We start from the raw sequence: 56,758 nt of genomic DNA on the forward strand, positions 1-56,758 counted from the left end.
GGGATGCCTGGCTGGCCGCCGGTGGTGACGGCGGCGACCTGGGCATGCCCACCGCAGATGCCGCGAGCACCCCGGACGGGCTGGCCCAGTTCGCGCACTTCCAGGGCGGCTCTCTGTACCTGCACCGTGACCTCGGCACGCGACTCGTCCCGCGCGACGTCCTCCTCGGATGGCAGGAGGCCGGCGGGCCGGCGGGCCCGCTGCGGTATCCGGTGGCGGATGCGGTGGCGACGGCGGACGGGGTGGGTGTGGTGATGGCCTTCCAGGGTGGGGAGGTGTACGCGGTCTCGGGTGCGGCGCACGCCCTGCACGGGGCGGTGCGCGACCGGTACACCGCCGTCGGTGGGCACGAGGGTGAGCTGGGCTATCCGACGACCGGGGTGCGGGCGCTGCCCGACGGTGGCGCGTTCGCCCACTTCGAGAACGGCTCGATCTACTGGTCGGAGGCCACCGGGGCGCGGATCGTGTCCGGGCCGGTGCGTGACCGGTGGGCGGGGGCGGGCTGGGAGACCGGTGCGCTGGGCTTCCCGACCACCGACGTGCTCCCGCTGTCCGGTGGTGGGCGGTTCGCGCACTTCCAGGGCGGCTCGGTGTACTGGACGCAGGCCACCGGGGCGCGGATCGTCTCCGGGCCGGTGCGTGACCGGTGGGCGGCGGCGGGCTGGGAGACCGGTGCGCTGGGCTTCCCGACCACCGACGTGCTCCCGCTGTCCGGTGGTGGGCGGTTCGCGCACTTCGAGGGCGGCTCGGTGTACTGGACGCAGGCCACCGGGGCGCGGATCGTGTCGGGTCCGGTGCGGGACCGGTGGGCGGGGGCGGGCTGGGAGACCGGTGCGCTGGGTTATCCGACCACCGATGTGCGGACGCTGCCTGGCGGGGGAGCGTTCGCGCACTTCGAGGGCGGGTCGGTCTACTGGACCCAGGCCACCGGTGCGCGGATCGTCTCCGGTGCGGTGCGGGACCGGTGGGCGGCCAGCGGCTGGGAGACCGGCGTGCTGGGTTATCCGACCACCGACGTGCTCCCGCTGTCCGGTGGTGGGCGGTTCGCGCACTTCGAGGGCGGGTCGGTCTACTGGACCCAGGCCACCGGTGCGCGGATCGTCTCCGGGCCGGTGCGGGACCGGTGGGCGGCCAGCGGCTGGGAGACCGGCGTGCTGGGTTTCCCGACCACCGATGTGCTTTCGCTGGCCGGGGGTGGGCGGTTCGCCCACTTCCAGCACGGCTCGGTCTACTGGACACAGGCCACCGGCGCACGCCTGGTGCGCGGCCCGATCCGCGACGCCTGGGCGGCCGCGGGCTGGGAGACCGGCCGGCTCGGCTACCCCACGGCCGACCCGGAGACCGTCCCCGGCGGCACCCGCCAGACCTTCCAAGGTGGCTACGTCCAGGTGTCGAACGCGACTGGTGTGGCGGTAGTGCACTACAAGTGAGATCTCCGTCCGCCTGGAGCCCCGTGTCCCGTTTCCGGGTGCGGGGCTCCATGCGCGCGCAGGTAGCGTGGACGGCATGACCGCGACCGCCGCCCCGCAGGGGAGGAGCTGGCGTCGAGCGGCCGAGGATCTCCGCGTCGGATGGCAGCAGCGCCAGCTGTGGGGCCACCTCGCCTGGCAGGACATCCGCCAGCGCTACCGGCGATCGGTGCTCGGGCCGATCTGGATCAGCATCAGCATGGCGGTCACCGCGGTGGCCCTGGGGGTCCTCTACGCAGGGCTGTTCGGCAACGAGCTGTCGGTGCAGCTGCCCTACATCCTGGTGGGCTTCATCGTCTGGGCCTTCATCAGCGGCTGCATCACCGAGGGTGCCGACGTCTTCATCTCGAACGAAGGCCTCATCAAGCAGTTGCCGGCCCCGCTGTCGGTGCACGTGTACCGGCTGGTCTGGCGGCAGATGCTGTTCTTCGCCCACAACCTGATCGTCTACGCGGTCATGCTCGTCGTCTTCCCGCAGCCGCTGACCTGGCGCAGCCTCACGGCCGTCCTGGCCTTCGTCCTGCTCGCCGCGAACGGGGCGTGGGTCGCGCTGCTCTTCGGCATCGTCACCACCCGGTTCCGCGACCTGACGCCGATCACCCAGAGCATCGTCCAGCTGATGTTCTTCCTGACGCCGATCGTCTGGATCTACGAGGACCTGGTCAACAGCCCCAATCCCGCCATCGCCGAGCGCGCGCGACTGGTGGAGTTCAACCCCTTCCTCCACTTCATCGAGATCATCCGGCAGCCGATGCTGGGGCAGGACCAGGTGCTGCGGCACTGGATCGTGGTCCTGGTCATCACCGTGATCGGCTGGGCGCTCACGCTCGTGGCGCTGCGCCGCTACCGGTCGCGGATCTCGTACTGGGTGTGAGCGTGTCGGAGGACAGACCCCTGGTCAGCATCACCACGAAGGACGCCTGCGTCGACTTCCCCATCTTCGACGCGAAGAGCCGGTCGCTGAAGAAGACCGTGATCGGTCTGGTCGGCGGCAACATCACCACCGAGACCAAGGTGCCGATCATCGAGGCGCTGCGGGACATCACGCTGAACCTCGAGCACGGCGCGCGGGTCGGGCTGGTCGGCCACAACGGTGCGGGCAAGTCCACCCTGCTGCGGCTGCTGGCCGGCATCTACGAGCCGACCCGCGGGTTCGCCGAGGTCCGCGGGCGGGTCGCTCCCGTCTTCGACCTGGGCGTCGGGATGGACCCGGAGATCTCGGGCCTGGAGAACATCATCGTCCGCGGCCTGTTCCTGGGCGCCACCCGGAAGCAGATGGAGGCGCGGATCGACGACATCGCCGACTTCACCGAGCTCGGCGACTTCCTCCGCATGCCGCTGCGCACCTACTCCACCGGCATGCGCATCCGGCTCGCCCTCGGCGTGGTCACCAGCATCGACCCCGAGATCCTCATCCTCGACGAGGGGATCGGGGCGGTGGACGCAGCCTTCCTCGAGAAGTCCAAGAAGCGGCTGTCCGAGCTCGTCGACCGAGCCGGCCTGCTGGTCTTCGCCTCGCACTCCGACGAATTCCTCCGCGAGCTGTGCGACACCGCCATCTGGATGGAGCACGGGCGGATCCGCCGGCACGGCGACCTGGAGGACGTGCTACGCGCCTACAAGGGCGACCGCTCGTGACCCCGGCGCCTCCGACGGCGGCACCGGTGGTGGTCGCGGTGATCGTGACCCGCGACCGGGTGGAGCAGCTCGGCGAGAGCCTCTCCGCCGTCGCCGCGCAGAGCCGGCGCCCCGATCACGTGGTCGTCGTCGACAACGGCCCGGACGACGGCGTCCGGGACGCGGTCGAGGCCAGCGGCCTGCCGGCCACCTACCTCCCCAGCCGCCGCAACCTCGGCGGCGCGGGCGGGTTCGCCCTCGGCATGCTGCACGCGCTCGCGCTGGGAGCCGACTGGGTCTGGTGCGCCGACGACGACGGCCGCCCGGCCGATGAGACCGTGCTGGCCACGCTCCTGGACACCGCCCGCAGGCACGGGCTCGCGCAGGTGTCCCCGATGGTCGCCGATCTCGCCGATCCCGACCGGCTGGCCTTCCCCCTGCGACGGGGGCTGCGGTGGCGACGCCGGCGCAGCGACTTCGCCGGTCTCGAGGTCCTCCCGCGGTACGCCTCGCTGTTCAACGGCGCGCTCTTCCGGGCCGACGCCCTCGACGTGGTGGGGGTGCCCGACTACCGGCTTTTCTTCCGCGGCGACGAGACCGAGATCCACCGCCGGCTGCTGCGCGCCGGACTGCCGTTCGGCACCGCCGTGGGTGCGGCGTACCTGCACCCCGAGGGGACCTCGGAGTTCGAACCGATCCTTGGCGGACGGCTGTCGGCCCAGTACCCGGGCAACGAGGTCAAGCGGTTCTTCACCTACCGCAACCGCGGCTACCTGATGTCGCAGCCCGGGATGCGCTGGCTGTGGCCGCTGGAACTGGTCCGGTTCAGCTGGTTCTTCCTGGTCTCGCGCCGGGACCCCGCTGGGTGGCGGGAGTGGCTGCGGCTGGTGCGTGCCGGCCGCGGGGAACGCTTCACGCGTCCCTGAGCACGGAGCACGCGTCCCTGAGCACGGAGCACGAGCGGGCCCGGACGGTGATCACCGCCCGGGCCCGCTCGCCGAACCAGCGCACTCAGACCCGCTCGTAACCCCAGGACTCGAACGCCTCGGTCCAGCGCTCCACCGAGGTCAGCTCACCGGCCGCCTCACGGTAGCGCCGCTGCAGCTCGGGGAACTCCCGCGACATCTGCCGCAGCAGACGCGCGGACCCGGTGAACAGGCGGCGGAAGGTCTTCGGGTCCCGTTGGCGGAAGGTGACCCCCCGGCCGTCGGCAGTGCCCACGGTCGCGCTGTCGAGGCGGGAGAGCAGGAACCACCGCGCGTCCTGGAAGGACAGGTTCAGCTGCGGCACCTCGCGGTGGCCCGGGTCGACCGGCGTCGCGTTGTGGGCGATCGCCTTGAGCAGCGTGGACGCGATCGACACCGGGTTCACCGGGATCCTGCGGAACCGGATGGCCTCGGCGGCGCTCATCGAGGGCAGCGGGAGGTCGCCGGAGGACTTGAGCACCTGCCCGTCGGGGTGCGTGGCCCGCTTCTCCCGTGCCCGCACCACCGACTGCGGCATGCCCTCGAACAGGTGTCCCGGACCGGCCAGGAAGTCGCGGTAGGCCATCTGGTGCAGCTCGACGGTGGAGTACTGCAGCGTCATGAGGAACCGCAGGTCGGCCTTGAGCATCTCGCGGAACATCGTCCCGCCGTGCTTGTGCGGCGAGTGCAGCGCCGCGGCGACCAGGCGGTTGCGGATGTGGAAGTACGCCTGCCAGTCGCTGGCGTCGTCCTTGTCCCCCCAGGACAGGTGCCAGATGGCCGCACCAGGCAGCGACACCGTGGGGAAGCCCGCTGCGAAGGCCCGCAGGCCGTACTCCGCGTCGTCCCACTTGATGAAGAGCGGGAGGGGCATCCCCACGGCCTCGAACACCTGGCGGGGGATCAGGCACATCCACCAGCCGTTGTAGTCACCGTCGATGCGCCGGTGGAGGTCGGGCGACTCGCGCAGGGACCGCTCGCCGAAGTCGTGGAAGTACTCGGTGTTGGGCGCGTTGCGCCAGAAGAACGGCGACCGATCGACGATCTCGCCCATCGCGTGCAGGACGGAGCGGTCCTGCAGGGCCAGCATCTGGCCGCCGACCAACACCGGGTTCTTGGCGTACGCGGCGAAGGCCCGGGCGCGCAGCAGGCTGTCGGGCTCGAGCTGGATGTCGTCGTCCAGCAGCACGAGGTGCGTGGCGTCGCTGTTGGTGAACGACTCGTGCATGGTGCGCGCGAAGCCGCCGCTGCCGCCCAGGTTGGGCTGCTCGACGATCCGCAGGCGGTCGCCCAGCGCCTCGGCGACGACCGGATAGCGGGCGGCGTCCCGCACGTGCTGGTTGCCCTGGTCGGCGACGACGGCCAGGTGCACCTGCTCCCGGACGACCTCGTCCTCGACCAGCGCCTCGAGCGCGGCGACGGCGTCGACCGGCCGGTTGTAGGTGCAGATGCCGACGGCCAGCCGCGGCTGCTCGACGGCTGCCTGGGGGGCGTACCAGCCCGCGTCCCGGACGGTCACGTGCTCGTCGGTGGTGACGTCGAACCAGTACCACCCGCCGTCGATGAAGGGGCCGAGGTCCAGCTCGAACTCGAGGGTCCGCTCCTCGCCCTCGTGGACGGCGCCGGTCACGTGCATCGATTCGCCGTCGGCCTTGGATCGGTAGACGTCGATGCGGCACCGGCCGGACACGGTCACCCGGAGGACGATCGACTCCAGGACGCTCCACCGGCGCCAGTAGCTGGCCGGGAAGGCATTGAAGTAGGTGGCGAAGGAGACCTCCCACCCCGGGTCGAGCTCCGCGGTGAAGCGGTCGCGGGCGCGCGCCCGGCCGGAGTTCACCTCGTCGAGGTAGAGGCTGCGCACCTTGAGCTGGTCGGCCGGGCGAGGCATCAGCACCCGCTGGAGCAGCTGGACCGCCTTGCCCGGCGCCAGCTCCTCCTCCCTCGGCTGGGTCACGACCTCCGGGGAGACCGGCGCATCGGCGTCGAGCGTGCTGTCCGTCGTCATGAGGTGGTTCAGTCCTCCAGGCGGCCGTCGATCGGGCCACCCTCGTCGAAGAAGGGGCGGATGCGGTTGTCGAACATGGTCAGCGCCGATCCGATGGCCATGTGCATGTCCAGGTACTTGTAGGTGCCCAGTCGTCCGCCGAAGAGAACGCGCTTCTCCGCGGCCTCCTTGGCCGCCAGCTCGCGGTAGCGTTCGAGCTTCGCCCGGTCCTCGGGGGTGTTGATCGGGTAGTACGGCTCGTCGCCGGTCTGCGCGGACCGGGAGAACTCCCGCACGACCACGGTCTTGTCGGTGGGGTAGTCCCGCTCGGGGTGGAAGTGGCGGAACTCGTGGACGCGGGTGAAGGGCACGTCCTCGTCGGCGTAGTTCATGACGGAGGTGCCCTGGAAGTCGCCGATCGGCAGGACCTCGGTCTCGAAGTCCAGGGTGCGCCAGCCGAGCTCGCCGGCCTCGTAGTCGAAGTACTTGTCGATCGGGCCGGTGAACACCGTGGGTACGTCGGCCGGCAGTTCGTCGCGGACGTCGAAGTAGTCGGTGTCCAGCCGCACCTCGATGTTCGGGTGGTCGGCCATCCGCTGGAGCCAGGCGGTGTAGCCGTCCTTCGGCAGACCCTCGTACGTGTCGTTGAAGTACCGGTTGTCGAAGGTGTAGCGCACCGGGAGCCGGGCGATCACGGCGGCGGGGAGCTCGGTCGGGTCGGTCTGCCACTGCTTCTTGGTGTAGCCGCGGATGAACGCCTCGTAGAGCGGTCGGCCGATCAGCGAGATCGCCTTCTCCTCGAGGTTCGCGGCCTCCGCGGTGTCGATCTCGCCGGCCTGCTCGGCCACCAGCGCCCGCGCCTCGTCGGGGGAGAAGCTCTTGCCGAAGTACTGGCAGATGGTGGCCAGGTTGATCGGCAGCGAGTAGGTCTGCCCCTGGTAGATGCTGAACACCCGGTGCTGGTACTTCGTGAACTCGGTGAACTGGTTGACGTACTGCCAGACCCGCTCGTTCGACGTGTGGAACAGGTGCGCGCCGTAGACGTGCACCTCGATCCCGGTCTCCGGCTCGGGCGCGGAGTACGCGTTGCCGCCGATGTGGTTCCGGCGGTCGATGACCAGCACGCGCTTGTCGAGCTGTGTGGCGACGCGCTCGGCCACCGTGAGTCCGAAGAATCCGGAGCCGACGACCACGAGATCGGGTGCTGTTCGAGTCACGGGCATCGACGGTACCTGCCACCGGCGGGCCGCACGACCACGCCGCAGGGCCCGCGCGGGGAAGGGGACCCGTTCCGTCACACCGGCCTCACCGGCCACCGGCCACCGGGCGCGACGATGCGCGGGGTTCGGCCGCCTAGGGTTCAGACGTGGCCACCCCGACGGACAACCGACCGCTGCGCGTCGTCGCGGTGACCTACTCGCCCGGTGCGGCCCTGGCGGGCTTCATCGACTCGCTGGCGCAGGCCACGACCAGACCGGTGGACGTGGTCCTCGCCGACAACGGCTCGACCGACGGTGCGCCGGAGCGGGCCGCGGCCCGGCATCCGCACGTCCGGGTGCTCCGGACCGGCGGCAACATCGGCTACGGCGCGGCGGCCAACGCCGGACTGGCCGACCTCCGGACCGGGCGGGCGCTGATCGCCAACCCCGACCTGCGCTTCCACGCCGGGTCGGTGGACGAGCTGCTTACCGCCGCCGACCGCTGGCCGCGGGCGGCCACGCTCGGCCCGGCGATCATGACGCCCGCCGGGGACCTGTACCCCTCGGCGCGCGACCTGCCCCGGCTGTCCACCGGCGCTGGGCACGCGCTGCTGGGCTGGGCGTGGCCGGGAAACCCGTGGACGGCGCGCTACCGGCGCGAGCGGGAGGCGCCGCGGGAGCGTCCGGCCGGCTGGCTGAGCGGCTCCTGCCTGCTGGTCGACCTGGAGGCCTACTGGTCGGTCGGGGGGTTCGACCCCGGCTACTTCATGTACTTCGAGGACGTCGACCTGGCCGAGCGGCTGACCCGCCGCGGCTTCCTGCACGTCTACGTCCCCAGCGCCGTCGTGGAGCACGAGGGCGGGCACGCCACCAAGCGGGAGCCGCACCGGATGCAGCGGGTGCACCACACCAGCGCGCTCCGCTACCTCTCCGGCCAGTACCCGGGGCGCCGGCACGCTCCGCTGCGCGCGGCGCTCCGCGCCGGCCTGGGCGGGCGGATGCTGCTCTCCTACGTCAGCGGGCGGGTGGCCGCCGGCGCCCCGTTCCAGCGGCGGGCTCGGGAGCTGGCCGCGGTGCCCGAGCCGACCGGGACCGGACGGGAGGGCTGACGTGCGCCATGCGGTGATCATGGCCGGAGGCTCCGGCACGCGGCTGTGGCCGCTCTCCCGCGCCGACCGGCCGAAGCAGCTGCTCGACGTGGTCGCCGGCGGGGACGGCGTCCCGCACAGCCTGCTCGCCGAGGCCTGGGACCGGCTGCGCGCGGTGCTGCCCGCCGAGGGCATCTGGGTCTGCACCGCGGCGCGCTACGCCGGCCAGGTCCGCGCCGCGCTGCCCGAGCTGCGTCCCGACCGGCTGGTGCTCGAGCCGGTGGCCCGGGACACCGCCAACGCCGTCGGCCTGACCGCGGCGCTGGTCGCCGACGTCGACCCCGAGGCGGACCTGGCCGTGGTCAGCGCCGACCACGTCATCCGCCCGGTCGAACGCTTCACCGAGGCGCTCCGGACCGCATTCGACGCCCTCGCCGACCGCCCCCGCTCGCTGATCACCCTGGGCATCACGCCGACCTCGCCGGCCACCGGGTTCGGCTACGTGCAGCGCGGCGGGCCGACCGGCCGGCCGGGCGTCACCGAGGTCGCCTCCTTCCGTGAGAAGCCCGACCGGGCCACCGCCGAGCGCTACCTGGCATCGGGGGAGTACCTGTGGAACTCCGGGATGTTCGTCTGGCGGGCCCGCACCGTGCTGGACGCGCTCGCCGACCACCTGCCCGCCTCGGCCGAGGGGCTGGCCCGCATCACGGCCGCCCCGGCCGGCCCGCAGCGGGACACCGTCCTGGCCGAGGTGTTCCCGTCCCTGCCGAAGATCAGCGTCGACTACGCGGTCCTCGAGCCGGCCGCCACCGAGCCCGGTCGCGTGCTCGTCGTCGACCTGGACGTCGACTGGCTCGACGTCGGCTCCTGGCCGGCGCTGGCCTCCACCCTGGGCGACGACGGCGCGGGCAACGCCGTCCACGGGCTCTCCGTCGTGCTCGACTGCGCGGGCAACATCGTGTTCAGCGACGACCCCGACCACCTCGTCGCCCTCGTCGGGGTGCGCGACAGCGTGGTGGTGCACACCGCGGACGTCACCATGGTCTGCCCGGTGGGCGACGCCGAGCGGATCAAGCAGCTGCTCGCCGCCGTGCAGGAGCGGCACGGGCCACGTTTCGGGTGAGCGGGCTGGTTAGCCTCCGGGCATGAAGAGCTTCGACGTCGCAGCCGTGGTCTCCGGAGGAGCCTCCGGGCTCGGCGAGGCCACCACCCGAGCACTGGCCGCCCGCGGGGCCGCCGTCACGATCCTGGACCTCCAGGAGGAGAAGGGCGCCGCGCTGGCCGCCGAACTGGGTGGGCACACCACCTTCCTGCGCACCGACGTCACCGACGAGGCGTCGGTGCAGGCCGGGATCGCCGAGGCGGCCGGCAAGGACCGCCCGCTGCGGGTGGCGATCAACTGCGCCGGCATCGGCTGGGCCCAGCGCACCGTCGGCCGCGACGGGCAGCCGCACGACCTGGGCGCCTTCACCCGCACGGTCATGGTCAACCTGGTCGGCACCTTCAACGTGCTGCGCCTGGCGGCCGCCGCCATGGCGACCACCGAGCCGGACCAGGACGGCGAGCGCGGCGTCGTGGTGAACACGGCCTCGATCGCCGCCTACGACGGCCAGATCGGCCAGGTCGCCTACTCCGCCTCCAAGGGCGGCATCGTGGGCATGACACTCCCCGCGGCCCGCGACCTGTCGAGCGTGGGGATCCGCGTCTGCACCATCGCTCCCGGGCTGGTGGACACGCCGCTGCTGGGCTCGCTCCCGGAGGAGGCGCGGGCCGCCCTCTCGGCGGGCATACCCTTCCCCAAGCGGCTCGGACGTCCCGACGACTTCGCCCAGCTGGCGCTCGCCGTCGTCGAGCACGGCTACCTCAACGGCGAGGTCATCCGGATGGACGGCGCGCTGCGCATGGCACCCCGCTGACCACTCCCCGGAGCACCTCCTGAGCACGAGCACCACACCGGGCACCCGGGCCGCCGCCGACTACGCGTCCGCCTGGGTGCCCGGCTGGCCCCTCGACGTGGTGCGCGCGCTGTCCCCGCACCGGCGGGGGGCGGCCGACCCGACGATGCAGGTGGCCGAGGGCGCCCTCTGGCGGACGACGAGCACCCCCGACGGGCCGGCCACCGTCCGGCTCCGTCAGGCAGCCGGGGAGCTGCGGATCGAGGCCTGGGGGCCGGGCGCCGAGCGGGCCGGCACGGCGGTGCCCGGGTGGCTGGGCGCCGACGACCGGCCGGAGGAGTTCCGCCCGGGCGACGCCCACCCGCTGGTGGCCGAGCTGCACCGGACCCATCCGCAGCTGCGGCTCGGGCGCACCGGCCGTGCGTGGGACGCGCTGCTGCCCGCCGTCCTGGAGCAGAAGGTGACGACGGCGGAGGCCTACCGGGTCTTCCGCGAGCTCTGCCGCCTCGCGGGGGAGCCGGCGCCCGGCCCCGCGCCCGCGGGCATGCGGGTCGTCCCGCCGGCAAGGCGGGTGCTGGAGGTCACCGACTGGGAGTGGCACCGGTGCGGCCTCGACGGGGCCCGCCGCCGGGCGCTGCGTGCCGTCGCCACCGTGGCCCACCGGCTCGAGCCAGGCGAGGACTGCGACTCCGCGGTGCTGCAGCGGCGGCTGTGCTCGATCCCCGGCATCGGCGTGTGGACCGCAGCCGAGGTCGTGCAGCGGGCGTGCGGCGACCCCGATGCGGTCAGCGTCGGTGATTTCCACCTGAAGAACACCGTGGGCTTCGCGCTCACCGGGCGCCGCGACACCGACGACGCCGGAATGCTCGAGTTGCTCGAGCCATGGCGCGGTCACCGGCAGCGCGTGGTGCGGCTGATCCTCGCCGGCGGTCCGCGCCGGCCCCGCCGCGGCCCCCGTTTCGCCCCGGTCGACAACCGGCGCCGCTGACCGGGGACCCGTCCCCTCAGCGGTCGGTGAGCAGGCCGAGCAGGTAGTCGCCGTAGCCGCTCTTGCCGAGCGGTCCCGCCGCCCGCACGAGTCCGTCGTCGTCCAGCCAGCCGTTGCGCCAGGCGACCTCCTCGATGCAGCCGATCTTCAACCCCTGGCGTTCCTCGACCACGGAGACGAACTCGGTGGCCTGGCGGAGCGAGGCGAACGTGCCGGTGTCGAGCCAGGCGGTGCCCCGGTCCAGGGCGGTGACCGTCAGCCGCCCCTGCCGCAGGTAGTGCTCGTTCACCGCGGTGATCTCGAGTTCGCCGCGGGCGCTGGGGGTGATCCCCCGCGCGACCTCGACGACGTCGCCGGCGTAGAAGTACAGCCCCGGGACGGCGTAGGAGCTCTTGGGGTGCGTCGGCTTCTCCTCGATGGAGATCACCGTGCCGGAGCCGTCGAACTCGACGACGCCGTAGTCCCTCGGGTTGGCCACGTGGTAGGCGAAGACGTGCCCGCCGTCGGGCTCGGGCAGCCGGCTCAGGGCCGTGCCCAGCCCCGCGCCGTAGAAGATGTTGTCGCCGAGGACGAGGGCGGTCGCCTGGCCGTCGAGGAAGTCCGCGCCGATCAGGAAGGCCTGCGCCAAGCCCTCGGGCTTCGGCTGAACGGCGTACTCGATCCGCATGCCGAGCCGACTGCCGTCGCCGAGCAGCGCGCGGAAGGCGTCGCTGTCGCCGGGCGTCGTAATGACCAGGACCTCGCGGATGCCCGCCATCATGAGCGTTGAGAGCGGGTAGTAGATCATCGGCTTGTCGTACACGGGCATCAGCTGCTTGCTGACCGCCTGGGTGATCGGGAAGAGGCGGCTGCCGGTCCCGCCGGCCAAGATGATCCCACGCATGGCCTGGACGTTACCCATCGTGACCGGACGCCCCAGGTGGCCTCCGTGCCGGGCATACCCTTTCGGGGGCCCCGGCGCGCTGCACAGGCCTCGATCAGGAGACCGCACGCCCGGATCACCCGCTGAACGCCACGATCCTCGCCGCCCCCGGCCACGAGTCGGTCTGGGTGCCGGACTGGCCACTGGACCTGGGGCGGGCCCTGGCCCCGCACCGCCGTGACGCCGAGATCCCGCGATCCAGGTCACCGGGTCGAGCGTCTGGCGGACCACCACCACACCCGGCGGTCCGGGCGGTGCCCGAGTGGCTCGGGGCAGCCGGCCGTCCCGAGGAGTTCGACCCGGGGACCGCGCGATGCTGACCGAGCTGCACCGGAGGAGCCCGTGGCTGAGGCTGGGCCGCACCACCGCACGTGGAACGCCCTGGTCCCGGCCCTGCTCGAGCAGAAGGTCGCCGTCGTCGAGGCGCGCCGGGTCTGGCACGAGCTGCTGCGGCTGGCCGGCCCCCGAGGGGATGGGGCCCCGGACGCGCGGCGGGTCCTCGAGGTGACCGACTGGGAATGGCACCGCTGCGGCCTGGACGGCGCCCGCTGGCGGGCGCTGCCCGCGGTCGCGACCATCGCGCACGCCCTGGAGCCGGGCCGCGCGCGCAGCGCCACGGCCGCGCAGCGGCGGATGTGCTCGATCCCAGGCATCGGGGTGTGGACGGGGGCGGAGGTGGTGCAGCGGGTCTACGGCGATCCGGACACGGTCAGCGTCGGCGACTACCACCTCGAGAACCAGGTCGGCTACGCGCTCACCGAGTCCCGGAACACCGATGACTGCAGCCTGCTCGCGCTGTCGGAGCCGTGGCGCGGGCACCGTCAGCGGGTGGTGCGCTCGCTGCTGGCAGACGGCCCTCGTCGGCCGCCGGCGCGGGCCACGTGCGCACCGGGCGACTGCCGGTCGCGGTGACGGCGGGCGCTCAGGCGCCGGCCCGCAGCTCGGCGTAGCGGGCGGCGCACTGCTCCATGGTGGGCAGCAGCCCTTGCTCCCCCGCCTCGGCCAACGTCGGGGCCGCCTGGTCCTTGGCGGACAGTTCGAACTCGACGTCGGTAGGCCAGGGCAGGTCGAGCTCCGGGTCGAGGGGGTGGATGCCGAACTCACGCCCGGGGGAGTAGCCGGTGGAGACGAGATACGTCACGGAGCTGACGTCGGCGAGAGAGACGAAGGCGTGCCCGAGCCCTTCGGCGAGGTAGACGGCTCGCGGCTGCACGCTGTCGAGCAGGACGGCGTCGTGGACCCCGAAGGTCGGCGACCCGATCCGGATGTCGACGATGACGTCGAGCACCCGCCCGGCGGGGCAGTACACGTACTTGGCCTGGCCGGGCGGGACCAGTGCGAAGTGGACGCCGCGCAGGACGCCGCGCGCGGACACACTGTGGTTGGCCTGCGCCAGCGTGAGGCCGAAGCCGGTCGCGCCGGCGAGCGTGTCGGCCTTGTACCACTCGGTGAACCGGCCGCGGGCGTCCCCGTGCGGGACGAGGTCCAGGACGTAGCTGTCGGGCACGGCGAGCTCGCGGATCTCCACGGCCCGACGCTAGACGATGGCTCCCGGTGGGGACGCGTCGTCCCGGGACCCCGCGGTCGATCCGATCCAGAGCCGCCCGACCAGCGAGCTGCCGCCGGGGGAGCCAACCGGTTCCCAGCGAGTCGACCACCCCATCGCGTGCAGTTGCACGAGGGTGGCGCCGACGACCGCCCCCAGGTTGAGCGCGGTCGTGAGGCCCACGGAGTCGGAGAGGTGGACGTCGACCACGCCGTCGCTCTCGCTGCCGTATCGGAGGACGACCGGGAACTCGGGCAGCGCTGCGGCGGCCACCCGGAAGGCCTCGGCGACGGCTTCGACCTCTCCGGCCCGGGGGACGAGGTCGGCCTCCGGGGCGCGGGAGGGGACGACGTCGCGGGAGCCGTAGGGGAACAGGTCGTCGGCCGGCAGCCGCACCAGCGGGCGGGTGCCCTCGTCGGCGTCCTCGGCGGGGCGCCGCAGCGGCAGGCCGCGCACGACCGCCACCGGCACGCCGGCCAGCTTGCCCTTGACCAGGTCGGCCGCCGACGCCAGCTCGTCGACCACCGCGACCCGGGTGGTCTCCAGGCGGTTGCCGTGCGCATCGACCGCCCCGCGGTGGTCGTCGAGGGCGGTGATCCCCGCCGAGCCGACCGCGACGTCGGTGAGGCCCTCCCGCCAGGTGCGCCCGAAGGTGTCGCTGACGACCACGGCGACGTCCACGGCGGCCAGCTCCCGGAGCCGGTCGCGCAGCCGGCGGGCGGAGGCGTCGCCGTCCGCGGGGAGGAGGACGAGGGTGTCGGAGGCGACGTTGGAGGCGTCGATGCCGGCGGCGGCGACCACCCAGCCCTGCGGCGTCTGGACGATCTTCAGCGGGCCCCGCCGGGCCACCGTGCGCACCGTCTCGCCGTCGATCGCCCGCTGGCGGGCGGCCTCGCGGTCGGTGCCGGGTTCGATCCGCACCAGGCGGCCCTCGACCTTGGAGACGACCTTGGAGGTGACGACGACGACGTCGCCGTCGGCCAGCCACGGCGCCGCCCCCGCCACGGCCCGGGCCAGGTCGTCGCCGGGGCCGAACTCCGGCAGCCCCTCGACGGGAAGGACCGACAGGCCCCGCGGCTCGTCCCTACGCACAGGCGTCGAGCGCGGCGCGGGCCATGGCGGTGGTGGTCTCGGGGGAGGACATCAGCAGCGGCACCCGCCGCACGTCCACGCCGGGAACGCCGGCCGGGTCGTCCTCGGCCACCAGCCAGGCGTCGAGCAGCCCGCCGTGGGCGCGGGCCCCGTAGTGCCGGCCGACGCCCTCGGCGCTGACCTCGATGCCGAGAACGGGCAGGCACCGATCGGCCATGCCGCGCACCACCGCGCCGCCGACGATCGGGGAGACGCCCACGATCCGGGCGGGGGAGGCCAGCAGCGCCTCGCGGAGGCCCGGTACGCCGAGGATCGTCCCGATGGACACGACCGGGTTCGACGGCGCCAGCAGCACGGCGTCGGCGGCGGCGAACGCCTCGGCGACCCCCGGGGCCGGGCGCGCGGCGTCCACGCCGACCTGGACGAACGCCGACACCTCGAGGGCGGCCCGGTGGCGCACCCACCACTCCTGGAAGTGGATCGCGCGGGGGCGGCCGTCGTCGGGGTCGGTCACGACGACGTGCGTCTCCACCCGATGGTCGCTCATCGGGAGCACGGTCACGCCCGGCTGCCAGCGATCGGCCAGCGCCGCGGTGACCTGGGAGAGCGGGTAGCCCGCGTCGAGCATGCGGGTGCGGATGAGGTGGGTGGCGACGTCGCGGTCGCCGAGGCCGAACCAGGCCGGGTCGGCGCCGTAGGCGGCCAGTTCCTCCTTGACCGTCCAGGACTCCCCGGCCCGCCCCCAGCCGCGCTCCTCGTCGATGCCACCGCCGAGGGTGTAGACGACCGTGTCCAGGTCCGGGCAGACGCGGAGCCCGTGCATGGTGACGTCGTCGCCGGTGTTGACCACGGCGGTGATCTCCGCCTCGGGAGCCGCGGCGCGGACACCGCGCAGGAATCGAGCCCCTCCGGTCCCACCTGCCAGCACGACGATCTGCACGAAACGCATGGTGCCCGATGAGCACTTGTCGACTGTTGGCCGGGCGTGTCGAGGGGTGCCACGAGAGCTGACGAACGCCAGGGACGGATGGGGCTGGTGGGGCGTGTCGCTTACACCGCGCGAAGTTGACGGCCGGGCAACGACACGCGTGTAATTCGCGCGGTGTCGACGAGTGCAAGACGGCGCGGGAACCTCCTGCCGGCCGCGCACCGGGACGAGAGCGAGAGGGGACGCACCGTCATGGCTGAGGTGTCGTGGTTGAGCGATTACATGAACGGGTCCGAGCGGTCGGCCGACCGTCTGGGGGCTCCCGCCGGCCACGGCGCGGGTCAGGGCACGGGGCAGCCGTTCGTCGGCTTCCTCGGGTTCGGGCTGGAGCCCGACACGCAGTCGTGGCAGGAGCGCGCGCTCTGCGCCGAGACCGACCCCGAGGCGTTCTTCCCCGAGAAGGGTGGCTCGACCCGCGAGGCGAAGAAGATCTGCACCGGCTGCGAGGTCAAGGCCGAGTGCCTCGAGTACGCGCTGGCCAACGACGAGCGCTTCGGCATCTGGGGCGGTCTGTCCGAGCGCGAGCGTCGTCGGCTGCGCCGTCGAGCCGTCTGAGGAAGGACCCCGGCCTCCTCACCCCTCGCACGCTCGGGCCAGCATCCGGACGGGGTCGCCCGGAACTGCCCGCAGCCGCTGGCCACCCCCGTCGGCAGCTGTGGTTCTGTCGTGGGCATGGTCGCCCGCGTCGCCGTCGGTCGCGCCCGCGTGGTCCCCGAGGTGCGGGCCGCCGAACCCCTGGCGGTGGCGCTCAGGGCCCCGCTGACCGCCCGCGCGCCCTGGCTGACCGCTGTGCTGAACGACGGCGCCGCGCGCCGCACCCTCGCCCGCCCCGCGGCCGTCGTGGTGGACGGTCTGCCCGGCGGTCCGCCGCGGGCCGCTGCCTTCCTCTGGCTCCGCCGCCGGGGGCCGTTCACCGTGGTCTCCCTGCTCGGGCAGGACCGCCCACCGTTGCCGCCCGGCCGCCCCGGAGCCCGGCTGCTGGCCCGGGACGAGGCGGCCGCCGGGCTGCTGGCGAGCGGTGTGCTCGAGTTCCTGGGCTCGCTGCGCGGCCCCTGGACCCTGCACCTGACCGGCCTGCCCCTCGGCGATCCCACGGCGCGTGCCCTGACCGCCGGTCTGCCGACGGCGCTGCTCGCCAATGCGCGCACCACCCTCCTGGTCGACGCGCTGGACCAACTCGGCCCCGTCGAGCGCGGCAGCGCGCCGGAGCACCTGGAGCGCGCGCTGCCCGGGGTGCTGTCCGCCGAGCCCGACCCCCGGGCGCGGGCCTTTCTGCGCGCCACGGCCCGGCTGCACGTGGCCGTCGGCCGGCTCGAGGTCGCCACCGTCACCGACGGCGGGCGACTGCGAGCCGGGCTGCTCACCCTGGTGGACGGGGCGGACCGCTGGCCGTGGTGGGGGTTCGGGGACGGCGGCCTGTCCACCGGCATGGGTGCGCCCGTGGTCACCCTGTCCGTGCCGGCGCGGCGCTGGCCACACTGACGGCAGCCCGGATACGCTCGCGGCCCCGCCGCAGCGGGCGCCGCCTATCCTTCATGTGTCCCGCCGGGTGGCGGGTGCCGGGCGAGCGTCGCTCGGGAAGGGGCGGCGGAGGTTCAGCTGGCGATGCGCATGCTCGTCACCGGGGGTGCGGGGTTTATCGGCGCCAACTTCGTGCACTACACGCTGCGCGAGCGACCCGAGCACCAGATCACGGTGCTCGACGCCCTGACGTACGCGGGGAACGAGGCGACGCTGGCCCCGGTTCGGGGCGACATCGAGTTCGTGCGCGGCTCGGTCGCCGACGCCGAACTGGTGGATCAGCTGGTGAGCCGCTCGGACGTCGTCGTCCACTTCGCGGCCGAGAGCCACAACGACAACTCGCTGCGCGACCCGTTCCCCTTCCTGGAGACCAACATCGTGGGCACGTACACGATCCTGGAAGCGGTGCGCAGGCACGGTGTCCGGCTGCACCACATCTCCACCGACGAGGTGTACGGCGACCTCGAGCTCGACGACCCGGCGAAGTTCACCCCGCAGACGCCGTACAACCCCTCGAGCCCCTACTCCTCGACCAAGGCCGGCTCGGACCTGCTGGTGCGCGCGTGGGTGCGGTCCTTCGGCATCGTGGCCACCATCTCGAACTGCTCCAACAACTACGGGCCCTACCAGCACGTGGAGAAGTTCATCCCGCGGCAGATCACCAACGTGCTCTCCGGGCTGCGGCCAAAGCTCTACGGCCAGGGTGAGAACGTGCGCGACTGGATCCACGTCGACGACCACAACTCCGCCGTGCACGCGATCATCGACCGGGGCCGCTCGGGGGAGACCTACCTCATCGGCGCCGACGGTGAGCGGAACAACCGCGAGGTGCTCGCGCTCATCCTGGAGCTGACGGGGCAGCCGGCCGACGCGTTCGACCACGTCACCGATCGCGCCGGGCACGACCTGCGCTACGCGATCGACGCCAGCAAGCTGCGTAGCGAGCTGGGCTGGACTCCGCGGTTCACCGAGTTCCGCGACGGCCTGGCGGCCACGATCGACTGGTACCGGGGGAACGAGGACTGGTGGCGGCCGCTCAAGGAGCAGGTCGAGGCGGCCTATGCCGCACGTGGGCAGTGACCGGCCGGTGAAGGCGGTCATCGTCGGCGCGGGCGGGCAGCTCGGCCGCGCGCTCCGGCGCGAGTTCCCCGACGCCCTGGCCCTGGACCGGGCCGCGCTCGACGTCACCGATGCGGCCGCCGTGCAGGCATTCGACTGGTCGGGCACGGACGTCATCCTGAACGCCGCGGCCTGGACCGCCGTGGACGCCGCCGAGGACCCGGCCAACGCCGCCGTCGTCCGAGCCGCGAACGTCGACGCCGTCGGCCACCTGGCCGACGCCGCGGACCAGCACGGCGCGGCCCTCGTGCACCTCTCCAGCGAGTACGTCTACGACGGCACCCACCCCGGCCCGATCCCCGAGGATCTCCCACCCTCGCCGCTGAGCGTGTACGGGTGGAGCAAGGCCGACGGCGACGCGCAGGCCATGGCGGTCGAGCGGCACTGGCTCGTGCGCACCACCTGGGTGGTGGGCGAGGGGAGCAACTTCGTCGCCACCATGGCCGGCCTGGCCGACCGCGGTATCTCCCCTACGGTGGTCGACGACCAGGTCGGCCGGCTGACCTCCGCGCGGGATCTGGCCGCCGGCATCCGGCACCTGGTCGAGAGCGGTGCCCCCTTCGGCACCTACAACCTCACCAATGACGGCGAGCCGGCGTCCTGGGCCGAGGTCGCCCGGCTGGTCTTCACCGTGCGTGGCCGCGCCGCCTCCGACGTGACGCCGGTGAGCACGGCGGACTACTTCGCGGGGAAGTCCGGGATCGCGCCCCGGCCGCTCAACAGCGTGCTCGACCTCGCCCGCATCCGCGGCACGGGATTCCACCCGCCCGACTGGCGGGACGCGCTGCGCACCCACCTGGGCAGCTCCGGTTGATTCCTGCGCCCCGCCGGCTGCCCTGGTCCGTTCCGGTCAGCCCGCCGGGCGCAGGACGCTGGTCGCAGGCAGCACCGGCGCCGTCCCCGAGCCCAGCCGCAGTGTCCCCACGGCCGGCCGGCTGCCGTCGGCGGCCGGTGTGCCGCTGGGTGCGAGGGAGAGTTCGAGCTGGTACACCCGCCCGGTCGGCTCCGGTGGCGAGCCGCCCGGATGGGTGGCGGTGGCCGCGTGCCCGCGGACGGTCAGCCGGTCGCCGTCGCGCTCGATGAGCAGCTGCTCCGGGCCGAGCGTGGCGTGCTCGACCGGGGTGGCGACGCAGCCGGCCGCGACCGGATCGGGCGGGGGCTCGGCGGCGAGGCAGTTGTAGGTGGGCAGCCGGAGCTCCAGCCGCGCCGTGCCGTCGTCGCTGGTGAGCTGCAGCTCCGGATAGGCCGCGGTGATGCCGACCGCGCGGGGCTCGAGCACCAGCCCGGCGACCGCCACATCCGCGACGAGGCGGTCGTCGGTCGCGCCGCCGGCCGTGGGGACCGGCTCCGGGCTCCGCGGCTGCGCCGGGGTGGGCTCGTCGCCGGACCGGCTGCCGGCAGCGATGGCGGCCGCGGTGCCCACCAGCGCCAGGGCGGCGACGCAGAGCACGGCCAGCGGGAGGTGGGCGCGGCGGCGTTCCTCGTCGCGCGGCGGGGGGCCCACCGGCGGGGTGGGGGCCAGCGTCGCCCAGCCGGTGGAGGCGGGCGCCTCCGGTCGCGTGCCCGGCGGGTGCGCGAGGAAGTCGGCCAGGTCGTCGACCCGCCCGTCGGGCGCGCCGGCCGGCCGGTCGCCGGCCGTGCCGCTCCGGCGGCGGGCGGCCGCCACACCGGCGACCACGGCGCCCACGGCCAGGACGCCGAGGACCACGCCGACGACCAGCCAGGCGGCGGAGGTGGAGGCGTCCATCCGGCCCAGCATCTCAGCCGGGTTCGCAACCCCGGCCGTGCGCGGTCAGCCGGTGGGGTCGATCTCCTCGGGGTCGCGGCCGAGGAGGGTGGCCACCTGGTCGACCACCACGTCGCGCACGAGGTCGGCGAGGTCGTCCCGGTCGTGCGCGCGCAGCTCCAGCGGTCGCCGGTAGACGACGATCCGCGGGGGGACGTCCTGCCCCTGCTCCCGGTGGGCGGGCAGCAGGCGGGCCAGCGGGACGCCGGCGTCGTCGAGCACGTCGGAGTCGAGCACCGCCTCGTCGGGATCGGTGTGCTCGACCCAGGGCACGTCCTCGACGGCGAACTCCACACCGGCCAACTCGCGCTCCCAGCGGCGTTCGAGGTCCTCGACCGCGTCGAGGACCAGGTCGTCGAACTGCTCGGCGCGGCTGCGCGCGAGGGGTACCTGCGCGGGCACCAGGCGACCCCGCAGGCCGCGGCCGTGACGGTCGCGGCGGGAACGGGCGCGGCGGCGGGGAGGGCGGCTCATGACGGGTCGAAGAGTACGGCGGCGAGCGACTCGCCGGGCGCCCGAACGGCTCGCCGGACTCTCTCCCGGGTCGCGCCGCGCCCGCCCCGAACCCGCGTCCCACCGGTGACGATGCCCACGGGGTCATCGTGCAGGATGGTGCGTCACAGGCGGGTTGCCGGTGTGCCTGCTGTCGCGCACCGCCGGGCGGGTTTACTGTGCCTTGCGTGAGGAACCGGTGGTGAGGCAGTCACGGCGCTGCTCGCGCAGCGGCTGCGCGCAACCGGCAGCGGCGACCCTGACCTACGTCTACGCGGAGTCGACCGCTGTCGTGGGCCCGTTGGCGACGTTCTCCGAGCCGCACAGCTACGACCTGTGCGAGTTCCACGCGGAACGGCTGACCGTCCCGCGCGGCTGGGAGGTCGTCCGGCACGAGATCGACATCGACGACGTCGGCCCGACCGGGGACGACCTGCTCGCGCTGGCCGACGCCGTCCGCGAGGCCGCCCGGCCGGAGTCGGTGCGCGACCCGGCCGACGACGGCAGGGGCATCCGCCGCGGGCACCTGCGCGTCCTCCCCGACCTGCCCTGAAAGGACCCCGCTGCCCCCCGCCGCTCGCACGCTCGCGGCGGGTCCCTGCAGCGGGGCCGACGGCACTCCGGCGCCCAGTAGTGTCGCCTCGTGCGTGACCTCTCCTCGCTGATCAAGGCCTACGACGTCCGCGGGGTCGTCCCCGACCAGTGGGACGAGGACGTCGCCCGGGCGATCGGCGCGGCGTTCGCCGAGTTCGTGCTCTCCGACAGCGGCGCGACCGCCGTGGTCACCGCGCACGACATGCGCGAGTCGTCCGTCCCGCTCGCCCGCGCCTTCGCCGAGGGCGCCATCGCCCGGGGCGTCGACGTCGTGGAGGCCGGCCTCGGATCGACCGACCTGCTGTACTTCGCCGCCGGTTCGCTCGGCATGCCCGGCGCGATGTTCACGGCAAGCCACAACCCCGCGCAGTACAACGGCATCAAGATGTGCCGGGCGGGGGCCGCCCCCATCGGTCAGGACTCGGGGCTGGGCACCATCCGCGAGTGGGCCGAGCGGGACGCCTACGAGCGGGTGCCCGACCGCGTCGGCACGGTGAGCGCCCGGGACGTGCTGGCCGAGTACGCCGCCCACCTGCGCTCGCTGGTCGACCTCAGCACGATCCGGTCGCTGAAGGTCGTCGTCGACGCGGGCAACGGCATGGGCGGGCACACGGTGCCCGTGGTCCTGGCCGGCCTGCCGCTGGACGTCGTGCCCATGTACTTCGAGCTCGACGGCTCGTTCCCCAACCACGAGGCCAACCCGCTGGACCCGGCCAACCTGGTCGACCTGCAGCGGGCCGTCGTCGAGCACGGCGCCGACATCGGCCTGGCGTTCGACGGGGACGCCGACCGGGTCTTCGTGGTCGACGAGCGCGGCGAGCCGGTCAGCCCCTCGGCGATCACCGCCCTGGTGGCGGTCCGCGAGCTCGCCAAGGGCCGCGGGACGACGATCATCCACAACCTGATCACCTCCCGCGCCGTTCCGGAGATCGTCCGCGAGCACGGCGGGCAGCCGGTGCGCACCCGCGTCGGGCACTCGTTCATCAAGGCCGAGATGGCGCGTACCGATGCCGTGTTCGGCGGCGAGCACTCGGCGCACTACTACTTCCGCGATTTCTGGCGGGCCGACACGGGCATGCTCGCGGCCATGCACGTCCTCGCCGCCTTGGGCGAGCAGGGGCGGTCGCTGTCGGAGCTGACCGCCGCCTACTCGCGCTACGCCGCCTCCGGCGAGATCAACTCCACCGTGGCCGACGCCGCGGAGCGGACGGCCGCGGTGCGCGGGATCTTCGAGGAGCAGGAGGGCGTCACCGTCGACGAGCTCGACGGGCTGACCGTCGAGCTGCCCGACGGCGCGTGGTTCAACCTGCGGGCCAGCAACACCGAGCCGCTGCTGCGGCTCAACGTCGAGGCGCCGGACGTGGCGCGCATGACCGAGCTGCGCGACCAGGTGCTCCGCACCGTGCGCGCCGAACAGGAGCAGAAGTGACCGCACCGCAGAGCCTTCCCGGCGGCCCGCTGGGCCTGGACCCGGATCTCCTGTCGATCCTCGCCTGCCCCGACACCCACCACACGCCGCTGACCGTCGACGAGGCGGCCGGCGAGCTGGTCTGCGGTACCTGCGACCGGGCCTTCCCCGTCCGCGACGGCATCCCCGTGCTGCTCCTGGACGAGGCACGGCGCCGCTCGTCATGACCTCGCCCGAGTTCGCCGAGGAGGTCCTCGACGACCTCGAGCTGCTGCGCGCGCGGGACCCGCGCGGGCTGCTGCCGGCGGTGGCCGGCGCGGGTGCGCAGGTGCGGGAGACCGCGCGGCTGACCGACGAGGCCGGCCTCGGCCGGGTCACCGAGGGTGGCCGGCCCCGCGGGCTGGTGATCGTGGCCCGGCGGGAGGGCGCCGTCGCCGCGTCGGTGCTGAGCGCCCTGCTGGGGCCCTCCAGCCCGGTCACCGTCGACGTCGTCCCGGGCCCCGCGCTGCCCGTCTGGACCGGCCCGAGCGACATCGCGGTCGTCGTCACGCGCACCGGTGCGGGGGCGTACGCGGTCGCCCCGGCCTACGAGGCCGCCCGCCGGGGGGTCTCCCTGGTGGGCATCGGCGCCGACGACGCACCGCTGCGCGCCGCCTGCTCCACCGCCCGGGCGCCCTACGTCGCACTGCCCCGCACCCGTGTGCGGCACACCGCGCTCTGGTCGCTGCTCACCCCGATGCTGCGGCTGGCCACCGACCTCGGGTTGGTGGCCGAGGGCGTGGCCGACACCGATGCGGTGGCGGCCGCGCTCGACGAGGTGGCCGCGGAGTGCGGGCCGGCCCGCGAGTCGTTCGTCAACCCGGCGAAGACGCTCGCGCTCGAGCTGCTCGACGCCCTGCCCGTGATCGCCGCGGAGGGTCCGCTGGCCGGTGCGGCGGCGACCCGCGTGGCCGACCAGTTGGCCACCCTGGCGGGGCTGCCGGTCACCGGCTTCCGGCTGCCCGACCAGCGGGTCGCGGCGTGCGCCGTCCTCGGCGGGCCACTGGCGCCGCAGGACGGCGCCGACGACTTCTTCCGCGACCGCGCCGACGACGCCGGGCGCCGGCTGCGGCTGCTCACCATCCGGGACAGCGACGCCGGTGCGCACGACGGCGCGGGGGAGCGGGAGCCGCGCTCGGCGGAGGAGGCGATGCAGCAGGTGCTGCGGACCGCCGCCGCCCACAACGTGCCGGTCAGCGGACTGGCCGAGCACGGCGACCCGGAGCGCTACGCGCGCCTGCCGCGGCTGGCGCGGCAGTTCGCCCTCGCCGACTTCAGCGCCGTCTACCTGGCGCTGGCGCTGGACTCCGAGCGGGCGTCCCGTCCGTGAGGGCGCGCGCCGGGCGAGGACGGTCCACCATCATTGCGACAGCACGCCGGTGCTGACCGACCGGAAGGACTTCCCTTGGCGGGTGGACTCGTAGCCCTGCTCGACGACGTGGCCGTGCTGGCGCGTGCGGCCGCCGCCTCGATCGACGACATCGGCGCCGCTGCCGGGCGGGCCAGCATCAAGGCCGCCGGCGTCGTCGTCGACGACACCGCCGTCACGCCGCAGTACGTGCACGGGCTGAACGCCGACCGCGAGCTGCCGATCATCCGGAAGATCGCCCTGGGCTCGCTCCGGAACAAGCTGCTGATCATCCTCCCGGCGATCCTGCTGCTCAGCCAGTTCCTGCCGTTCCTCCTCACCCCGATCCTGATGCTCGGTGGCGCCTACCTCTGCTATGAGGGCGCCGAGAAGATCTGGCACCGGATCAGCGGCCACGCCGAGACCCACGCATCGGTGGAGGAGGCGCTCCCGGACGAGAAGACCCTCGTCACCGGGGCGGTGCGCACCGACTTCATCCTGTCCGCCGAGATCATGGTCATCAGCCTCAACGAGGTCGCCAGTGAGAGCTTCGTGTCCCGGGCGGTCATCCTGGCGGTGGTCGCGCTCGGGATCACCGTGCTGGTGTACGGCGTCGTCGGCGTCATCGTGAAGATGGACGACGTCGGGCTGAGCCTGTCCCAGCGCGCCGGGAAGGGCGTGGCCGCGTTCGGTCGCGGCCTGGTGAAGGGCATGCCGAAGCTGCTGTCCGCCCTCACCGTCATCGGCACCGCGGCGATGCTGTGGGTCGGCGGGCACATCATCCTGGTGGGCACCGACGAGCTGGGCTGGCACGGCCTGTACGGCGTGGTGCACCACCTGGAGGAGGCCGCGCACGAGGCCTCCGGCGCCCTCGGCGGGGTCGTGGGCTGGCTGGTCAACACGCTGGCCAGCGCGCTGCTCGGCCTCCTGGTCGGGGCGCTGGTCGTGCTGGTGATGAACCTGACGGTGCACCGGAAGAAGGCGGGAGCCGCGGCGCACTGAAAGAGGACCCCGTCCTCCTCACGCCCCGCACGCTCGGCGCGAGCCTCGGGACGGGGCCGCGTCGGTGGGGGACAGTGGGGGCATGGAGCAGGGGAGGACCGATCGCACCGTGCTGTCACCGGAGCGGCGGCGGGCCGACCGCGCCCGGCTGGCCGACGGTGTCGTCGACGTGCTGGTCATCGGCGGCGGGGTGACCGGCGCCGGGGCCGCGCTGGACGCCGCCAGCCGCGGCCTGTCGGTGGGGCTGCTGGAGGCCCGGGACTGGGCGGCCGGCACCTCCAGCCGGTCGAGCAAGCTCATCCACGGCGGGCTGCGGTACCTGGAGCAGCTGGCCTTCCCGCTGGTGCGCGAGGCGCTCAAGGAGCGGGCCCGGCTGGTCTCCACGATCGCGCCGCACCTGGTGCGGCCGCTGCCCTTCCTCCTGCCGCTGACCGCGCCGGCCTGGCAGCGGGTCTACTACGGGGCGGGTGTCGCGCTCTACGACGTGCTCGGTGCCGCCTTCGCGCGCCACCGGGAGACGGGCGGGCGGGCGATGCCGCGACACCGTCACCTGTCCCGGCGGGCCACGCTGGAGGCGTTCCCGGCGCTGCGCGGCGACGTCGTCCGGGGAGCGATCCGCTACTGGGACGCCCAGGTCGACGACGCCCGGCACACCCTCGCCGTCGTCCGGACGGCGGCGGGCTACGGCGCCCACGTGCTCTCCAGCGCCCGGGTCGTCGGCCTGCTGCGCGACGGTGACGCTGCGGACGCGCCGGTCGTCGGCGTCCGGGTGGCCGACCTGACCGACGGCACCTCGTTCACCGTCCGCGCCCGCAGCGTCATCGCCGCGACCGGGGTGTGGAGCGACGACGTGGGGGAGATGCTCGGCGCATCGGCGCCGAGCCTGAAGGTGCGGGCCTCCAAGGGGGTGCACCTGGTGGTGCCCCGCGCGGCGATCGACGGCGGCGAGATCGGGCCCCACGGGCTGATCCTGCGCACGCCCACCAGCGTGCTGTTCGTGATCCCGTGGCACGACGACTGGATCGTCGGCACCACCGACACGCCTTGGCGGCTCGACCGCGACCACCCGGCCGCGAGCAGCGCCGACATCGACTACCTGCTCGACCAGGTCAACCGGGTGCTGACCCGTCCGCTCTCGGCCGACGACGTCGTCGGGGTGTACGCCGGCCTGCGGCCCCTGCTGGCGGGCGAGTCCGACGACACCAGCCGGCTCTCCCGCGAGCACGCCGTCGTCACCCCGGTACCCGGCCTGGTGCTCGTGGCCGGCGGGAAGTACACGACGTACCGGGTGATGGCCGCCGACGCCGTCGACGCCGCCGTCGAGCGGCTGCCGGGTGCGCCGCGCTCGCGCACTGCCGAGCTGCCGCTGGTCGGCGCGCGCGGCTGGGCCGGCGTGCGGGGCCGCGCGGGCGAGCTGGGCGCCGCGCACGGGGTCCCGGAGGACGCCGTCGCGCGTCTGCTGCAGCGCCACGGCGACCAGGTGACGGCGGTGCTCGACCTGGTGCGGAGCGATCCGGCGCTGGGCCGTCCGCTGGCCGGTTCCCCCGGCCACCTCGCCGCGGAGGTGGTGCACGCGGTGGCGGCCGAGGGGGCGCTGCACCTCGACGACGTGCTCACCCGGCGCACGCGGATCTCCATCGAGACGCCGCACCGCGGGGTCGAGTCGGCTCCGGAGGCGGCGGCCCTGATGGCCGGCGTCCTCGGCTGGGACGAGGAGCGCACCGCCCGGGAGGTCACCCACTACGCGGCCCGGGTCGACGCCGAGCGCGAGTCGCAGCGCATGCCCGACGACCGGACCGCGGACGCGGCCCGCGTCGGGGCGCCGGACGTGCGCGCCGCGGTCTGAGCGCGCCGGCATACGCACCCTCCCCCGCGGGGTGACGGCGCGTACCCGATCCCGGGTGGACGACGTAACCTGCCCCTACGATGTGGCAGCTCAGCAACGGCGTGCGGTACTACCCCTGGGGTAGCCGAACCGTCATCCCCGAACTCCTGGGCGAGCCCGTGCCCGCCGACCGGCCGCACGCGGAGCTGTGGGTCGGGGCGCACCCGGACGGGCCCAGCACGCTCGCCGACGGCCGTCCGCTGGACAAGGCGATCACCGAGGATCCCGAGGCGCTGCTCGGCGCTGCGGTGCTCGAGCGCTTCGGCCCCCGGCTGCCGTTCCTGATGAAGGTGCTCGCGGCGGACACCCCGCTGTCGCTGCAGGCGCACCCCACGATGGAGCAGGCCCGGGTCGGCTACGCCGCCGAGGAGGCCGCCGGCATCCCGCACGACGACCCGACGCGCACGTTCAAGGACCCCTTCCACAAGCCGGAGCTGCTGCTCGCGCTGACCACGTTCGAGGCCCTCTGCGGGTTCCGGCCGGTGGAGGAGTCGCTGCACTGCCTGGCCAAGCTGCAGGTGCCCGAGCTCAAGCCCACGATCGCCGCCCTGGCACGCGGTGGACTGCGGGCCGCGATCCCGCAGCTGCTTGCGCTGTCGGGCAAGCGGCGCACGCAGCTGGTGGAGGTGGTGGCGACCAAGGCGGCCACCTTCGTCGCCGCGCACGACCCGGAGTTCATCAACACCTACCGCTGGGCGGCCACCCTCGCCGAGTCCTACCCAGGCGACCCGGGCGTGGTCATCTCGTTGATGTGCAACCACCTGAAGCTGTCGCCGGGGGAGGCGGTGTTCCTCCCCGCGGGGAACCTGCACGCCTACCTGTCGGGCGCGGGGGTGGAGGTGATGGCCAGCTCGGACAACGTGCTCCGCGGGGGCCTGACGGCCAAGCACGTCGACCTGGCGGCGCTGATCGAGGTGTTGGACTTCAGCGACGGCCGGGTGCCGGTGCTCCACCCGGTGCTGGGCCCCGGCGGCCTGCGCTACCCCGTGCCGGTCACGGACTTCGACCTCACCCGCTGCCAGCTCGACGAGCAGGCGGGCACGCTGACCACCCGTGGCCCGCAGCTGATCTTCTGCACCGAGGGAGCGGCCGTCCTCGCCTCGGTCGACGGCGAGCTGACCCTGGAGAAGGGGCGCTCCGCGTTCGTCCCGGCCGGGGCACCGGTCACCGCCCGCGGCCCCGCCGTCCTCTACCGGGCGACGACGAACGTCGGCTGACCTCCCGCCCCCCGGCGTTGCACCGCAGGGCCGGCGACCCACCGGCCTAGCGTCGGGGCGTCCGCAGATCCGGCTGGGAGGGGAGTTCCGTGCAGGTCCGCCCCGGATCCCGGCCGCGCCGGCTCGCCGTCGTCCTGGCCGTCGGCCTCGCGGCGGCGCTGAGCGGCGGATGCGACACCGTCGACGTCCCCGGGAGCGGCGACGGGACCGCGGCCACCGGGGGGTCCGGCACCGACGGCACCGCGGCGCTGACCGGCCCGGCGCCGGCCGCGCTGGACGGGCTGGCGGTGAAGGGGCGTGCGGCCCGGACCGGCTACGACCGCGACCGCTTCGGCGCCGGCTGGGTGGACACCGACCGCAACGGATGCGACACCCGCAACGACGTCCTGGCCCGTGACCTCACCGGCGAGACGTTCGTGCCGGGCACGCAGGACTGCGTGGTTCTCAGCGGCACGCTCGCCGATCCGTACTCCGGCCGGACGATCGCCTTCCAGCGCGGCCAGGACACCAGCGACGACGTGCAGATCGACCACGTCGTCGCGCTGTCCGACGCCTGGCAGAAGGGCGCCCAGCAGTGGGACGCCGCGACGAGGACCGCCTTCGCCAACGACCCGCTGAACCTCCTGGCCGTCGACGGTCCGCTGAACATGCAGAAGGGCGCCGGCGACGCCGCCACCTGGCTGCCGCCGGCGACCTCGTACCGCTGCGCGTACGTCGCCCGGCAGGTGGCGGTGAAGGCCGGCTACGGGCTCTGGGTGACCCAGGCGGAGCGGAACGCCATGGCCACCGTGCTGGCCACCTGCCCCGACGAGCCGTTGCCCGGGGCGGTCACGACCGCCCCGGGCGCCGGGCCGGCTGCTGCGGGCGGGGTCTTCTACGCCGATTGCGCCGCCGTCCGCGCCGGGGGAGCCGCCCCGATCCGGGTCGGAGATCCGGGCTGGCGTCCGTCGTTCGACGGCGACGGCGACGGGGTGGGTTGCGAGCGCTGAGCCGACGGGTGGGATGCGTGGCAGCCTCGCCCTATCCTGGAGGGCGGCACGAGCCCCGCCGAAGCCTCGGCATGCTCGCTCTCCTCGACGACCCCGTAGCGCCCGGCTGCTCACGGCCGGGCGCGGACACTGGAGCGACATGACCGCCAGCACTGGCACCCGCACGCTGACCGACGCCGACTTCAAGGTCGCCGACCTCTCCCTGTACGGCTTCGGCCGCAAGGAGATCCAGCTCGCCGAGCACGAGATGCCCGGCCTCATGGCGCTGCGCGCCGAGTACGGCGACGAGCAGCCGCTGGCCGGCGCCCGCATCGCCGGCTCGCTGCACATGACGGTGCAGACCGCCGTCCTCATCGAGACGCTGACGGCGCTGGGCGCCGACGTCCGCTGGGTGAGCTGCAACATCTTCTCCACCCAGGACCACGCCGCCGCGGCGATCGTCGTCGGCGACGGTACCCCCGAGCAGCCCGCCGGCGTCCCCGTCTTCGCCTGGAAGGGCGAGACGCTGGAGGAGTACTGGTGGTGCACCCAGCGGCTGTTCGAGTTCCGTGACTCCTCCGGCGCGGTCGTCGGCCCGAACATGCTGCTCGACGACGGCGGTGACGCCACCCTGCTGATCCACCTGGGCACCCGGTTCGAGGCCGACGGCGTCGTCCCCGACACCACCGAGGCCGACTCCGAGGAGTACGGCGTGATCCTCGACGTGCTGCGCGGCACGCTCGCCCAGGACGGCGGGTACTGGACCCGCATCGGCGAGGGCATCGCCGGCGTCACCGAGGAGACGACCACGGGCGTCATGCGGCTGTACGAGCTCGCCCGTGAGGGCCGGCTGCTCTTCCCGGCGATCAACGTCAACGACTCGGTGACCAAGAGCAAGTTCGACAACCTCTACGGCTGCCGGCACTCGCTGATCGACGGCATCAACCGCGCCACCGACGTCATGATCGGTGGCAAGGTCGCCGTCGTCTGCGGATACGGCGACGTCGGCAAGGGCTGCGCGGAGTCCCTCCGCGGCCAGGGCGCCCGCGTGATCATCACCGAGATCGACCCGATCAACGCCCTCCAGGCGGCGATGCACGGCTACGAGGTGACCACGCTGGACGAGGTCATCGGCAAGGCCGACATCATCATCACCGCCACCGGCAACAAGGACATCATCTCGGCCGAGCAGCTCGCCTCGACCAAGCACCAGGCGATCATCGGCAACATCGGGCACTTCGACAACGAGATCGACATGGCCGGCCTGGCCCGCACCCCGGGCATCCAGCGGACGACGATCAAGCCGCAGGTCGACGAGTGGCGGTTCGCCGACGGCCACACGATCATCGTGCTCTCCGAGGGCCGGCTGCTGAACCTCGGCAACGCCACCGGGCACCCCAGCTTCGTCATGAGCGCCTCGTTCTCCAACCAGGTCCTCGCCCAGATCGAGCTGTGGAACAACCGCGCCGCCTACGAGGGGCGGACCCCCGGCGTCACGGTGCTGCCGAAGAAGCTCGACGAGCACGTGGCGCGGCTGCACCTCGGCGCGCTGGGCGTGAAGCTCACCGAGCTGACCAAGGTGCAGGCCGACTACATCGGCGTCCCGGTCGAGGGTCCCTACAAGAGCGACCACTACCGCTACTGAGGGGACCCGCCTGCCCCCCACCCTTCGCACGCTCAGGGCGGGACCCCGCAGGCGGGCCGCTCCAGCGGGGTCACCTGCGACCTGATCAGCACGGCACCTGTTCCGCCCCGCCCGGGGGTCCTCTCGGGCGGGGCGGAGCGCTGTGGGCGGTCCGTCGCGCAGAATGGTCGCCGTGTCCCCTACCGCTCCGCAGAACGGACCCAGCCGCGGCCGTGTCCTGGTCGTCGACGACGACGCCGCCCTCGCCGAGATGCTCGGCATCGTGCTGCGACGCGAGGGGTACGAGCCGGCGTTCGTCTCCGACGGCAACCGCGCCGTCGGCGTCTTCCAGCAGACCCGGCCCGACCTGGTCCTGCTGGACCTGATGCTGCCCGGCCGCAACGGTCTGCAGATCTGCCAGGACATCCGGACGCAGTCGACCGTGCCGATCGTCATGCTCACCGCCAAGGGCGACACGATCGACGTCGTCCAGGGCCTGGAGGCCGGCGCCGACGACTACGTCACCAAGCCGTTCAAGCCCGTCGAGCTGGTGGCCCGCGTTCGCGCCCAGCTGCGTCGGGGTGAGACCGGGCAGGCGGAGAACCTCAGCATCGGCGACGTGCAGATCGACGTGCCCGCGCACCAGGTCACCCGGGACGGCGTGCCCATCGCGCTCACGCCGCTGGAGTTCGACCTGCTCGTGGCGCTGGCCCGCAAGCCGCGGCAGGTCTTTACCCGCGAGCTGCTGCTCGAGCAGGTCTGGGGCTACCGGCACGCCGCCGACACCCGCCTGGTCAACGTGCACGTGCAGCGCCTCCGGGCCAAGGTCGAGCGCGACGCCGAAAAGCCCGAGGTCGTCCTGACCGTGCGCGGGGTGGGCTACAAGGCGGGTCCCCCGTGAGCGGCACCGGGCGCGGAGGAACGGGACCGGGCGCCGGCCGGGTGACACTGGGGCGGTGACCGCCACCCGGAGCCCACAGACGGACGCCGGGTCCCCGCAGCGCTCGGGGAAGACCGGTCGCGGTCCCCGCGCGGGCGACCGGTTCGTGCGGGCGCGCAGCGGCCTGCGCCGGCGCGCCGGACGGGCCCGCCGACGGGCGCGCGTCACCCTCCGGCAGCTGGCCACCCGGGGCGTGCACACCTGGCGGTCGTCGCTGCAGGTGCGCATCGGCGCGATCACCATGCTGCTGGCCGGCACGGTCGTGCTCATCGTGAGCATGGTGCTGTTCAGCCAGATCCGCGACCAGCTCCTGGACGTGAAGCGTCAGGCCGCCATCGACCAGGTGCAGGCCGGCGTCGTGTACGCCCAGAGCGAGGTGGCCGGCATCGCCACCGGCGACGCGGCCAGCGTCCGGACCACCCTGGCCCGCACCGTGAACCAGCTGCTCGACCGGGGTGGCGCGGCCGGTGACTTCGACGTCGTGATGGTCTACCGCACCGGCGACCGGGACCGGACGGCCAGCAACCGCCGCCCGCTGTACACGGCGCTGCCCCAGGACCTGCGGGCCGCCGTCGACGCCGGCAGCCAGGCCTCCAAGTACGACATGGTCCCGGGCGCCTCCGGCGAGCCCCGGCCGAGCCTGCTGGTGGGGGCGCCGGTCACCGGAGACGCCACCGGCCCCGACCGGATCGAGCTGTACTACGTCTTTCCGCTCCAGCAGGAGCAGGAGAGCCTCTCGCTCATCCGCAGCACCGTGGTGATCAGCGGCGTCGCCCTCACACTCCTCGTCGTCGGCATCGGCGTGCTGGTCACCCGGCTCGTGGTGGACCCGGTGCGGCAGGCGGCCGGCACGGCGCAGCGGCTGGCCGAGGGACAGCTCGAGGAGCGCATGGCGGTCCGGGGCGAGGACGACCTGGCGCGGCTGGCGACGAGCTTCAACGCGATGGCCGACAGCCTGCAGCGCCAGATCACCCAGCTGGAGGGGCTCTCCCAGCTGCAGCAGCGGTTCACCTCCGACGTCTCCCACGAGTTGCGCACCCCGCTGACCACCGTGCAGATGGCCGCCGAGGTGCTGCACGAGGCGCGGGGCGACTTCCCCGCCCACGTCGCCCGCTCCGCGGAGCTGCTGCGGGCCGAGCTCGACCGGTTCGAGGCCCTGCTGACCGACCTGCTGGAGATCAGCCGGTACGACGCCGGCGCGGCCGTGCTGGACTCGGCGCCGACCGACATGGGGGCGCTGGTCGGCCGCGTCGTCGACGGGATGACCTCGCTCGCCCAGCGGCACGACTGCGAGCTGCAGGTGACCCGTCCGGTCGACGCGGTGCTGGCCGAGGTCGACGCCCGCCGGGTCGAGCGGATCCTGCGCAACCTCGTCGGCAACGCGATCGAGCACGGCTCGGGGCACCCGGTGGAGATCACCCTGGCGGCCAACCGCTCCGCTGCGGCGGTCACCGTCCGCGACCACGGGGTGGGCCTCAGCTCCGGCGAGGCCCAGCACGTGTTCGACCGGTTCTGGCGGGCGGACCCCTCCCGGGTGCGCACGGTCGGCGGCAGCGGGCTGGGCCTGTCGATCAGCCTCGAGGACGCCCGCCTGCACGGCGGGTGGTTGCAGGTCTGGGGCCAGCCCGGCGCCGGCGCGCAGTTCCGGCTCACCCTGCCGCTGGTGGCGGGCGCGGACCTGACCAGCTCGCCGCTCCCGCTGCGGCCGGTCAAGCTGCGTCGGCCAGGGGTGCCGCGGTGAGCCGGGGCAGGTCGCTCGCCGTGGCGGTGCTCGCGGCCGTGCTGCCCCTGGCCTCGTGCTCCACGGTGCCGTCGAGCTCCCCGGTCGTCGAGATCACCCAGGCGCCGGCCCGGGTGGCGGAGGCGGTCGGCATCGAGCCACTGCCACCGGAGGCCGGTGCCAGTGCCGAGGAGATCGTGCGCGGCTTCATCGACGCCGCGGCCAGCGCGGTCCGCCGGCACCCGGTCGCCCGCCAGTACCTCGCGCCCGAGCCGGCCGAGAGCTGGACCGACGAGAGCGGGATCAGCGTCATCGGCACCGACTTCGCCGTGGTGACCACCGACGCCGGTGCCGTCACGGTGACCGCCAACCTGATCGGGACGGTCGATCCGCGCGGCGTGTTCACCGTGGCCGACCGGGGGCTGTTCACCCGTACGTTCAGCCTGCAGCAGGTCGACGGCGAGTGGCGGATCAGCGACCCGCCCGACGGCCTGATCATGCTGGAGCCGGACTTCCGCCGGCTCTACGACGGCGTCTCGGCGTACTTCCTCGACTGGACGGCGCAGCGCGTCGTCCCGGACCCGAGGTACTTCATCCGGGGCGGGTCCCAGCCCACGGCGCTGGTCGAGCGGCTGATCACCGGCCCGTCGGCTCCGCTGGCGGCCGGCGTCCGCAACCCGCTCAGCGGGGTGCAACTGGCCCGCGCGGTCGTCGTCGACGGCCAGACGGCGACCGTGGAGCTCACCGGCCTGCCGGCCGAGCCCTCACCGCTGCTGGCCGAGATCTGCGCGCAGCTGGTGTGGAACCTGACGCAGCTGGACCAGCCGCGGATCAGCAACGTGGTCGTGCTGCTCGACGGTGAGCCGGTGACCCCGGGTGGGGTGCCGGTGCAGCAGACCGTCGAGCACTGGGCCTCCTTCGACCCGGACGCCGTGCCGGTCGACGGGGTCGGGCACTACATCGAGGCGGGGGCCCTGCGGACGGTCGCCGCCGGCGAACCCGCCCCGGGCCCGGCGGGCACGGGGGTCTACGGGCTCAGCAGCGCGGCGATCGCCGCCGATGCGGCCAGCGGTCGGCTCTCCTTCCTGGCCGGCGTGCGCACCGACCCGGACGGCGCCACGCTGCTCGCCGGTCCCTACGGCGGGGAGCTCGCCCCGGTGCTGAGCGCCCGCACGCTGAGCGCCCCCACCGTCGCGGCCACCCGCACCGAGGCCTGGATGGTGCGCGACGGCGCCGAGATCGTCCGCGTGCCGGCCGGGGGGCCGCCGCAGCCGGTCGCCGCCCCCACCCTCGCCGGTCTGGGCCGGGCCGAGGTGCTGCAGCTCTCGCCGGACGGCGTCCGGGCCGCGGTCGTGGTCGACGGGCCGCAGGGTCGGCGGTTGCACGTGGGCACCGTGGTCCGCTCCGACGACGGCGCCGTGGTGCTGCGCGACCTGCGGAACGTGGCCCCGACGCTGGCCGGCGTCATCGACGTGGGCTGGCGGGACAGCGGCGACCTGCTGGTCCTGGCCGGGGACGAGGGGGAGGACCGCATCGTTCCGTACTCGGTCGGGGTCGACGGCTGGGGGCTGGCCCTCGTGCCGACGTCCGGCCTGCCCAGCCAGCCGACCTCGCTGGGCGTCGCGCCGCTGCGCGAGGCGCTGGTGAGCGCCGGTGACACCGTCTGGCAGCTGGCCGGAGGCACCTGGGTCACCCTGGTCCGCGGCGCCGAGCCGCTGCCGGGGACGGCGCCGTTCTACCCGCTCTGAGCAAAACGGGTCGTGGCCCACAGGCGGGGGGCCCGGGAGGACCACGTCCACAGGTCTCCGCGTGCAGTGTCGGCGCAGGCGTAGGGGCGGGAGGCTGGCGGGGTGGTCCTCCCGGTGCTGGCGGCGCTCGCCGACCTGGTGCTGCCCCGCACCTGCGCGGGCTGCGGAGTGCCCGGACCGGTGCTGTGCACCGGCTGCGCCCGGTTGCTCGCCGCACCACGGCTCGCGCAGCCCCGGCGCTTTCCGCACGGCTTTCCGCCGACCGTCGCGGCCGGCGCCTACGCCGGGCCGGTCCGTCCGGTGGTCAACGCCTTCAAGGAGCAGGGGCGGGCGGAGCTGGCCGCGCCGCTGGGGACCGCGCTCGCGCTCGCCGTCGCCGCCGTCCGCCTGGGGGTCGGCGGCGAGCCGCCGGTGCTGCTGGTGCCGGTGCCCGCCTCGCCCGCCGCCGTCCGCGCCCGTGGCCGGGACCACGTGCGGGAGCTGACCGCGCGGGCGGTGGCCGAGCTGCGCGCCGTCGGCGTGATCGCCGCCGAGCGCCGGGCGCTGCGGCGCCGGGGCCGGATCCGTGACTCGGCGGGGCTCACCGTCGCCGAGCGGCGGGCGAACCTCGCCGGCACGTTCGCGCTCGACCCCGGCCGCGAGCCGGCGGCTGCGCTGCTGGTCCTGGTCGACGACGTGGTGACCACAGGCGCCACTCTCACCGAGGCGGCGGCGGTGCTCGCCGCCGGCACCGGCCCGGCCGCGCCCCCGGTCGTCGCGGCGGTCGTGGCGGCCACTCCCCGGGAGCCGGGAGGCCCGGTCCGCGGCCCGAGCGGCCCGGGCGCGTACCGGTCCGGGGCCGTCCTCCCGCACGACCTCGATCGACTGTCGGACCCCGGGAGGAGCGACTAGCGTCGAAGCGACCCAATCCCCGCTCCAACCGGGAGGTCTCATGGAGATCGTGGTCCGTGGTCGCAACGTCGAGGTGCCTGAGCACTACCGACAGCACGTCGAGGACAAGGTCGGTCAGCTGGAACGGTTCGACGCCAAGCTCTCCCGCATCGACGTGGAGCTGTTCCACGAGAAGAACCCCAGGCAGGCGGCCAGCTGCCAGCGGGTGGAGATCACCCTCCGCGGCAAGGGGCCCGTCGTCCGCGCCGAGGCGGCCGGCCCCGACTTCTACGCCGCCCTCGACCTGGCGTCGGCGAAGCTGGACAACCGGCTGCGCCGGGCGGCCGACCGCCGCCGGGTGCACCACGGTCGCCGGACCCCCGACAGCGTCCGCCTGACCGGCGCGGCGCTGGACGCAGGGCATCCCGAGCTGAGCATCGAGCAGCAGCTCGAGCTCGACCGCGAGCTCGCCTCCGGGCCGCACGTCACCGACCTGGACGAGCACCTGCCCGGGCGGGTGGTGCGGGAGAAGCACCATCCCGCGACGCCCATGACCGTCGACCAGGCCCTCCACGAGATGGAGCTGGTCGGCCATGACTTCTTCCTGTTCCAGTGCGCCGACACCGGCGTGCCGACCGTGGTCTACCGCCGGCACGCCTACGACTACGGGCTGATCCGGCTCGCCCCCGTGTCCCCGGACGGCGCCGCACCGGCCGGGCAGCCGGCGGCCACCTCGGCCGGCGTCTGACCGCGGGGGGGGGGGCGGGCGCCCCCCCCCCCGCCCGCCCCCCCGCGGGGGTGCGGCCGCCCGCACCCCCGCCCGACCGCCGGGTCGGCCCGCGGCGACCCCGCCGAACAGGACCGCGCCGCACGAGCCGGTCGGTGTGCACGGTCTCGGCGGTCAGGTCCACGGCGGCGAGGTCGAGCGTCACCGCCCGATGCTCATGCGTTGCCGAGGATGCGGTCGACCGTGATCGCGAGGACCACCCGCGCCGGGTTCTCCCGGGGCTGGCGGTACCGGGCCGCGTAGCGCGCGACGGCGTCGGCGACCGAGGCGGCGTCCTCCCGCACCACCGCCGTTCCCTCCAGGGTGACCCAGCGCCGGCCGTCGACCTGGCAGACGGCGACGCGGCCCTGCCCGTCCCGCACGTGGCGCGCCTTCGCGGAGCCACCGGAGGTGATCACCCGCGCCGTCCTCGTCGCGGCGTCGTAGGTGACGCCCACCGGTACGACGTGCGGGGTGCCGTCGCGCCGTAGCGTGGTCAGCGTCGCCAGGTGGCGCTCGGTGAGGAAGGTGAGCAGGCCGGGGCCGAGGTCGTCCAGGTCGTGCGGCACGGGTGCAGGTTAGGCCGGACGCCGGACGGTGCACCCGGCGCGATCCCACCGGTACCCGGAGCGCGCAGCGGCCCCTCCGGGGCGTCGGGGGAGGTGCCTCCGCGTCGCGGACCACCGTGCTGGCGTCGCCGCCTACGCTGGGGGCGTGGTGTTCTCGAAGATCCTCCGTGCCGGTGAGGGCAAGCTCGTCCGACGGCTGGGCAGAATCGCTGATGCGGTCGAGTCGCTCGCCGACGACTACACGGACCTCTCCGACGCGGAGCTCCGCGCGAAGACCGATGAGTTCAAGGCACGGTACGCCGACGGGGAGTCCCTCGACGCCCTGCTCCCGGAGGCCTTCGCGGTGGTCCGCGAGGCGGCCACCCGGACCCTCGGGCAGCGCCACTTCCGCGTCCAGCTCATGGGCGGGGCCGCCCTGCACCTGGGCAACATCGCCGAGATGCGCACCGGTGAGGGCAAGACGCTGACCGGCGTCCTGCCGGCCTACCTCAACGCGCTGACCGGCGAGGGCGTGCACGTCGTCACGGTCAACGACTACCTGGCCAAGCGCGACGCCGAGTGGATGGGCCGGGTGCACCGGTTCATGGGGTTGTCGGTCGGCACGATCCTGTCCGGGCAGGCGCCCTCGGTGCGGCGCGAGCAGTACGCCGCCGACATCACCTACGGCACGAACAACGAGTTCGGCTTCGACTACCTGCGCGACAACATGGCGTGGAGCAAGGCCGACCTCGTGCAGCGCGGGCACCACTACGCGATCGTGGACGAGGTCGACTCCATCCTCATCGACGAGGCCCGCACCCCGTTGATCATCAGTGGCCCGGCCGAGACCAGCGCCAAGTGGTACGGGGAGTTCGCCCGGCTGGTGCCGATGATGAAGCGCGACGTCCACTACGAGGTGGAGGAGGACAAGCGCACCGTCGCCGTCACCGAGGAGGGCGTGGAGTTCGTCGAGGACCAGCTCGGCATCGACAACCTCTACGAGGCGGCCAACACACCGCTGATCAGCTACCTGAACAACGCCCTCAAGGCCAAGGAGCTGTTCAAGAAGGACCAGCAGTACATCGTCAGCAACGGCGAGGTGCTGATCGTCGACGAGTTCACCGGCCGCGTGCTGGCCGGCCGCCGCTACAACGAGGGCATGCACCAGGCCATCGAGGCCAAGGAGAAGGTGAAGATCAAGGACGAGAACCAGACGCTCGCCACGATCACCCTCCAGAACTACTTCCGGCTCTACGACAAGCTCTCGGGGATGACCGGGACCGCCCAGACCGAGGCGGCGGAGCTCAACCAGACCTACTCGCTGGGTGTCGTGCCGATCCCGACCAACCGGCCGATGGTCCGGCAGGACAGATCCGACGTCATCTACAAGACGGAGAAGGCGAAGTTCGACGCCGTCGTCGACGACATCGCCGAGCGGCACGAGGCCGGCCAGCCGGTGCTGGTGGGCACGGCGAGCGTCGAGAAGTCCGAGGTGCTGGCCAAGTACCTGCTCCGGCGGGGCATCCCGCACGAGGTGCTCAACGCCAAGAACCACGCCCGGGAGGCGTCGATCATCGCCCGGGCCGGCCGGCCGGGGGCGGTCACCGTCGCCACCAACATGGCCGGCCGCGGCACCGACATCCAGCTCGGCGGCAACGCCGAGTTCATCGCCGACGAGGTGCTGCGCGCCCGGGGCCTGACGCCGACGGAGACCCCGGAGGAGTACGAGGCTGCCTGGGACGAGGCGCTCGAGGCGGCCAAGGCGCAGGTCAAGGCGGAGCACGAGGAGGTCGCCGAGGCCGGCGGCCTGTACGTGCTGGGCACCGAGCGGCACGAGAGCCGCCGGATCGACAACCAGCTGCGCGGCCGCTCCGGCCGGCAGGGCGACCCGGGGGAGTCGCGGTTCTACCTCTCCCTCGGGGACGACCTGATGCGCCGGTTCAACGGGCCGATGCTCGAGTCGATGATGAACACGCTGCGAGTGCCCGACGACCAGCCGATCGAGTCGAAGATGGTCAGCCGGGCGATCCTCTCGGCGCAGACCCAGGTCGAGCAGCAGAACTTCGAGGTCCGCAAGAACGTCCTCAAGTACGACGAGGTGCTCAACCGGCAGCGCACCGTCATCTACGACGAGCGCCGCAGGGTGCTCGACGGCGCCGACCTGCACGAGCAGGTCGCCACGATGGTCGACGACGTCATCAGCGCCTACGTGGACGGTGCGACCGAGACCGGGTACGCCGAGGACTGGGACCTCGACCAGCTCTGGACCGGCCTCAAGGCCCTGTACCCGGTCGGTCTCACCATCGACGAGCTGATCGAGCAGAAGGCCGGCGGCGAGCAGTCCGACCTCTCCGCCGAGGACCTCAAGCAGACGATGCTCGACGACGTGCGCCGCGCCTACGAGGAGCGCGAGGCCGCGCTGGGCTCGGAGGTCATGCGCGAGCTCGAGCGGCGGGTGCTGCTGAGCGTGCTGGACCGCAAGTGGCGCGAGCACCTCTACGAGATGGACTACCTGCGGGCCGGCATCCACCTGCGTGCGATGGCCAACCGCGACCCGGTCGTGGAGTACCAACGCGAGGGCTACGACATGTTCGTGGCGATGCTCGACGGCATCAAGGAGGAGTCGGTCGGCTTCCTGTTCAACCTCGAGGTGAAGACCAAGGAGGAGCAGGAGGCCGAGACCAAGGCCAAGCAGGCCGAGGCCGAGGCCAAGGCGCTCGCCGCGGCCCAGGCCGGCACGGCGAAGGTGCTGGCCCGTCAGGCGACGGCGACCAAGGCGGCTGCCGGCACCGCGGCCGCCGCGACGGCCCGCCGCTCGTCGACGCCCCCGGCGGCCCCGGCTGCGTCCCCGGCTGCCCCGGCGGCTGCTCCGACAGCGACCGCCTCGGCGGCTGCTCCGGCGGCGACCACTCCGGCGGCTGCTCCGGCGGCGACCGCCCCGGCGGACGGGTCCGCGGCCGACGAGGCGTCCTCCTCGGGCACCGGTTCGACCCTCGCCGTCAAGGGCCTCGATCAGCCGCGCCCCCAGGAGAACCTGACCTACTCGGCGCCCAGCCTCGACGCCTCCCCGGCCGAGGGTGGACGGGCGAAGGCCGCCAAGACCGCGACTGTCTCCGGCACCAAGGAGACCCCGCGCAACGCACCCTGCCCGTGCGGATCGGGCCGCAAGTACAAGCAGTGCCACGGCGCGGCTGGCGGCGGCTGAGGGATCGACCGGCCGCAGCCGGGCCGGAGCGATGACGCCCCGCCGACCGACCGGTCGATGGGGCGTCGTGCTGCGTGGCCGGTGTGCCCGGGGACTCAGCCGATCTGCAGGGCCGTGCACCGCCAGTGCCCGTCGATGCCCTCCAACCGTGCCGCGACGGCGTGCGCGCGCCCGCCGCGGTGGGCGACGGCGCTGATCTCCGCGACCCCGTCCACCGGCTCGCACACCCGCACCCGGCCGATCACCAGCGGGGCGTTCCCCTCGGCGCACCACCGCGGTCGGCGGCCGGCGGACAGGGCCGCGTAGACCCCGGCCGTGGTGAGGGGGCGCACCTGGGCGAGGGGCCGCCGCCCGACCAGGGCCTCCAGCGCGGTGGTCACGAGCCGCCGGGCCGCCTCGGTTGCCAGCGGGAGCTCGGCCCGGCTCGACAGGACCGGCCCGAACTCGTCGCGGGGGGTGGCGGTCGACAGCAGCCGCGGGCGCGGGCCGGGCCGCGGGACCGCGGAGGGGATCGGCCGCCCGAGGTCCACCAGGCGCAGGGCCGGCCGCGGCCCCAGGGGCGGCTGCGGCGTAGGGACGACGGTGAGGCGGATGGCAGGGCGCCCGGCGGGCGCGACGGTGCGGGACGGTGCGGTCATCGGGGCTCCCGGTACTGGCGGTCGGTGGGGGGACAGGTGGGTCACGGCTGGAGGGGAGGGCGCAGCACCTGGCCGGGCAGCAGCCGGTCGGGATCGGGCCCGATCACGTCGGCGTTGGCCGCCCACCACGCCTGGACGGCCCTGGTCACCTCGGCGGCGGAGGGTGCGCGCCTGGAGTCCGCCGCCAGGCGGCGCTCGGCGATCTCCCAGAGGCAGTCGCCCCGGACGACGACGTGCTCGCCGGCCGCGGGTACGTCGGGCCAGTCGGGGACGACGTCCCCGTCGCGGTGGTCGTCGTCCGTCGCCGCTGTGGCCGACGGGGGAACCGGCCAGTCGGGTGCGGGGCTCCCCGTCGCCGAGGTGGTGGGCGGGACGTCGTCCGAGGCTGCGGCCGGCGTCGCGGCGAGCACGGTCACCGCCGCTCCCAGGGCGGGTGGGGCGATCCCGAGGCCGATACCCAGGGCGAGCGCGGCGGCCCGGCGGGCGCCGCGTGGGAGCAGCGCCCCGAGGGCCCCGTCGGCGACCGTGCCGGCCGCACCCGGTACCGCGGACAGCGCGGTCAGCAGCAGTCCGAGCGACCCCCAGGCCCACACCAGCCAGGCCAGCAGCCCGACGACGTGCAGGACCAGGACGTCGGCGCCGGCTGCGTCAGCCGTGCGCTGGGCCGCCCCGACGGCGGAGAAGGACTCGGGCAGGGCGGGGGTCAGCACCGCCAGCGCAGCAGCGATGCCGGCCATGCCCAACGCCGTCCCGACCAGGCGTCGTGCTGACATCCATGCCTCCTCCGCGTCTATGGAGGATCACTAAAGCAATCAAACGCGATCAAACGCAAGCTAACGTTGGCATCTACGCTGTCGGCGGAGGTGAGGGCATGCGGTGGCAGCAGCTCTTCGCGGACCTGCAGGTGCAGTTCGAGGCTGCGGCGGAGGCGGAGTCGAGGGCGGAGTGGGCCTCGCGCGCCCGCGCGGAGATGGGGGCGGTCCGGCTGGTCGACCGCCTGGGCGGATCGATCGGGGCGGAGCTCGTGCTGACCTGTCGAGGGGCGGGCCGCGTCAGCGGCGTGCTCACCGACCTCGGGGTCGACTGGCTGCTGCTCGCCGGTGAACGTGGACGTGAGGAGCTCGTGGCGATGGGCGCGGTGCGAGCGGTCGCCGGGCTGGGCCGGTGGACCGCGCCCGAGCGGGAGGACGGCGCGGTGCGGGCACGGCTGGACCTCCGTCGTGCGCTGCGCGGGCTCGCGCGCGACCGCAGCGCCGTCCAGGTCCTGCTCGACGACGGCGCAGTGCTGACCGGCACGATCGACCGGGTGGGCGCCGACCACGTCGAGCTCGCCGAGCACCACGCGGACCAGCCGCGCCGGCCGGCGGCGGTGCGGCAGGTGCAGGCGGTGGTCATCGACGCCGTGGCGGTGGTCCGGACCCTCGTGCCCGGCTGGGACTGAACGGTCAGACGCGTTGTTCGGAAGCCTCCGCCGTCGCGTCGCCGGCGGCCGGCGCGGGCTCCGGTGGGACGACGCCGGCGCGGGCCTCGGCGTACTTCTGCTGGATGAACCGCTCCAGCTCGTCCACCTCGATGCGCCACTGTCCGCGCCCACCGATCTGGATGGCGATCAGCTCCTTGCGGCGGACCAGCGCGTAGGCCTGCGACCAGGAGACGTTGAGGATCTCCGCGACGTCGTCGAGGGTCAGGAAGCGGGGTGTGGGCATCGGCGTCTCCCTCCGTTCGCGGACCAGTCTGTCAGCCGTGCCGGTGGTCCGGAGCGCTGTCCACACACGAACGTGTGGATGACCGATGCACGAGGACGTCATCGTGTCGCATCATCTGCATCCGAACGCCGGCAACGGTCCGCAACCGCGGGCCGGTGCGCCGAACCCGGCGCCCGGCGTGCTGGCAGAGATGAGGTGGCGTGACCGCCGTGCGCAACCCGGGCACCGTCCCGGAGACCACCGAGCTGCCGGCCGGCCCCACCCCGCGGCGGGTCGGGGCCCCGGGCTGGCTGGACCTGCGGCTGGTGCTGGGCATCCTGCTCGTCCTCGCCTCGGTCCTGCTCGGCGCACGGGTGGTGAGCGCCGCGGACGCGACGGTGCCGGTCTGGAGCGCCGCGGACGACCTCGCGGCCGGCACGCAGATCACCGCCGACGACCTCGTGGTGGTCGACGTCCGCCTCGACGGGACGGCGGAGGCGTATCTGTCGGGGAGCACCCGGCCGGAGGGGCGCACGCTCGCCCGGGGCGTGCGGGCCGGGGAGCTCCTGCCCCGCTCGGCGCTCGAGGAGCCGTCGGAGCTGGTGCAGCTGGCGCTGCCGGTCCAGGCCGGCTACGTGCCGCCGGGGCTCCGGCGGGGACAGGTGGTCGACGTCTACGCCGTGGCCGATCCCGCAGCCGGCGCCTCGGGTGCCGCCGTCGGCAGCGTCACCCTGGTCGTCGGCGCAGCTCCCGTGCAGGCGCTGTCGGGGGCAGCCGACGGCGTCCTGTCCACCCCGACGACGACCGTGCAGGTCGTGATCAGCGTGGCTGCCGGCGAAGCGGCCGACGTGCTCGCATCCATCGCCGGTCGGCCGCTCGTGGTCGTCGCCCATGCCGCCGGAGCGGACGCGGCGGAGCGGCCGGTGTCCCCGACCCGGACCACGACCACCGCCACGCTGGCGCCGGCACCGGAGGGCGTGCCCGCGCCGGCGGGACCGGCCGGCTGATGACGCTGCAGGTCTTCACCGCCGTCACCGGCGCTGGCTGGGAGTCGGAACTGGTCGGCGCACTGGACCGGGACGATCACGGGGTCGCCGTCGTCCGTCGCTGCGTCGACGTCTCCGACCTGCTGGCCGCCGCGGCGACCGGCACCGGGCAGGCGGCCCTGCTGTCCGCGGAGCTGCGCCGCCTCGACGGAGACGCCGTGGCCCGGCTGCACGCAGCCGGGGTCGCGGTCGTGGGGCTGGTCGAGCCAGGCGACGAGCCGGCGGGGCTGCGGCTGCGCCAGCTCGGGGTCGCCCATGTGCTGCCGGCCGACGCCGATCCGGAGGTCATCGCCCGCGCGCTGCGCGACGCCGTAGCCGGCGTCCCGGCCGCGGGCCACGACGTCGCCGATCCGCGCGCGGCCCTGCCGCTGCCCGGGACGCCGGTCCAGCCCGAGCCGCCGACCGGCGGCCGGGGTCGGGTGGTGGCCGTGTGGGGCCCGACCGGTGCACCCGGCCGCACCACCGTCGCGGTCGGGCTCGCCGACGAGGCCGCCCGGCTGGGAACCTCGTCGCTGCTCGTGGACGCCGACGTCTACGGCGGGGTGGTCGCTCAGGTGCTGGGGCTGCTCGACGAGTCGCCCGGGCTCGCGGGTGCGGCCCGGCAGGCGGCGGCCGGAGTGCTGGACGGTCCGTCGCTGGTCGCGCTGGCGTGGGCGGTGCGCCCGCAGCTGCAGGTGCTGACCGGTCCGGCTCGAGCGGACCGCTGGCCCGAGTTGCGGTCGGGCGCGGTCGGCACGGTGCTGGAGGAGGCCCGCCGGGTAGCGGAGCTGACCGTGGTCGACTGCGCGTTCAGCGTGGAGGACGACGAGGAGCTCTCGTTCGACACCGCCGCCCCGCGCCGCAACGGCGCCACCCTCGCCGTGCTCGAGCACGCCGACACCGTGCTGTGCGTCTCCGGCGCCGACCCCGTGGCACTCCAGCGGTGCGTGCGTGCGCTGGACCAGCTCCGCGACGTCCTCCCGGGGGTGGAGCCCGAGCTGGTGGTCAACCAGCTGCGCCGGGGGCCCGTGCCCGGCGATCCGCGCCGGGAGGTCGGGAACGCGCTCGAGCGCTTCACCGGCCGGCGGCCGCGGTGGTTCCTCCCGGCGGACCGGCGGGCGACCGACGCCGCCCTGGCGGCCGGCCGCACCCTCGCCGAGGTCGCCCCGGGCTCGGCCCTGCGCACGGAGCTGCGCACCCTGGCTGCCGAGCTGGCCGGCGCCGGCGTCCCCGCTGCCGGCCGGCGCGGGCCCTGGCGGAGCCGCCGGGCCGGCTGAGCGCCCGACTGTCCGACATCCCCCCGCCGTCGTAGCGTGAGGCCCCGGCCCGTGAGGAGAACGATGGTCGAGCGGCTGAGCACCCTGGAGGCCTCGTTCCTCTACCTGGAGGGACCAGGCACGCCCATGCACGTCGGCGGGGTGCTGGTCCTCGAGGAGCCTCCCGGCGGTGTGGACGCGCTGGCGGCGCTGATCGAGGGGCGGCTGTCCCTGGTGCCGCGGTACCGGCAGCGGGTCGCGGAGATCCCCGGCCATCTGGGGAATCCGGTGTGGGTCGACGACCCGGACTTCGCCCTCGACTACCACCTGCGGCGCTCCGGGCTCCCCCGGCCGGGCACGGAGGAGCAGCTGCTGGACCTGGTATCCCGGCTGACCTCCCGGCCGCTGGACCGCTCCCGCCCGCTCTGGGAGGCGTACCTGGTCGAGGGGCTCAGCGGGAACCGGGTCGCGGTGATCACCAAGACCCACCCTGCCCTCGTCGACGGGCTCGGCGCCGTCGACATCGGCCAGGTGCTGCTCGACGTCTCCCCGGACGCGCCGGCACCCGGTCCGGCGGAGTGGCGGCCGCGGCGGCCGCCCTCGGGCGTGCAGCTGGTGTGGTCGGCCCTCGAGGAGTACCGGCAGCGGCCGTCGTCACTGGTCGGGCTGGCGCGCTCGGCCGTGACCGACGCCCGCGCCACCGCCGTGCGCATCGGCGGCGTGGCCGGCGGGCTGGTGCGGACCGCGCGCTCGGCGATCCTCCCGGCTCCGCACAGCCCGCTCAACGCCCCCATCGGCCGGCAGCGCCGGGTCGCGGTCGCCTGCGCCGACCTCGACGACCTCAAGCGGGTGCGCAAGGCGCACGGCGGGACGGTGAACGACGTGCTGCTGACCGTCGTCGCCGGTGCGCTGCGGGAGTGGCTGCTGTCCCGCGGCGAGCCCGTGGTCGGGGGCACGTCGGTGCGCGCCCTCGTCCCGGTGTCGGTGCAGGACGAGGACGGGTCGGCCGGCAACCAGGTGTCCTCCCACCTGGTGGACCTGCCCGTCGGCGAGCCCAACCCGCGCGTCCGGCTCGCTCGGCTCACGTACGCCATGCGCGGGGTCACCCAGCACGGGAAGTCGGTCGGCGCCGACAGCCTCATCGCGCTCAGCGGGTTCGCCCCCTCCACGCTGCACGCGCTCGGCGCCCGCGCCGCGCGGGGGCTCTCCCGGCGGCTGTTCAACCTCGTGGTCACCAACGTGCCCGGCCCGCAGGTGCCGCTGTACGCGGCCGGCGGCCGCATGCTCGAGGTGTTCCCGGTGGTGCCGCTGGCCGCGGGGCAGGGGTTGTCGATCGGCATGACGTCCTACGACGGCAGGGTCTTCTTCGGCCTGAACGCCGACCGGGACAGCGTCGGCGACGTCGAGGTGCTCGCGGACCTCATCGAGCAGCAGGTCGCGGAGCTGGTCGAGACCTCGGTCTGAGCCGGCGTCCGGGCGGGCGGCTACGGTCGTCCTTCCATCGACGAAGGAGGTCAGCCGGGTGCGCGTCTACCTGCCGGCGACGACGACCGTGCTGCGGACGCTCGTGGACGAGGGGCGGCTGCCCGGTCCGCAGACCGTCTTCGCGGTGACGCCGCAGCTGCGTGAGTTCTACGCGCTCAGCGACGCCGGGGCCGACACCGAGGAGCTGGAATACGCCGCGCTGCTCGCGGCGGCGCGGGCGAGCCTGCGGCTGCTCGACCTGGACCCCTTCGCCGCACGCCGTCGGGTGGTGCTGGCCGCCGACGTGCCCGACGGCGCGGTGACGGCCATGGACGACCCGCACGTCGAGCGGGGCGCCGCCCGGGTGCAGCACGAGATCGGCCTCGCCGACGTGGCCAGCGCGCACATCGACGCCGCCGAGGCCGAGGAGGACGTGCGGGCCGCGGTGGAGGTCGTGCTCGAGGCCGACCTCGGCAGCGACGACGCGCAGTTCGTCGTCGACCAGGCCGAGGGGCACGAGCTGGGCTGGTACGCGACGCAGGAGATCGGTCCCGCGCTCGAGCTCCTCTGAGTCGGCCGTAGGATCACCACCCGTCCAGACGGGTCACCGGTGCGTCGTCGCGGGCGCCCGCTCCGGTGGGCCCGTGCGCTGCCGCCGACCCGCACGAGCGTCGACGTCGGGAGCCAGCAGATGCAGTTCGGTCGGTACTACGAGGAGTTCGAGGTCGGGGCCGTCTACAAGCACTGGCCCGGGAAGACCGTCACCGAGTACGACGACCACCTGTTCTGCCTGCTCACGATGAACCACCACCCGCTGCACATGGACGTGAACTACGCGGAGAAGACGACCGACTTCGGCAAGAACGTCGTCGTCGGGAACTACATCTACTCACTGCTGCTGGGCATGAGCGTTCCGGACGTCTCGGGCAAGGCGATCGCCAACCTGGAGATCGAGTCCCTCCGGCACGTCGCCCCCACCTTCCACGGCGACACCATCTACGGCGAGACCACGGTCCTCGACAAGACGCCGTCGAAGTCCAAGGACGACCGGGGCGTCGTGCACGTCGAGACCATCGGCTACAAGCAGGACGGCGCGGTCGTCTGCATCTTCCGCCGCAAGGTGATGGTGCCCAAGCGCTCCTACGGGGAGGCCCGCGGCGGCGAGCAGCCCGGCCGTCCCGAGCCCGCACCCCGCGGCTGATCCGCTCGCGGCGGGGCGTGCCGGCCGGTTCAGCCCGGCAGCACCCCCCAGCCGCGGAGCGTCTCCACCAGCCGGGGCGTGCAGCACAGCCCGGCGAGCGTCGCCGCGTCCGCGAAGACGACGTCGGCCGCGTCGTCGCCGGCCACCGGTCGGACGTCGGCGTCCACCAGGCCGCAGGCGATGTCGACGACGTCGTAGACGACCGCGCCGCCGTCGATGCGGATCCGGCCCACCTCAGCGCCGGCGCGCACCCGCAGCCCGGTCTCCTCCAGGACCTCGCGCTCGACGGCGGCCGCCACGGTCTCGCCCGGCTCCACCCGGCCGCCGGGCACCGACCAGAGACCGCGGCCCGGGGCGTTGCGCCGGCGCACCAGCAGCAGCCGGCCAGCGGGATCGTGCACGATCGCGCCGACGCAGGGCACCACCGGGGGCTCGGCAGCGGTCATCCCCGGAGGCTACGCAGGGCTCGTCCCGGCCGCCCGTGACCGGGACGCGCCACCCCGCGAAGTCGCCCGGCTGCGCTGCGCTTGACGATTCGGGCCGCTCCCGCGACCGTGTCCCCGATGAGTGCGTCCCCGGTCTGCCCGCGCTGCGGTGAGCCGCTGGTCGTCCGCCACGGTTCCGAGGCACAGGCCTGGTGTCACCTGCACGGCGCCGTCACGCCGCTGCACCACACCGCTCTGGTCGCGCACGACGCGATCGCGGCGGTCACCGCTGACGCCCGCGTCCCGGCGTGGGTCCCCGACCCGGTGCCGCCGGGGTGGGCGGTCACCGGGCTGGCGTGGGGCGGTGAGCCGGGGGCCCGGGCGATCGTCGTCGACTGTGCCGGGCCGGCTCCCCTCGGCGGCTCCGCCGAGCTGGTACTGGTCGCCGAGGAGCCCGGCACCGGCGTCGGCTGCGGGTACGCCGGCCTGCCGGGGCTGGACCCGGGAGACGTCATCTCCGGCCCGAGCTCGGTCGAGGTCGAGGCGGCCGGACAGCACGCGCCGCTGTGGGCGGTGCCGACCAGCGACGACCGCGCGGCGTTCGTGGGGGAGGCCTACGGCGTCTGGCTCTGGCTGGTGATGTGGCCGATGAACGCCGCCTGGCTGCTCGTCGAGCGGCTGGAGCTGCTGGACCTGCGCGAGCGCATCTACCCGGACCTGCCGCTGGGACCGCCGGGGGAGCACCTGCTGCCGGGACGCTGACCGGTCCGCAGCGGAACCCGACCGGCTCCGTCGTGACCGGCGCGTCGGGCCGGTCCGCCGTGGGGCCTGTGTTACTCATGGGACGAACGCGTCCGCCGCAGACCGGCGGGCTCCCGTGCACGCCCGGTGAGCGGGCCTGCCTCACTCACACCACGGAGGTGGCGGTGAACCTGAAGAAGGTCCTCACCTGGGTGGTCGTCGCCTTCGCGCTCTTCTACGTCATCCAGGCGCCGGAGTCGTCCGCCGAGCTCGTGCGCAACGCCGGTGAGGCCCTCGGTGACGCCGCCTCCTCGCTCGCCCGGTTCGTCGGCTCGCTCGTCTGACCCCGGTGGTCGCCCCCTCCGGCCTCCCGGCCCGCGCCGCCAAGGACGTCGAGAAGTACCTGCTCGACGACGAGGATGCGGTGGTGGCCACCCGCCGGCACTGGGCGGTGCTCGTCGTACCCACCGTGAAGTTCCTACCGGTCTTCCTCGCCGGGGGCTGGCTGCTCGTGCTCGACCCGGAGAACCGGGTCACCAGCACGATCGGGATGCTCGTCGTCCTCGCGGCCCTCGCCGTCTACGCGCTGCGCATCGGCGAGTGGTGGATGCGGCACTTCATCGTCAGCCGGCGCCGGGTGCTGCTCACCTCCGGTGTGGTCGTCCGCACCGTCACGCTGCTCCCGCTGCGGCGGATCACCGACCTGACGTGGAAGGAGACGCTGTTCGGCCAGCTGCTGGGCTACGGCACCTTCCGCTTCGAGTCCGCCGGGCAGCAGCAGGCGCTGTCGGAGATCACCTTCCTGCCGCACGCCGGAGCCCTGTACCGCCAGGTGAGCGGGCTGCTGTTCACCAGCGACTGGGGTGCCGCGTCCGGGGGCGACGACGAGGGCAACCCGGAGCCGTCGTCCGGCGGGCCGGTCGCCACCGGGGGCCGCCGGGACACCGAGCCGATCCCGGGGCTCCCGCTGCGCGAGCCGTGAGCGGCGACGGCCACCGGGTGGGCCGCGGGAGTCTGGGGCAGGCTGACCGGTGATGCGGATCGACCTGCACACCCACTCCTCGATGTCCGACGGCACCGACGACCCCGCCGAGGTGCTGGCTGCCGCCCGCGGCGCCGGCCTCGACGTCGTGGCGCTCACCGACCACGACACCACCGCCGGCTGGGCGGCGGCGGAGGCCGCCCGGCCACCGGGCCTCACGGTGATCCCCGGCATGGAGCTGTCCTGCCGCTGGTTCCCCGACGACGAGCCGCCGGTCAGCGTGCACCTGCTCGGCTACCTGTTCGACCCGCTGCACCCGGCGTTCGCGGCGGAGCGGGCGCGACTTCGCGACGAGCGCCTGAGCCGGGCGGAGCGGATCGTGACCGCGCTGGCCGCCGACGGCTACCCGGTGCGCTGGGACGAGATCGTGGCGCACGCCGGCGGTGGCGTCGTCGGCCGGCCGCACGTGGCCCGGGCCCTGGTGCGCGGCGGCGTCGTCGCCACCGTCGAGCAGGCGTTCGCCGGCCTGCTGCACCACCACGGCGGGTACTACGTGGCGAAGGACGACACCGACGTCCGGCAGGGGATCGCGCTGGTCCGTGCGGCGGGCGGCGTGCCGGTGTTCGCCCACGGGCTGGCGACCGCACGCGGCCGGGTCGTGGGCGACGAGGCGATCGCCGCCATGGCCGCGGCGGGGCTGCTCGGGCTGGAGGTCGACCACCCCGACCACACCGCGGAGCAGCGCGGGCACCTGCGGTCGCTGGCGGCGGACCTCGACCTGCTGACGACGGGGTCCAGCGACTACCACGGCACGAACAAGCGCACGCCGATCGGCGCGTGCACCACCGACCCCGAGCAGTTCGAGCGGCTGCTCGCGGCCGGGACGGGCACCGCACCGCTGCGCGGCTGACCGCGGGCCGTCGGTGGCCCCGGCTACCGTGGCGGCCGTGGACGGCGGGGTGCGGCGGTGAGCCACCAGCTCGAGATGCCGGGCATGCCGCGCCGGCTGTTCCCGGCCACGCCGAGCAAGCTGGCGACCTTCGCCGACTGCCCGCGCCGCTACCGGTTCACCTACGTCGACCGGCCGCAGCCGCCGAAGGGGCCGCCCTGGGCGCACAACACCGTCGGCTCGGCGGTGCACGCGGCGCTGCGCTCGTGGTGGGACGCCCCGGTGCCGCGGCGCACCGCGGCCGCGGCGCGCCAGCTGCTGCACGCCGCCTGGTCGCCCACCGGGTTCCGCGACGACGAGCAGTCCGAGCGCTGGCGGGCGCGCGCGACCGGCTGGCTGACCGAGTACGTCGCCGGGCTCGACCCCGCCGACGAGCCGGTGGGCACCGAGCGCACCGTCGCGGCGACCACCGAGCGGCTCGCGCTCTCCGGGCGGGTCGACCGCATCGACCAGCGGGGCGACGAGCTCGTGATCGTCGACTACAAGACCGGGCGGGTGCCCTCCACCGACGACGAGGCGCGCGGATCACCCGCCCTGGCGGCCTACGTCCTGGGCGTGCGACGCACCCTCCGGCGGCCGTGCAGCCGGGTCGAGCTGCACCACCTGCCCAGCGGCACGGTCGCGGCCTTCGAGCACACCGACCGGTCGCTGGCCAACCACGTGCGGCGGGCCGAGGACATCGCCGTGGACATCACCGCCGCCACCGAGGCGCTGGCCGGTGGCGCGGAGGTCGACACCGCCTTCCCGCCGGTCCCCGGCCGCCACTGCGGGTGGTGCGACTTCCGGCCGAGCTGCCCGGCGGGCCAGGCCGCGGGGCCGGCCCGGGAGCCGTGGAGCTTCCTCCCCGAGGAGCCGGGGGCCACCGGCTAGGTGTACTGCCCGTCTCCGGGCAGTACAGCTAGGCGATGAGGCGCTCCGCACCCACTCGGTCGAACCCAGCCCAGACGATGGGGGAGCGCTGCGCCCGCAGCGGCAGTCGCAGGACCGCCTGCCGGAAGCCACGCACCGCAGCCGTCGCCGCGGCGTCGGTCAGGCCGAGCCCGGGCAGCGAGTACAGCCGGCGCGCCCACTGCGGCAGCAGGGCCACGGCCAGCGTGGCCAGCCCGCCCCACGCCGGCTGGGCGGGGGTCAGGAACCGCACCCAGGTGGGCATCGGCGGCAGCACAATCAGCCGGTAGGCGTCCCGGGCCGCCGCGGTGGCGGCCAGCGACGGCCGCATCCGCTCGAAGTAGGCGGCGAGCTCCGCCGTCGAGGCGGGGACGTCGGCGCACGGCACCCCGACGAGCTCGGCGGCGGTCACCTGCTCGGCGACGTACCGATCGGCGTCGTCGTCGGTGAGCGGCACCCCGGCACGGCGGGCCACGCCCAGCAGTGAGTCGACCTCGCAGCAGTGCACCCAGAGCAGCAGGTCGGGGTCGTCGACCCGGTACTCGCGGCCGGTGGTCTCCTCGACGGCACCGAGCCGACGGTGGATGCCCCGCACCCGGGCCACCGCCCGCACCGCCTCGGTGCGGGTGCCGAAGGTCAGGGTGTCGACGTAGGTCGCGGTGCGGATCAGCCGCGGCCAGGGGTCGTCGCGGAACGCCCCCGAGAACCGGGCGACGCCGTCCACGGCCACCGGGTGGAGCGCCTGCAGCAGCAGGGCGCGGAGCCCGCCGACGGAGAAGGACGGGTCGGCGTGCACCCGCCACGTCACGCTGCCGGGCCCGAAGAAGCCCAGGCGGTCCTCGTCGGGAGCCCAGTCCGCCGGTGACGGCAGGGCAGTCATGCCGGGACCGCGGTGGCCCAGAAGTCGCACAGGACCTCCAGCGTGCGCGCCGGGTTCTCCACGGCGGGAGAGTGGATCGAGCTGTTGATGACCTCGTGCCGGGCGCCCAGCCGCCGCGCCATGTCGGCCTGCACGTGGGGCAACCAGGCGTCGTCGGCCTCACCGTGCGCCACGAGCACCGGCACACCGGTGGCCTTCAGCTCGGCGACCCGGTCGGGCTCGGCCAGCATCGCGTCGGCCATGCCGCGCAGCCCGGCCGCGGAGTTCCGCAGGAAGCGGCGGGCGTAGAACTCCCGGGTCGGCGCCGGCACGGCCTGGGCCCTCGGATCGGTCATCGCGACCTGCTCGAGGGTCTGGTGGACCAGCGGCACCCCGCCGGCGTCCAGCAGCGGACCGAGGTGGTCCAGCAGCTCCGCGCGACGCCCGGTGAGCCGGGACGGCCCCGAACCCAGCAGCGTGAACGTGGTGAACAGGCCGGGCTCGGCCAGCACCGCGGCCCGCGTCACCAGCCCGCCGAAACTGTGGCCGAGCAGGTGCAGCGGCTCCCCGGACTCCTGCCGGAGCACGCGGGCGACCGCGAGCACGTCGTCGCCCAGCACCTCCACCGAGTACCCGGCCGGGTCGTCGGGTCCGGGCGACTCGTACTGGCCGCGCTGGTCGAGTGCGACGACGCGGTAGCCGACCTCGGCCAGCGGCCGCAGCAGGGGAGCGAAGTCTTCCTTGCTGCCGGTGTACCCGGCCACCATCAGCACGGTGCCGCGGACGGCGGTGCCGCCGGTGTCCAGGGCGGCCAGCGGTCCGGCCCCGCCCGCGAAGGTGCGGGAGTCGGCGTCGTGGTGGGCCAGCTGGCGGAGGTCGTCGGGGGCGATGGCGAGGGGCACGTCGCGGGCATCGGAGCCACCGGGCAGGACCATGGTCCCCAGTGAACCCCGATCGCCGCGACCGTGCCGCACCGGCCCGGCGCACGGAGCGGCCTTTCCGCAGGTGCCCGCCGCGAGCCTGCGAGCGGTGGGGCCAGGGGGTCCTCGTCAGCGGTAGGCGCGCACGCCGTCCGGCAGGCGGAGCACCACGGTGCCGCCGACGGTGGTCGCCGTCCCGCCCGCCGGCACCCCGGACGCCGCCGACCGGTCCAGCTCCTCACCCGTGGCCGCGTCGCGGTGGGCGAAGCCCTGGCTGTCCGGAACCGTCAGCCGCGGCCGGTCGTCGTCGCTGACCGGTTCGCCGGGCAGGCCGGTCGCGGCCGCCTCCCAGAGGCGTCGCCCCGAGCCCGGCTCGACGGCGGTGAGGATGCCGCCGGCGGAGACCAGCACCGCACCGTCGATGGCCGACTGCCGCGCGGCGCCCTCGGCCGTGGCCGCCAGCGTGGTCTGCAGCGCGCCGTCCGCAGCGGAGCGCAGTTCCACCTCGGCGCCCGTCCGCACGCCCACGAGCAGGTCGGCGCCGAGCAGCTCGGCGTCCTCGGCGTCGGACAGCGGCAGGTCCCGCGTCCAGTGCGCGCTCCCGTCGAACCCGTCCAGCAGCCGCAGCTGCGGGACCCGGGACCCCGCGCACCGCTCCAGCACCGCCACGCCGGCGTCCCCCGCGTCCGAGCCCAGCAGCTCGCACCCCGACGGCGGGGCGTACCGCCAGCGGATGTTGTTGCCCGTCGGGTCGAGCGTGACGATCCCCGTCGGGCTGTGGGCCAGCACGATGCGGTCGGTGGACGAAAGGGTCATGTCGGCCCGGAAGTTCACGTTGCGGGTCCACGCGCGCACGCCGGTGCCGGCGTGGAGACCGACCGCCTCGTCGCACCGGTCCTCGGTCCGGAAGACGGCCACCACCACGCCGTCGGTGACGGTGAGGCCGCACAGCCAGGCGTTGTCCCGGGTGTAGTGCCAGGCCTCCTCACCGGTGGCCGGGTCGAGCGCCCGGACGCCGTGGTCGGAACCGGCCAGCACGCGTCCGCCCTCGACGACGTCGGCGGTCCGCGGGTCGCCGGAGACCGACCACACCTCGGAGACGGCACCGGCCGGCGCCCCGGTGGGGGCGTCGGCCGGTGCTGTGGTGGTGCTGTCGGTGGCGGCCGCGTCGGAGTTCCGCCAGAGCACGGCGGCGACGACGACGAGCACGAGGGTGGCCGCCGTCCAGACCCAGACGCGCAGGGGCGGGCTACCGAGGTGGTGGAACGGCCTGCCTTCAGGGACCCACCCCGAGCGGAGCGAGGGGAGGGGGGAAGGCAGGTCCTTCATCAGTCGGTGGCGGCGGCGCCGGCGTCCGAACCGCCGCGGCCGGCACCGCCGCGACGGCGACGACGACGGCGCGGTTTGGCGCTGCCACCCTCGGACGAGCTCTCGGCGCCGGCCGGAGCGTCGGCAGCCGCGGCCGAGTCCTTGCTCTCGGCGGCGGCACCGGAGCCGCCACCGCTCCGGGTACGACGGCGAGGACGGCTCTTGCCCCCGCCGGCCGGCTTCTCCTCGTCGGCGGTCCGGCTCCCCGGCCCGCGCGAGTCGTCGGTGCGGCCGGCCGGGCGGTTGCGCTTCCCGGTCTCGCCGAGGTCCTCGAGGGTCTCGGCGTCCAGGCCCTCGCGAGTGCGCTGCGAGCGGGGCAACCGGCCCTTGGCACCCTCGGGAACGTCGAGGTCGGTGTAGACCCACGGCGAGGTGGAGTAGGTCTCCGGTGGGTCGTCGAACCCGAGATCCAGCGCCTTGTTGATCAGCTGCCAGCGGGGGATGTCGTCCCAGTCGACCAACGTGACGGCGACGCCGGTGCTGCCGGCCCGGCCGGTGCGGCCGATCCGGTGCACGTAGGTCTTCTCGTCCTCGGGGCACTGGTAGTTCACCACGTGGCTGACGCCGGTGACGTCGATGCCGCGGGCGGCGACGTCCGTGGCCACCAGGACGTCGACCTTGCCGCTGCGGAAGGCGCGCAGCGCCTGCTCGCGGGCGCCCTGGCCGAGGTCGCCGTGCACGGCGGCCGCGGCGAACCCGCGGTCGACGAGCTCGTCGGCGACCTTCTGGGCGGTGCGCTTGGTGCGGCAGAAGACCATCACCAGGCCGCGGTCGCGCGACTGCAGGACCCGGGACAGCAGCTCCGGCTTGTCCAGGTTGTGCGCCCGGTAGATGAACTGGGTGGTCTGCGGAACCGTCGAGCCCTCGTCGTTGCCGTGGGCCCGGATGTGCGTGGGCTGGGTCATGAACGACCGGGACAGCGTGACGATCGGGCCGGGCATCGTGGCGGAGAAGAGCATCGTCTGCCGCTTCTCCGGGACCATCGCCAGGATCCGCTCGATGTCGGGCAGGAAGCCCAGGTCCAGCATCTCGTCGGCCTCGTCGAGGACGAGCACCTTGACCTTGCCCAGGATCAGGTCCCCCCGCTGGGCCAGGTCGAGCAGCCGGCCCGGGGTGCCGACGACGACCTCGACGCCGGTCTGCAGGGCCTGGACCTGCGGCTCGAAGGCCCGGCCCCCGTAGATGGCCTGCACGCGGATGCCGCGCTTGGTGCCCGCGGCGGCGAGGTCGCGGGAGACCTGCACGCACAGCTCGCGGGTGGGGACGACGACCAGTGCCTGCGGCACACCATCGCCGCCCTCGGCCGGCGGGGTGACCCGCTGCAGCAGCGGGACGCCGAAGCCCAGGGTCTTGCCCGTGCCGGTGCGGGCCTGGCCGATGAGGTCGTTCCCGGCCAACGCGAGGGGGAGCGTGAGCTCCTGGATGGCGAAGGTGCGGTGGATGCCCACCTCGGCCAGCGCCGCGATGATGTCCGGGTGCACCTCGAAGTCGCTGAACAGCGGGCTGTCCGGCGCGACGGGCGCGCCGCCGAACTCCTCGACGGCCTGCTCGAGCTCTTCGGGGGCCGGGGCGCCGCTCTCGGCGCGGTCGAGTTCGGCGGCGGCGGGGACGCCGTTCGGGTCGGTGTTCGTCGGGTCGGGGTTCGTGTCGGTGGAGGTCAGTGCTCTCGCCTCTGGTCGGCTGGGGGACCGGCTCCGGCGGCGGCGGTGCCGCCTCGTGCCCGTCCGCGGTCGGATGTCGCGGGATGAGTTCCAGCGCCGACGCGGCCAGCGGGACCGGGCGTCGAACACGTCCGGGAGAC

Annotated in this window: 55 protein-coding genes and 1 pseudogene; 39 read left to right on the forward strand and 17 right to left on the reverse strand. The window is 74.3% G+C overall.

The annotated features are described in order from the left end of the window. The 4 genes and pseudogenes from ACI791_RS08575 to glfT1 all read left to right on the forward strand — a co-directional run. Positions 1-1,430 (forward strand): annotated as a pseudogene (locus ACI791_RS08575) (N-acetylmuramoyl-L-alanine amidase); the annotation flags it as partial. A 76-nt stretch (positions 1,431-1,506) separates the two neighbouring features. After that, positions 1,507-2,343, forward strand: coding sequence for a galactan export ABC transporter permease subunit Wzm/RfbD (gene wzm, locus ACI791_RS08580; protein ID WP_456585673.1), 837 nt, complete (start codon positions 1,507-1,509; stop codon positions 2,341-2,343). 2 nt (positions 2,344-2,345) lie between these two features. Beyond that, a complete protein-coding gene (wzt, locus tag ACI791_RS08585) occupies positions 2,346-3,107 on the forward strand; it encodes a galactan export ABC transporter ATP-binding subunit Wzt/RfbE (protein ID WP_456585674.1) in 762 nt (253 codons plus the stop codon). Then, positions 3,104-4,012: a galactofuranosyltransferase GlfT1 gene (gene glfT1 / locus ACI791_RS08590; protein ID WP_456585675.1), complete on the forward strand. Its 909-nt coding sequence runs from the start codon at positions 3,104-3,106 to the stop codon at positions 4,010-4,012. The genes wzt and glfT1 overlap by 4 nt, the downstream gene beginning before the upstream one ends. Before the next feature lie 85 nt (positions 4,013-4,097). Here glfT1 and ACI791_RS08595 read toward each other — a convergent pair whose 3' ends face one another. Both ACI791_RS08595 and glf read right to left on the reverse strand, forming a co-directional pair. After that, complete coding sequence (locus ACI791_RS08595; RefSeq protein ID WP_456585676.1) at positions 4,098-6,059, reverse strand: glycosyltransferase; 1,962 nt, start codon at positions 6,057-6,059, stop codon at positions 4,098-4,100. 8 nt (positions 6,060-6,067) lie between these two features. Beyond that, entirely contained in the window at positions 6,068-7,255 is a 1,188-nt protein-coding gene (glf, locus tag ACI791_RS08600) for a UDP-galactopyranose mutase (protein ID WP_456585677.1), read from the reverse strand. 149 nt (positions 7,256-7,404) lie between these two features. Between glf and ACI791_RS08605 the strand changes: the two genes are divergently transcribed. The 4 genes from ACI791_RS08605 (at position 7,405) to ACI791_RS08620 (ending at position 11,208) form a co-directional block, all read left to right on the forward strand. Further along, positions 7,405-8,346, forward strand: a complete 942-nt coding sequence (locus tag ACI791_RS08605; RefSeq protein ID WP_456585678.1) for a glycosyltransferase family 2 protein — start codon at positions 7,405-7,407, stop codon at positions 8,344-8,346. A 1-nt stretch (position 8,347) separates the two neighbouring features. After that, the gene (locus tag ACI791_RS08610; protein ID WP_456585679.1) at positions 8,348-9,448 is read left to right on the forward strand and encodes a mannose-1-phosphate guanylyltransferase; all 1,101 of its coding nucleotides are present in this window, start codon (positions 8,348-8,350) and stop codon (positions 9,446-9,448) included. 22 nt (positions 9,449-9,470) lie between these two features. Then, positions 9,471-10,241: an SDR family NAD(P)-dependent oxidoreductase gene (locus ACI791_RS08615; RefSeq protein ID WP_456585680.1), complete on the forward strand. Its 771-nt coding sequence runs from the start codon at positions 9,471-9,473 to the stop codon at positions 10,239-10,241. 76 nt (positions 10,242-10,317) lie between these two features. Then, positions 10,318-11,208, forward strand: a complete 891-nt coding sequence (locus ACI791_RS08620; protein WP_456585681.1) for a DNA-3-methyladenine glycosylase family protein — start codon at positions 10,318-10,320, stop codon at positions 11,206-11,208. Positions 11,209-11,224: 16 nt separating this feature from the next. Here the strand turns inward: ACI791_RS08620 and rfbA are convergent, their stop codons facing one another. After that, positions 11,225-12,091, reverse strand: coding sequence for a glucose-1-phosphate thymidylyltransferase RfbA (gene rfbA, locus ACI791_RS08625; RefSeq protein ID WP_456585682.1), 867 nt, complete (start codon positions 12,089-12,091; stop codon positions 11,225-11,227). A gap of 381 nt (positions 12,092-12,472) precedes the next feature. Here rfbA and ACI791_RS08630 point away from each other — a divergent pair, with 381 nt between their 5' ends. Then, a complete protein-coding gene (locus ACI791_RS08630) occupies positions 12,473-13,042 on the forward strand; it encodes a DNA-3-methyladenine glycosylase family protein (RefSeq protein ID WP_456585683.1) in 570 nt (189 codons plus the stop codon). Between the two features lie 10 nt (positions 13,043-13,052). Here the strand turns inward: ACI791_RS08630 and ACI791_RS08635 are convergent, their stop codons facing one another. From ACI791_RS08635 to cofD, 3 genes are read right to left on the reverse strand one after another with little or no spacing between them, the layout of a single operon-like run. Beyond that, positions 13,053-13,658, reverse strand: coding sequence for a dTDP-4-dehydrorhamnose 3,5-epimerase family protein (locus ACI791_RS08635; protein WP_456585684.1), 606 nt, complete (start codon positions 13,656-13,658; stop codon positions 13,053-13,055). A gap of 9 nt (positions 13,659-13,667) precedes the next feature. After that, positions 13,668-14,768: a coenzyme F420-0:L-glutamate ligase gene (locus ACI791_RS08640; protein ID WP_456585685.1), complete on the reverse strand. Its 1,101-nt coding sequence runs from the start codon at positions 14,766-14,768 to the stop codon at positions 13,668-13,670. Next, positions 14,761-15,708 (reverse strand): 2-phospho-L-lactate transferase, encoded by a 948-nt coding sequence (cofD, locus tag ACI791_RS08645; RefSeq protein ID WP_456585686.1) that lies wholly within the window; start codon positions 15,706-15,708, stop codon positions 14,761-14,763. The genes ACI791_RS08640 and cofD overlap by 8 nt, the downstream gene beginning before the upstream one ends. 258 nt (positions 15,709-15,966) lie before the next feature. Between cofD and ACI791_RS08650 the strand changes: the two genes are divergently transcribed. The 4 genes from ACI791_RS08650 to ACI791_RS08665 all read left to right on the forward strand — a co-directional run bounded on the left by ACI791_RS08650 (position 15,967) and on the right by ACI791_RS08665 (position 19,210). Next, positions 15,967-16,311, forward strand: coding sequence for a WhiB family transcriptional regulator (locus ACI791_RS08650; RefSeq protein WP_456585687.1), 345 nt, complete (start codon positions 15,967-15,969; stop codon positions 16,309-16,311). A gap of 117 nt (positions 16,312-16,428) precedes the next feature. Beyond that, entirely contained in the window at positions 16,429-17,238 is an 810-nt protein-coding gene (locus ACI791_RS08655; protein WP_456585688.1) for a hypothetical protein, read from the forward strand. A 123-nt stretch (positions 17,239-17,361) separates the two neighbouring features. Continuing rightward, entirely contained in the window at positions 17,362-18,357 is a 996-nt protein-coding gene (rfbB, locus tag ACI791_RS08660) for a dTDP-glucose 4,6-dehydratase (RefSeq protein ID WP_456585689.1), read from the forward strand. 7 nt (positions 18,358-18,364) lie between these two features. Then, complete coding sequence (locus ACI791_RS08665; RefSeq protein WP_456585690.1) at positions 18,365-19,210, forward strand: SDR family oxidoreductase; 846 nt, start codon at positions 18,365-18,367, stop codon at positions 19,208-19,210. Between the two features lie 36 nt (positions 19,211-19,246). Here the strand turns inward: ACI791_RS08665 and ACI791_RS08670 are convergent, their stop codons facing one another. Then, complete coding sequence (locus tag ACI791_RS08670; protein WP_456585691.1) at positions 19,247-20,143, reverse strand: hypothetical protein; 897 nt, start codon at positions 20,141-20,143, stop codon at positions 19,247-19,249. A gap of 45 nt (positions 20,144-20,188) precedes the next feature. Then, a complete protein-coding gene (locus ACI791_RS08675; protein WP_347057868.1) occupies positions 20,189-20,656 on the reverse strand; it encodes a metallopeptidase family protein in 468 nt (155 codons plus the stop codon). Positions 20,657-20,876: 220 nt separating this feature from the next. Here ACI791_RS08675 and ACI791_RS08680 point away from each other — a divergent pair, with 220 nt between their 5' ends. The 14 genes from ACI791_RS08680 to hpf all read left to right on the forward strand — a co-directional run bounded on the left by ACI791_RS08680 (position 20,877) and on the right by hpf (position 36,785). After that, positions 20,877-21,227, forward strand: a complete 351-nt coding sequence (locus tag ACI791_RS08680; protein WP_347057867.1) for a DUF3499 domain-containing protein — start codon at positions 20,877-20,879, stop codon at positions 21,225-21,227. A 90-nt stretch (positions 21,228-21,317) separates the two neighbouring features. Next, the gene (locus ACI791_RS08685; protein WP_456585692.1) at positions 21,318-22,697 is read left to right on the forward strand and encodes a phosphomannomutase/phosphoglucomutase; all 1,380 of its coding nucleotides are present in this window, start codon (positions 21,318-21,320) and stop codon (positions 22,695-22,697) included. Continuing rightward, positions 22,694-22,903, forward strand: a complete 210-nt coding sequence (locus ACI791_RS08690; protein ID WP_456585693.1) for a Trm112 family protein — start codon at positions 22,694-22,696, stop codon at positions 22,901-22,903. Before ACI791_RS08685 ends, ACI791_RS08690 begins: the two co-directional genes overlap by 4 nt. Further along, the gene (locus tag ACI791_RS08695) at positions 22,900-24,045 is read left to right on the forward strand and encodes an SIS domain-containing protein (protein WP_347057865.1); all 1,146 of its coding nucleotides are present in this window, start codon (positions 22,900-22,902) and stop codon (positions 24,043-24,045) included. The genes ACI791_RS08690 and ACI791_RS08695 overlap by 4 nt, the downstream gene beginning before the upstream one ends. A 75-nt stretch (positions 24,046-24,120) precedes the next feature. After that, positions 24,121-25,065 (forward strand): DUF808 domain-containing protein, encoded by a 945-nt coding sequence (locus ACI791_RS08700; protein WP_456585694.1) that lies wholly within the window; start codon positions 24,121-24,123, stop codon positions 25,063-25,065. 82 nt (positions 25,066-25,147) lie between these two features. After that, positions 25,148-26,911, forward strand: coding sequence for a glycerol-3-phosphate dehydrogenase/oxidase (locus tag ACI791_RS08705; protein ID WP_456585695.1), 1,764 nt, complete (start codon positions 25,148-25,150; stop codon positions 26,909-26,911). An 80-nt stretch (positions 26,912-26,991) separates the two neighbouring features. Beyond that, a complete protein-coding gene (gene manA, locus ACI791_RS08710) occupies positions 26,992-28,167 on the forward strand; it encodes a mannose-6-phosphate isomerase, class I (RefSeq protein ID WP_456585696.1) in 1,176 nt (391 codons plus the stop codon). An 89-nt stretch (positions 28,168-28,256) separates the two neighbouring features. Continuing rightward, on the forward strand, positions 28,257-29,156 hold the full coding sequence (locus tag ACI791_RS08715) for a GmrSD restriction endonuclease domain-containing protein (protein WP_456585697.1): 900 nt from the start codon (positions 28,257-28,259) through the stop codon (positions 29,154-29,156). A gap of 139 nt (positions 29,157-29,295) precedes the next feature. Beyond that, entirely contained in the window at positions 29,296-30,780 is a 1,485-nt protein-coding gene (gene ahcY, locus ACI791_RS08720) for an adenosylhomocysteinase (protein ID WP_456585698.1), read from the forward strand. Positions 30,781-30,943: 163 nt separating this feature from the next. Next, entirely contained in the window at positions 30,944-31,660 is a 717-nt protein-coding gene (gene mtrA, locus ACI791_RS08725) for an MtrAB system response regulator MtrA (protein WP_347057859.1), read from the forward strand. A 55-nt stretch (positions 31,661-31,715) separates the two neighbouring features. After that, positions 31,716-33,440, forward strand: coding sequence for an MtrAB system histidine kinase MtrB (gene mtrB / locus ACI791_RS08730; RefSeq protein WP_456585699.1), 1,725 nt, complete (start codon positions 31,716-31,718; stop codon positions 33,438-33,440). Further along, a complete protein-coding gene (locus ACI791_RS08735) occupies positions 33,437-35,167 on the forward strand; it encodes an LpqB family beta-propeller domain-containing protein (protein ID WP_456585700.1) in 1,731 nt (576 codons plus the stop codon). The genes mtrB and ACI791_RS08735 overlap by 4 nt, the downstream gene beginning before the upstream one ends. 102 nt (positions 35,168-35,269) lie before the next feature. Beyond that, positions 35,270-36,058, forward strand: a complete 789-nt coding sequence (locus ACI791_RS08740; RefSeq protein ID WP_456585701.1) for a ComF family protein — start codon at positions 35,270-35,272, stop codon at positions 36,056-36,058. Positions 36,059-36,098: 40 nt separating this feature from the next. Then, positions 36,099-36,785 (forward strand): ribosome hibernation-promoting factor, HPF/YfiA family, encoded by a 687-nt coding sequence (gene hpf, locus ACI791_RS08745; RefSeq protein ID WP_456585702.1) that lies wholly within the window; start codon positions 36,099-36,101, stop codon positions 36,783-36,785. Positions 36,786-36,979: 194 nt separating this feature from the next. Here hpf and ACI791_RS08750 read toward each other — a convergent pair whose 3' ends face one another. Continuing rightward, complete coding sequence (locus tag ACI791_RS08750; RefSeq protein ID WP_456585703.1) at positions 36,980-37,372, reverse strand: pyridoxamine 5'-phosphate oxidase family protein; 393 nt, start codon at positions 37,370-37,372, stop codon at positions 36,980-36,982. Positions 37,373-37,517: 145 nt separating this feature from the next. On the opposite strand from ACI791_RS08750, the gene secA reads away from it, so the two are divergent. Continuing rightward, positions 37,518-40,556, forward strand: coding sequence for a preprotein translocase subunit SecA (gene secA / locus ACI791_RS08755; protein WP_456585704.1), 3,039 nt, complete (start codon positions 37,518-37,520; stop codon positions 40,554-40,556). A 95-nt stretch (positions 40,557-40,651) separates the two neighbouring features. On the opposite strand, the gene ACI791_RS08760 is transcribed toward secA, so the two are convergent. Together ACI791_RS08760 and ACI791_RS08765 are read right to left on the reverse strand one after the other, a co-directional pair. Further along, a complete protein-coding gene (locus ACI791_RS08760) occupies positions 40,652-41,194 on the reverse strand; it encodes an Rv3235 family protein (RefSeq protein WP_456585705.1) in 543 nt (180 codons plus the stop codon). A 41-nt stretch (positions 41,195-41,235) separates the two neighbouring features. Beyond that, on the reverse strand, positions 41,236-41,967 hold the full coding sequence (locus tag ACI791_RS08765) for a LysM peptidoglycan-binding domain-containing protein (protein ID WP_456585706.1): 732 nt from the start codon (positions 41,965-41,967) through the stop codon (positions 41,236-41,238). 98 nt (positions 41,968-42,065) lie between these two features. On the opposite strand from ACI791_RS08765, the gene ACI791_RS08770 reads away from it, so the two are divergent. After that, positions 42,066-42,635 carry a hypothetical protein gene (locus ACI791_RS08770; RefSeq protein ID WP_456585707.1) on the forward strand — a complete coding sequence of 190 codons (570 nt, stop codon included), beginning with the start codon at positions 42,066-42,068 and terminating at the stop codon, positions 42,633-42,635. Positions 42,636-42,639: 4 nt separating this feature from the next. On the opposite strand, the gene ACI791_RS08775 is transcribed toward ACI791_RS08770, so the two are convergent. Continuing rightward, a complete protein-coding gene (locus ACI791_RS08775; protein ID WP_456585708.1) occupies positions 42,640-42,900 on the reverse strand; it encodes a helix-turn-helix domain-containing protein in 261 nt (86 codons plus the stop codon). Positions 42,901-43,100: 200 nt separating this feature from the next. Here ACI791_RS08775 and ACI791_RS08780 point away from each other — a divergent pair, with 200 nt between their 5' ends. From ACI791_RS08780 to ACI791_RS08800, 5 genes are all read left to right on the forward strand, one after another. After that, positions 43,101-43,886 carry an SAF domain-containing protein gene (locus ACI791_RS08780; RefSeq protein ID WP_456585709.1) on the forward strand — a complete coding sequence of 262 codons (786 nt, stop codon included), beginning with the start codon at positions 43,101-43,103 and terminating at the stop codon, positions 43,884-43,886. Next, on the forward strand, positions 43,886-45,181 hold the full coding sequence (locus tag ACI791_RS08785; protein ID WP_456585710.1) for an AAA family ATPase: 1,296 nt from the start codon (positions 43,886-43,888) through the stop codon (positions 45,179-45,181). The genes ACI791_RS08780 and ACI791_RS08785 overlap by 1 nt, the downstream gene beginning before the upstream one ends. A 63-nt stretch (positions 45,182-45,244) precedes the next feature. After that, on the forward strand, positions 45,245-46,624 hold the full coding sequence (locus ACI791_RS08790) for a WS/DGAT/MGAT family O-acyltransferase (RefSeq protein ID WP_456585711.1): 1,380 nt from the start codon (positions 45,245-45,247) through the stop codon (positions 46,622-46,624). 58 nt (positions 46,625-46,682) lie between these two features. Further along, positions 46,683-47,195: a DUF6912 family protein gene (locus ACI791_RS08795; protein ID WP_456585712.1), complete on the forward strand. Its 513-nt coding sequence runs from the start codon at positions 46,683-46,685 to the stop codon at positions 47,193-47,195. Positions 47,196-47,315: 120 nt separating this feature from the next. Next, entirely contained in the window at positions 47,316-47,825 is a 510-nt protein-coding gene (locus ACI791_RS08800) for a MaoC family dehydratase (protein ID WP_456585713.1), read from the forward strand. 29 nt (positions 47,826-47,854) lie between these two features. On the opposite strand, the gene ACI791_RS08805 is transcribed toward ACI791_RS08800, so the two are convergent. Further along, a complete protein-coding gene (locus ACI791_RS08805) occupies positions 47,855-48,271 on the reverse strand; it encodes an NUDIX hydrolase (protein ID WP_456585714.1) in 417 nt (138 codons plus the stop codon). Positions 48,272-48,388: 117 nt separating this feature from the next. On the opposite strand from ACI791_RS08805, the gene ACI791_RS08810 reads away from it, so the two are divergent. From ACI791_RS08810 to ACI791_RS08830, 5 genes are all read left to right on the forward strand, one after another. Continuing rightward, entirely contained in the window at positions 48,389-49,012 is a 624-nt protein-coding gene (locus tag ACI791_RS08810; RefSeq protein WP_347057843.1) for a DUF6758 family protein, read from the forward strand. Positions 49,013-49,176: 164 nt separating this feature from the next. After that, positions 49,177-49,335, forward strand: a complete 159-nt coding sequence (locus ACI791_RS08815) for a hypothetical protein (RefSeq protein ID WP_456585715.1) — start codon at positions 49,177-49,179, stop codon at positions 49,333-49,335. 5 nt (positions 49,336-49,340) lie between these two features. Continuing rightward, complete coding sequence (locus ACI791_RS08820) at positions 49,341-49,973, forward strand: PH domain-containing protein (RefSeq protein WP_456585716.1); 633 nt, start codon at positions 49,341-49,343, stop codon at positions 49,971-49,973. A 52-nt stretch (positions 49,974-50,025) separates the two neighbouring features. Continuing rightward, the gene (locus tag ACI791_RS08825) at positions 50,026-50,883 is read left to right on the forward strand and encodes a PHP domain-containing protein (RefSeq protein ID WP_456585717.1); all 858 of its coding nucleotides are present in this window, start codon (positions 50,026-50,028) and stop codon (positions 50,881-50,883) included. A gap of 57 nt (positions 50,884-50,940) precedes the next feature. Further along, a complete protein-coding gene (locus ACI791_RS08830) occupies positions 50,941-51,792 on the forward strand; it encodes a RecB family exonuclease (RefSeq protein WP_456585718.1) in 852 nt (283 codons plus the stop codon). A 28-nt stretch (positions 51,793-51,820) separates the two neighbouring features. Here ACI791_RS08830 and ACI791_RS08835 read toward each other — a convergent pair whose 3' ends face one another. From ACI791_RS08835 to ACI791_RS08850, 4 genes are all read right to left on the reverse strand, one after another. Continuing rightward, positions 51,821-52,690 (reverse strand): oxygenase MpaB family protein, encoded by an 870-nt coding sequence (locus ACI791_RS08835; RefSeq protein ID WP_456585719.1) that lies wholly within the window; start codon positions 52,688-52,690, stop codon positions 51,821-51,823. Further along, entirely contained in the window at positions 52,687-53,604 is a 918-nt protein-coding gene (locus ACI791_RS08840) for an alpha/beta fold hydrolase (protein ID WP_456585720.1), read from the reverse strand. The genes ACI791_RS08835 and ACI791_RS08840 overlap by 4 nt, the downstream gene beginning before the upstream one ends. A gap of 114 nt (positions 53,605-53,718) precedes the next feature. Further along, positions 53,719-54,918, reverse strand: a complete 1,200-nt coding sequence (locus ACI791_RS08845) for an outer membrane protein assembly factor BamB family protein (RefSeq protein WP_456585721.1) — start codon at positions 54,916-54,918, stop codon at positions 53,719-53,721. Next, complete coding sequence (locus tag ACI791_RS08850) at positions 54,918-56,747, reverse strand: DEAD/DEAH box helicase (RefSeq protein ID WP_456585722.1); 1,830 nt, start codon at positions 56,745-56,747, stop codon at positions 54,918-54,920. The genes ACI791_RS08845 and ACI791_RS08850 overlap by 1 nt, the downstream gene beginning before the upstream one ends. Positions 56,748-56,758: the final 11 nt, after the last annotated feature.

It is taken from the genome of Blastococcus sp. SYSU DS0973, assembly GCF_054051055.1.

What these genes read in the sequence shown, in the direction of transcription:
- ACI791_RS08800 (WP_456585713.1), top strand. Translation starts at nt 47,316, where the DNA reads ATGCAGTTCGGTCGGTACTACGAGGAGTTCGAGGTCGGGGCCGTCTAC.
- ACI791_RS08670 (WP_456585691.1), bottom strand. Translation starts at nt 20,143, where the DNA reads ATGGACGCCTCCACCTCCGCCGCCTGGCTGGTCGTCGGCGTGGTCCTC.
- ACI791_RS08845 (WP_456585721.1), bottom strand. Translation starts at nt 54,918, where the DNA reads ATGAAGGACCTGCCTTCCCCCCTCCCCTCGCTCCGCTCGGGGTGGGTC.
- mtrA (WP_347057859.1), top strand. Translation starts at nt 30,944, where the DNA reads ATGGTCGCCGTGTCCCCTACCGCTCCGCAGAACGGACCCAGCCGCGGC.
- ACI791_RS08655 (WP_456585688.1), top strand. Translation starts at nt 16,429, where the DNA reads ATGGTCGCCCGCGTCGCCGTCGGTCGCGCCCGCGTGGTCCCCGAGGTG.
- ACI791_RS08695 (WP_347057865.1), top strand. Translation starts at nt 22,900, where the DNA reads ATGACCTCGCCCGAGTTCGCCGAGGAGGTCCTCGACGACCTCGAGCTG.
- ACI791_RS08810 (WP_347057843.1), top strand. Translation starts at nt 48,389, where the DNA reads ATGAGTGCGTCCCCGGTCTGCCCGCGCTGCGGTGAGCCGCTGGTCGTC.
- manA (WP_456585696.1), top strand. Translation starts at nt 26,992, where the DNA reads ATGTGGCAGCTCAGCAACGGCGTGCGGTACTACCCCTGGGGTAGCCGA.
- wzm (WP_456585673.1), top strand. Translation starts at nt 1,507, where the DNA reads ATGACCGCGACCGCCGCCCCGCAGGGGAGGAGCTGGCGTCGAGCGGCC.
- rfbA (WP_456585682.1), bottom strand. Translation starts at nt 12,091, where the DNA reads ATGCGTGGGATCATCTTGGCCGGCGGGACCGGCAGCCGCCTCTTCCCG.
- hpf (WP_456585702.1), top strand. Translation starts at nt 36,099, where the DNA reads ATGGAGATCGTGGTCCGTGGTCGCAACGTCGAGGTGCCTGAGCACTAC.
- ACI791_RS08790 (WP_456585711.1), top strand. Translation starts at nt 45,245, where the DNA reads ATGGTCGAGCGGCTGAGCACCCTGGAGGCCTCGTTCCTCTACCTGGAG.
- ACI791_RS08785 (WP_456585710.1), top strand. Translation starts at nt 43,886, where the DNA reads ATGACGCTGCAGGTCTTCACCGCCGTCACCGGCGCTGGCTGGGAGTCG.
- ACI791_RS08615 (WP_456585680.1), top strand. Translation starts at nt 9,471, where the DNA reads ATGAAGAGCTTCGACGTCGCAGCCGTGGTCTCCGGAGGAGCCTCCGGG.
- ACI791_RS08765 (WP_456585706.1), bottom strand. Translation starts at nt 41,967, where the DNA reads ATGTCAGCACGACGCCTGGTCGGGACGGCGTTGGGCATGGCCGGCATC.
- ACI791_RS08760 (WP_456585705.1), bottom strand. Translation starts at nt 41,194, where the DNA reads ATGACCGCACCGTCCCGCACCGTCGCGCCCGCCGGGCGCCCTGCCATC.
- ACI791_RS08840 (WP_456585720.1), bottom strand. Translation starts at nt 53,604, where the DNA reads ATGGTCCTGCCCGGTGGCTCCGATGCCCGCGACGTGCCCCTCGCCATC.
- ACI791_RS08705 (WP_456585695.1), top strand. Translation starts at nt 25,148, where the DNA reads ATGGAGCAGGGGAGGACCGATCGCACCGTGCTGTCACCGGAGCGGCGG.
- rfbB (WP_456585689.1), top strand. Translation starts at nt 17,362, where the DNA reads ATGCGCATGCTCGTCACCGGGGGTGCGGGGTTTATCGGCGCCAACTTC.
- ACI791_RS08770 (WP_456585707.1), top strand. Translation starts at nt 42,066, where the DNA reads ATGCGGTGGCAGCAGCTCTTCGCGGACCTGCAGGTGCAGTTCGAGGCT.
- ACI791_RS08835 (WP_456585719.1), bottom strand. Translation starts at nt 52,690, where the DNA reads ATGACTGCCCTGCCGTCACCGGCGGACTGGGCTCCCGACGAGGACCGC.
- ACI791_RS08595 (WP_456585676.1), bottom strand. Translation starts at nt 6,059, where the DNA reads ATGACGACGGACAGCACGCTCGACGCCGATGCGCCGGTCTCCCCGGAG.
- ACI791_RS08825 (WP_456585717.1), top strand. Translation starts at nt 50,026, where the DNA reads ATGCGGATCGACCTGCACACCCACTCCTCGATGTCCGACGGCACCGAC.
- ACI791_RS08805 (WP_456585714.1), bottom strand. Translation starts at nt 48,271, where the DNA reads ATGACCGCTGCCGAGCCCCCGGTGGTGCCCTGCGTCGGCGCGATCGTG.
- ahcY (WP_456585698.1), top strand. Translation starts at nt 29,296, where the DNA reads ATGACCGCCAGCACTGGCACCCGCACGCTGACCGACGCCGACTTCAAG.
- ACI791_RS08675 (WP_347057868.1), bottom strand. Translation starts at nt 20,656, where the DNA reads ATGAGCCGCCCTCCCCGCCGCCGCGCCCGTTCCCGCCGCGACCGTCAC.
- ACI791_RS08775 (WP_456585708.1), bottom strand. Translation starts at nt 42,900, where the DNA reads ATGCCCACACCCCGCTTCCTGACCCTCGACGACGTCGCGGAGATCCTC.